The following is a 57,671-nucleotide window of genomic DNA, read 5'->3' on the forward strand; positions in this document are numbered from 1 at the left end:
TGGATCCATTATAACGAGGTTTTTTGATAAAAATACACAAAAACCCCGAATCATAGGGCTTTTTTTAAGTGTCCATGATTCGGGGTACAGTTCATAAATTTCAAGTAGCTTTTTTTATACCACTATTTACGGGCAATTGGTTAAGTAGGAGATGAAGAACTCCCACATATTAAAGTTTCACTTTATGTGAATAGAAAGTAAGAAATAAGGAGGGCTATACAGGTACTACCACTAATGATATAGCGCGTCTGTAAATATTCATTCATAGAAAACACCCACTGATTAAAATTTCACTTTATGATTTCCTATATTATATGTTGGATATAGAAAATAAGTAGTTATGTTATACATGTAACGTTTCGCTTTTTTCATTTACCTGTTTATCATTTGTTACGCTACTAAAAGTGAAAGTTTGACCTAAAAAGAGTACATGCAGTTGTTCCCACGGTAACATACGTAAATTCCAATTGTTCCGAAGCCTTGTTACAGCCTCACGTGGTGTTTCATCGGCAAGGGCAAAAGTTCCGTAATGCATCGGTATAAAGTGTGTAGCGTTTAAATCTAAATAAGCTTGCACTGCCTCTTCAGGTGAAACGTGAGATACTTTCATAAACCATTCAGGTTCATAAGCTCCAATTGGCATAAGGGCAATATCAATGGAAAAGCGTTTGCCAATTTCTTTGAAACCTTGGAAATAGCCACTATCTCCACAAAAATAAATAGTTTCTTTCGTTATTTCATTATTAATAATCCATCCACCCCAGTGAGATGTATTCATATCAAATAACGATCTTCTCGTCCAGTGCTGAGCAGGGACGAAGTGAAAGGAAACATCATTAATGATTGTATTTTCCCACCAATTATACTCTTCTACATGAGTAAATTTTTTGCGAGTAAATAGTTTTTTCAATCCAATAGGTACAAGGTATAAAGCATCATCATTTAGCTGGCGAATCGTTGAAAAGTCTAAATGGTCATAATGACCGTGCGAAATGAGGACAATATCAATTTTAGGTAGTTCTTGTATAGAAAGACCAGGTTCAGTAAGCCTTGGAACTAATTTTAATTTAGTAGCCCATACTGGATCTGTTAATATATTAAGCCCATTCGTTTGGATAAGGAATGTGGAATGACCAATCCAAGTTACAGTCGTCTTTTCAAAGTTGTTTTGTAGGAATTTACTTTGTTTGACAGGTGATTGTTCTACTAAAAAAGAAAAATCCTTTTTATTTTGTTTTCGTTCTTTTCGCCAACGTAAAAAGGAACGAATTGATTTTTTTGTGCTCACATTATCCATGTTTTCATAACGTTTTGTCATGAACATCACCTCATTTAAAATCGTTGTAATTGTATTGTACCGAAATATTGTTAAGGAATACAGTGTATAACATGGATGAATGTTTAAGGAATTGTTAAAAAATAGGGGGATGAGTTTACAAAAGTAACAATAAAATTAGTTTTGTAACTTCTGTTTAGAGAAATAATAGTAAAAAAATATATTTTGTCTAGTAATTCGCTTGAAATAAAGAAGTAACATACGTAAATTCGTACGATTTCGTGAACAAATGTAGTAAACAATTTTCTCGTAGTGTTAACTTTTGTTATGATAAACATAACCTATTTAAATTTAGGATAGAGAAAAGAGGTTTATAAATGAAGCGTTATCAAAAAATAATTGGTCTTATGGTTGTATTTTGTCTCTTTGTACTTGCTGGATGTAGTGGATCAGGTTCAAAGCTTCGTAAACCATTGAATTGGGATTTAGAAACTTTCCAATTTACAAATCAAGATGGAAAGCCATTTGGTACAAAAGATTTAAAAGGGAAAGTTTGGGTTGCAGATTTTATGTTCACAAACTGCCAAACAGTTTGTCCACCAATGACTGCTAATATGGCAAAACTGCAAAAGATGGCAAAAGAAGAGAAATTAGACGTTCAGTTTGTTTCGTTTAGTGTAGATCCAGACCTTGATAAGCCGGAGAATTTGAAGGCTTTCATTCAAAAGTTTACAGAGGATACTAGTAACTGGAATTTATTAACAGGTTATTCGTTAGAGGATATTACAAAGTTTTCAAAAGATAATTTCCAATCACTTGTAGATAAACCTGAAAACGGTCAAGTTATACATGGTACATCATTTTATTTAATTGATCAAAACGGAAAGGTAATGAAAAAGTATAGTGGTATTAGTAATACGCCGTATGAAGACATTATACGTGATATGAAGCGATTAGCGGATTAAAAAGAAGGGTGCAGATGAAAGCACCCTTCTTTTTTTACATTAGTCTATGGATAAAATATCATGCTGTTGTGGAAGTTTTGGTGCTCGAATTTCTAACACGCCATTTTGATATGAAGCTTTCGCTTCTTTTTTATTAATTGAGTACGGTAATTTAATTAATCTGGATGCTTCTGAAATGGAACGTTCTCGGCGATAATAGTTATGAGATGTTTCTTCTTCAGCCTCTTCAAGTATCTCTTCTTTTACAGAGACTTTTAAGTATTCACTTTGTATTTCAATTTGAATTTGTTCTTTTTGTATACCCGGTAGTTCAGCTGTAACAACGAGTTCTTCACCAACTTCATATAAATCTACAGGGAATGTTAATAAACGATTTCCTTTTTGGAAAAAATGATTTAAATCAGCAATTACATTGCGAAGTGGTGTTTGCTCGAAGAAATCATCAATTTGCTTTAAATAATTGCGAACCGGTGGGCGAGAAGAGTCTTTTTTTTCTTCACTCATGGTTATTCCCTCCTAGAAATCAATTTGCAATATCATATGACAAAAGCGGAGAAAGGTGATTGCCTAATTTTCATGTTTTCATAAAAAATTGTTAAAAATGTGAAATGGAGTGATTTTTTTATAGTTTTTGGTCGCCATATTCAGTTGATTATGCTAGTATAAATAGGGTTGATATAGTAGTATAGAGACAGAATGAAAACTGAAAGAGGGTAAGAAGTATGTGTGGTTTTGTAGGATGTTTATGTGAAAACCCTAGAGAGTTTTCAGAAACAGAAAAACATCAATTTGAAAATATGAACACGATGATTTTCCACCGCGGTCCAGATGACGAAGGATATTTTCGTGATGAACATGTACAATTTGGCTTCCGCCGTTTAAGTATCATTGACTTAGAGGCAGGACATCAGCCGCTAACTTATGAAAATGATCGATATGTAATTATTTTTAATGGTGAAATTTACAACTATGTAGAATTACGTGAAATGTTACTTGAAAAAGGTGCAACGTTTGCAACGCAATCTGATACAGAAGTTATCATTGCATTGTATGCACATATGAAAGAAAAATGTGTAGACTATCTTCGTGGTATGTTTGCATTTATGATTTGGGATCGTGAAGAGAAGAAACTTTTCGGTGCACGTGATCATTTCGGTATTAAACCTTTATACATTGCACAACAAGGTGATACTACATTCTTCGCATCTGAGAAGAAAAGTATTATGCATGTGATGGAAGATAAAGGCGTTAATCCAACGTCATTACAACATTACTTTACGTACCAATATGGTCCAGAGCCAGAAACATTAACAATTGATGTTAATAAAATTGAACCTGGTCATTATTTCGTAAAAGAAATCGGTAAAGAGATGGAAATCCATCGTTACTGGAAACCTTATTTCAATGCTTCAAGTGCAACGAAAGAGGAACATATCCAAGCAATTCGTGATGTGTTATATGATTCAGTAAAAGTGCATATGCGCAGTGATGTACCAGTAGGTTCATTCTTATCTGGTGGTATCGATTCATCTATCATCGCATCTATCGCAAGAGAAATGAATCCAAATCTTTTAACATTCTCTGTTGGTTTTGAGCAACGTGGTTTCAGTGAAGTTGATGTTGCAAAAGAAACTGCTGAGAAATTAGGCGTTAAAAATCATAACGTATTCATTTCAGCGAAAGAGTTTATGGATGAGTTCCCAAAAATCATTTGGCATATGGACGATCCTTTAGCAGATCCAGCAGCTGTACCATTGTACTTCGTTGCAAAAGAAGCACGTAAGCATGTAACAGTTGTTCTTTCAGGTGAAGGTGCAGATGAGCTATTTGGTGGTTATAACATTTACCGTGAGCCAAACTCACTGAAAATGTTCTCTTACATTCCTAGCCCAGGTAAGAGCGTTCTAAAAGCATTAAGTGGTGCTCTTAAAGAAGGCTTTAAAGGAAAGAGCTTCCTAGAGCGTGGTTGTACGCCAATTGAAGAGCGTTACTATGGAAACGCGAAAATCTTCCGTGAAGAAGAGAAAGCTGAATTAATGAAGTATTACAATGAAAGTGTTAACTATATGGATATCACGAAACCATTGTATAACGAGATTAAAGATTATGATGATGTAAGTAAAATGCAGTACATTGACATGTTCACATGGTTACGCGGTGACATTTTATTAAAAGCTGATAAAATGACAATGGCTAACTCATTAGAACTTCGTGTACCATTCTTAGATAAAGAAGTATTCGATGTTGCATCTAAAATTCCAACTGAATTTAAGATTGCTAACGGAACTACGAAAGCTATTTTACGTGAAGCGGCACGCGGAATCGTTCCAGATCACGTATTAGATCGTAAAAAACTTGGATTCCCAGTACCAATTCGTCACTGGTTAAAAGACGAAATGCATGATTGGGCTATCAATATTATAAACGAGAGTAAAACAGAGCATTTAATCGACAAACAGTATGTATTAAACTTACTGGAAGCACATTGTGCAGATAGAGGCGATTATAGCCGTAAAATTTGGACTGTACTTGCGTTTATGGTATGGCATCAAATTTATGTTGAGCATAAATACGATACGAATAAGTTCCACGAAGAAACGAAACGTGCGTATAGCTTAGTTTAATTAGAAAAACCTTAAGATCGCATATGGTCTTAAGGTTTTTTTCATAAATAGGACGTATTATTGATACAATAATAGTAAAAGGATGGACAACATATGATTACGTTTGAAAAAGTAACTGTAGAAAATGAAAACGTTGTTAAAGAAATGTTTCGCTCACATAGTTTAACTGAGAATCAAGTACAGTATTGTGTGAAAGTTGATGATACATATATTGGTGTAATAGACTATAGTGTACAAGGGGAGAGTGCGATTTTATCTCAGTTAATTATTCACTTTGATTATCAAAGTTACGGTTATGGGACAAATACGTATTTTACATTTGAAACGATGATGAAAGAAAGAAATGTGAAAGAAATAAAGGTATTACAAACGGAATTAACAGAACAAGCGAAATCTTTCATAGAGAGCTTTGGGTTTAATGTGGAAGACGGAATATATGTGAAGAAAATATAACGATGAGTAGTTATGCGGGATAAATATAAGGCAGGTGGATGTATGACGATGACTTCTGGTCTTGTATTAATTGGAGGGTGTTTTTTAGTAGCAGAGCTAATCCATATGTTTATTCGGAAAAGAATGAATAAGAAGAGAAAACCGTATGAATTACAATATGCTCCAGTGTTTTTCCTTTTGTTTAGTATGCTTATTACATTACAAAACATAACGAACTTTCCGCCGCTTTTAAATATTTTTTTAAAGTTCGGTTTGCTGTATAGTAGCACTGGGATAGCCCTTTTATTTCTTTTATTTTGCATACGTTATATTCACTATCAATCGTATATATTTATTTTAAATTGGTTAAAGCAAAATGATAGAAACCGCCTTACATAAGGTGGTTTTTTTATTTGTAATTGTAATGGCTTTGTATATAAAGCTCAAAATTTCATCAAAATTTATAAAAATGATTAGAGGATTTAACATATTATCTATTATTAGTATGTGGTACTGTATATTCTTAATCTATCACGTGAGTAGGTGTATAAATTTGAAATGCAAATCAACTAGTTTATTTTAAGTGCTGACAAATAGCAGAAGGAAATTTTTTAGGAGGTATCGTTTTTGTATGTTTAATATTGATATTTTATTTCTTGAATGGATGACCAGTATGGAGGGAAGTGTACTCACAACATTTTTAAAACTTGTATCTAGTATTGCAAATGAAACGCTGTATTTAGTTATTATTTCGATTTTATATTGGTGCGTTTCTAAAAGAAAAGCATTTCATATGATTGTTATGCTTTGTTTCTCTGGGTATGTAGGGATAGTGATAAAAGAATTTATGAAAATCCCGCGACCGTATACATACGATGGAGTTCAAGCTTTATATGAAAAATCAGCCGCAGGTTATTCTTTTCCAAGTACACACGTCCAGTTAGCTGCAACGTTTTGGGGCTCACTCATGATTTTATGTAAAAAGAGAATCATTTGGATCGTTGGTATTGTTTTTATTATATTGGTTGCTACCTCTCGTTTATATTTACGTGTACATTGGCTTAGTGATATAATGGGTGCCGTTTTAATTAGTGTCATCGTTGTTTATTTATATACGAAAGTAACAGTGGGTGTAAGTGATAAGAGATTCACATTGTTACAACAAATTGTATTGGCTGTTTCACTTATTATGTATTTTATGACAGAGCAAATAGATAATTTAAAATTACTTGGAGTTTTGACAGGTTCTACGATTGGAATCATGTTAGAGAATCATTTTATTAAAATGAATGAAAATAATAATTTTAAAATACAAGTAGTAAAAACAGTATTAGGTCTTAGTTTCATGTTCATGATACAGCTCATACTAAAAAAAGTAATACCCGATATGTATTATTTACGTTATGTATTGACTGGAATTACAATTACTTTCTTATGTCCGTTTATTTTTCATATGTTACGGTTAAAAAATATGGATAACAAATAAGTAATAGTTTGAATAAAAATGAGGTCTAAATTATATATATTGAAAAAGTTTTCTGATATATGTATTGACAATGTATGAGATATACATTAGTCTTGTAAATGTAATTGAAAACCATTTTCAACTAGGAGGATTTATGACACGCACTAAAAATATTCTTATGCTTTGCGTTATGTTACTAATGGTCATAATCGCAGGGTGCGGTAAAGAAGAAGAGAAGAAAGATAAAGGTACATCAGCTAAAGCAAAAGATTCATATACGATAAAACATGCAATGGGCGAAACGACAGTAAATGGTACGCCAAAAAGAGTTGTTGTTTTAACAAATGAGGGTGCTGAGGCGCTTTTAACTGTTGGAGTAACGCCAGTTGGAACGACAAAACCAAGAGCTGGTGATGAATGGTATCCTCATTTAGCGAAAGAGTTAAAAGATACGAAAGTAGTAGGGACTGAGCGTGACATTAATTTAGAGGCAGTAATGAAGCTTCAGCCGGATTTAATTATCGGAAACAAAATGCGTCACGAAAAAATATACGAGCAGCTAAAAGAAATCGCGCCAACTGTATATGCCGAAACATTGCGCGGTGATTGGAAAGAAAATTTTACCCTTTATACAAAAGCTGTAAATAAAGAAAAAGAAGGGCAAAATGCTCTTAATGATTATAAAAAGCGTATTACATCAATAAAAGAACAATTAGGAGATAAAATTAACTCTAAAGTTTCCATTATTCGCTTCGTCCCAGGTGATGTTCGTATTTATCAAAAAAATTCATTCTCAGGCGTTGTATTAAATGATATTGGGTTTAAACGACCACCACTACAAGATAAAGATGAATTTGCGATAAAAGGAATTACAAAAGAGCAAATTCCAAATATGGACGGGGACTATTTATTCTATTTCACATCTGATAAAGATGGGGATAAGAGTAATGAAGGAAACACGTTAGCAAAAGAATGGACAGAAGATCCGCTCTTTAAACAGTTACAAGCTTCTAAAGATAACAAAGTATTCCAAGTAGATGAAGTGATTTGGAATACAGCAGGTGGTATTGTAGCTGCAAACCTTATGTTAGATGATATTGAAAAATATTTTCTGAAGTAGAGGAATGGCCCGGTACATCACTTTAAATGGGTGATGTACTTTTTTATTTGTAAAAATACAGAAAATTCCTTCTTTTGGTCATGGATAAGTTGTACAATTAAACCAATCATGGAATAAAGGAGTGGGAATAAATGAAGGCTACTCATAAAGATTGGATTTTATTTAACGGAAGAATTGTAAATACGAAGGAAGAACAGCCGATGATTCCATTAGAGGAGAGAGGCTTTCAATTTGGTGATGGTATATATGAGGTATTCAGATTATATAATGGGAAGCCACATTTATTAGATTTACATTTGGAACGATTCTTTAATTCTATGGAAGAAATAAAACTAATCCCACCATTTACTAAGGCAGAGTTAGTGGAAGAGTTACATGAAATGATTGAAAAAAATCAATTTCAAGAAGATGGGAATGTATATTTGCAAATATCAAGAGGTGCTCAAGCACGTAATCATGTTTATGAGTCAAATATGCAACCAACTTATTTTGCAAATATTGTTTCGTTTCCAAGGCCGATTGCTGCTATGGAACGAGGAATAAAAGTTACTGTAGAAGAGGATATACGCTGGAAGTTTTGCCATATAAAATCTTTAAATTTGCTACCTAATATTATGATTAAAAATAAAATAAGCGAACAAGGATACCAAGAAGCGATATTAGTACGTGATGGAATTGTAACGGAAGGCTGTCATTCAAATTTCTTTATGGTGAAAAATAATAAATTGATTACACATCCGGCTGACAATTTCATTCTACATGGTATTACACGTCATTACGTTATTACATTAGCGAAAGAGTTACATATTGAAGTAGAAGAACGAGAGTTTTCACTACAAGAAGTATATGAGGCTGATGAGTGCTTCTTCACGGCGACACCACTTGAAATATTCCCAGTCGTTCAAATTGGTGATGAACAGTTTGGGACCGGCGAAAGAGGAACAATTACAAAAAAACTCCAAGTTGCATATGAAGAAAGTATTAGTTTGTTTAAAGTTATGAACTAATATTGAAGAAAAAAGCTGGTATTCCTCCAGCTTTTTTTCATGATATAATTCAAACATAGGACAAGATTTGAAAACGCTGTAAAAAGGGGATTTAATGTATGAATTATGAAGATTTTAAAGAAGTAATTCACGGTAGACGAAGTGTTAGGAAGTTCACAGAACAAGAAGTATCCATTGGTGACATAAAAGAAATTATTGATTGTGCTCGTTATGCACCGAGTGATACGAACTCACAAACTTGGGAGTTCTTGGTCATTATGAACCGAGATAAAATTAAAGAAATTGAGCAAATGACTTGGGGTGCATTACATAAACTTGCGGCAAAAGCGGCAGAAAACGGAGAAGAGAAAGCAGGGAAATTACTTACTCGTTCTTTCGGACCATATGCAACAGCTTTCTCAGAGGCGCCAGTATTAATCGTATGTTTGGCAACACCATATGAATCAAAATTTCGCGAAAAGATATTTGATCCAATTGCTTTTGTTCCAGATTCGGTTTGGGAAGAAGAAGGAATTAAGAGTAGCTGTTTAGCGGCACAAAACTTAATGTTGGCTGCACATGCGAAAGGGCTTGGTACTTGTCCAATGACAGGACCGGTATTGTTAGCTCAAGATGAACTACGACAATATTTACAAATTGAGCCTGAAAAACAAATAAATATGGTTATTTCACTCGGTTTTCCGAAAGATAAGCCGAAGAAACTTCCGAGAAAAGAAGTAGATGAGATTACAACATTTGTTTTTTAAAGCTTAAAATAAAAAGACATTGAATGAACAATGTCTTTTTATTTTTGACAGGTATGTAATTAATTTGTTGGGCTAAAATGATAGATAAGAGGGAATTACTATTTATTTCATAAAAAAAATTAATGTTCTATTAAGGAAAGTATGATACATTAATCGTGAGCAATATTCTATTTGTTCATGAAAGTGTTGAAAATAGTCTTAAAATTAAAAAGTTATTTTTGTATAATAAATTATAATGAAATGACAGGGGGGATGAATTTTGAAAAAATTCATAATCACTGGATTGTCTGTATTGTTATTAGCCGGTTGCGGTGCTCCACAAGAAAAAGAGGATGCGCAATCAAAGCAGGAAGAACGAGTTGTAAATGCAAGTAATGAGAATATAGTTGTATTCCCTGAAGGTGCAGTACCAGTCGGAGAAGGAAAAGTAAAAGTCATTACACCAGATGGCACTTCTGAAAATGGCAATATACCAGCTGTATTCATCAAAAAGGATACTTTAATTCAACATGTTGAATTAGAGCTTTCTAATTTTCAAAATGATAAAGAAACATTTATATTTGTAGATCAAGTGTATGCAGATAAACATCAAGTAACTAGTACAACACAGACAACAGTACAATTAAAAGAAAAGACGCTTGAGACTGGTAGTCATACGATTACTGCAGTTCAGTATGAAAACAATGACCCAAAAGGAAAGGTTATTAGTTTAAATCAAGCAATATTTGAAACAAAGCCTGCGTCATAAGAAGAATAAAAAGTACATTACTCAAAAAGTAGTGTGCTTTTTTGTTTATACTAGAGGATGTAATTGTGAATAACTTGTTTCGTTTTTTAATACGATTAAGTAGGAAGAAATCACTTGTTTCTACTATGCCAGAGAAAGAGGTTGAAGATGTGAATCGGTGTATTCGTATCGTCTTGATTATTTTAACGATGTCAGTCATTTCATTTACGATTCAAGAGGTGGCTCAAATTCACGACTTGTTAATAGGAGCTATTTGTTTTACCATTGTTTATCTATTATATGATAAACTCGGATTAAGGTAAGTTTTACATGAAAAATGTAGGTATTTCATTTGAAATGTCGAATAGTACATACGATGTCGTAATAACAAATTTTCTATTGTTTACTGTGAAACAGGAGAAGGGGAGATAGTGGTTATGAAACGAGCTCTAATTAATATTGATTATACATATGATTTTGTAGCTGAAAAAGGTGCTTTAACATGCGGGAAACCAGGGCAAGAAATTGAGAAGGAAATTGTCCATATAACGAAAGAATATATTGAAAATGGAGATTACGTTGTCTTTGCGATCGATAAGCATGAAGAAAACGATGTATATCATCCAGAATCAAAATTATTCCCACCTCATAACATAGCTGGTACAAATGGAAGAGATTTGTTTGGTGAATTACAGGATGTGTACGAAGCATATAAAAATGCAGAGAATGTATATTACATGGATAAAACGCGATATAGTGCATTTGCAGGAACAGATTTAGAGATGAAGTTACGAGAAAGAGGAATAGAAGAAGTACATCTTGTAGGGGTTTGTACTGATATTTGTGTTCTTCACACAGCCGTAGACGCTTATAATAAAGGATTTAAAATTGTAGTTTTTGAAAAGGCGGTTGCATCTTTTAATGCGCAAGGACATGAATTTGCACTTGGACATTTTAAGTCATGCTTACATGCAGAAGTGAAGTGAAAAAAGAGGCCTTTACAAAGGTCTCTTTTTTACGTTTAAATTGAGACGATATTTTGCTCAATTAGTTTTTTTATGAACGGACTCATTTTTTCTGGTAGCCCATTTAAATCAAAAAATTGTACATGTAATGATTCAAATCCATCCGCTTTTAATGTACCACCTGTAATGTCTTTGCAAAGATATGCGATTGTGATAGGGTAAAATTCATCTCCATTCGGTAATTTCACAAAAAATTCTTTTCCGGAAAATACGCTTATTAATTGTAAGGTTCCTATTTCAATCCCTGTTTCTTCAAGCACTTCTCGTCTTCCGGCTTCTTCTGTCGACTCACCAAGTTCAACGAATCCACCAGGGACAGCCCAAATACCACTTCGTCTTTGTTGTAGTAATATATGTCCCTGTTCATTGAAAACAGCTACAGCAACTCCTGCGAGATTGAGTGGTCTTGATCCGACAACTTCTCTAAGTTCTTCAGTATATCCTATTTTTTGTAACCTCCGTAAGAAAAAATAAGAGCAAATAAACTATTCGTTCTTATGTGAATATATTCCTCTTTATAAGGGGGAGAGATGTCATACAACTTATTTGTTTTATTTGGTAAAATATACATCAAAAAAGGTCAAATAAAATATTTGACCTTTTTTGACCAATTGTTATAATAAAGACAGAAAGAGATAATCTTTCATTCATAAATAATAAGGAGGAAAAAATATGCGTAATTTATTTCCAGAGATAACAAAACGTCAAAATGGTATTTTTGATTTTGGGCCTTCTTTATTAGAAGGGATGGCAGATACTTTTTTTAAACCGATGAACATGGATACTTTTAAAGTAGATGTTCATGAGAAATCTGATAAATATACTGTGAAAGCAGATTTACCAGGTTTTCAAAAAGAAAACATTCAAGTTGATTTTAAACAAGATGTATTAACGATTCAAGCGACTAATCATAATGAAGTAGAAGAAAAAAATGAGAATGGCGTATATATTCGTAAAGAACGTTCTATAGGTTCTGTAACTCGACGCTTTAGTTTTAAACAAGTTGATGAAGAAAATGTTAGAGCAAATTATAAAGATGGCGTACTGACAATTGAATTGCCAAAATTGAGAGAAGAAAAAAGCAGTAAGACAACAATTAATATCGAATAAAAGAGCTGATAAATTCAGCTCTTTTTTACGTAGTTAATAAATTGTAATGAGTAGAATAAAGTGTAATGTTGAAAAAATTTCACTATTAGCTCCCCTTAGGTTATTAAAAAGGGTATATTTAAAGGAAAGGAAAAGAACATCTACATATTGTTTAAAGTAAATTAGTAATAAAGTCAAAATACATAGTAAGAGTAGTGGCATTTTAGATTAGGATAATAGAATTTCCTAGAACAAGCTGAGACGATTATGAATTTTTTAATTAGTAAGGAAGTGGTAAGATGAGTTTATTAACGTATACGGAAGAATTTTTTAATTATGTAAGGGAGTTTTTACTTTTAAGATTTATACTATTTGCTTTAGTTTTAATCATTATCTCTTTTGTAATCAACCGCATTATTGATTGGTTTTTTAGGAAATCAAGCTTTTTTGATGAAGAGGTAGAGCAAACGATTCAAAGTGTGATTCGATCTATTTTTAGATATATCATTATCATCAGTCTAATCATTTATTTAATTAGCCAATTTGTAGATATAAAAAGTATCATTGCAGGTGCAGGGATAGCGGGAGTTGTTATCGGTTTCGCTGCACAACAGATGTTAAAAGATGTTATATTAGGCTTTGCACGATTAGCGGACAAAGAGTTTCGTGTTGGCGATTTTGTTACTTTTAACGGAACAAACTCAGGAACAATTGAGGAAATTAGTATTCGTTTTATGCAAATTCGTGAATGGTCAGGAAAACTTCTTACGATACCACACGGAGAGATTAGAACGATACAAAATTTTAATAAAGGATGGATGCGCGTAATTGAACGGATTACGGTAAGTTATCAGGAAGATCCTACGAGAGTTAAGAAATTGTTAGAAGAAGTTTGTGTGGACTGCAATGAAAAATTCGCTCCAAACCTTTATAAAGTAGAAGATGAAGCTGTGGAACCGTTTAAATACGTTGGTGTTACAGATTTAAATCCGAATCTTAAATATGTTGGATATGAATTTTGTATTACTGGTTTAATAAACCCGGAAGACTATTTTGAAATTTCTAGACAAGTAAGATTTGAATTAATGTCTATGTTCCATAAGAATCAAGTGCAAATGCCATCAGCAAATATGTTCGTTACTACTGAAGGTATACAGCATGCCCATGGTGTACAGTCTTTATCGGACAGCTAAAGTAGAATAGTATGGTAACGAAAATTCTGCTTCCAACATTGGATGGAAAAACAATAGTAAAATGATTGGTTTAAAGAAAGAGCTGAAGGAATTCAGTTCTTTTTTATTTGTAGAATTTAGAAATTTCTTAATGTTATAATGATAGATGGTGATGAAAATGAACTTTGAAGAAAAAGAGATGCATCGTTTAGAAGCATTAAAAGCAATTGCAGAATTATTAAATGAAGCAACAGACTTACAAGACATGTTAGAAAAAGTGTTACATACATTGTTACAAGTTATGAATTTACAAACAGGGTGGATCTTTTTTATTGATGAAAGTGGAAAGCACCGTATGCTTGTAGATGAAAACTTACCACCAGCTCTTACGTGGCAAGAGAAGAAGCCAATGTGTGAAGGAGACTGTTGGTGTGTAGAGCGTTTTGTGAATGGCAGATTGGAAAAAGCGACAAATATTATTGAATGTAAGCGAATAGAGGATGCTATTGAATGTAATTGGGGAGAGACCGAAGATGTAACGCATCATGCGACAATTCCCCTTAGGTCTGGATCAGAGAAATTTGGTCTATTAAATGTGGCCTCGCCTCAAAAAACACATTTTTCAGAGGAAGAATTAGCATTATTAGAATCGATTGCATTTCAAATAGGAACGACAATACAACGTATTCAGTTAGTAGAGAAAGAACGTAAATATGTAGTGGTAGCTGAAAGAAATCGATTAGCTCGTGATTTACATGATTCAGTAAAACAATTGTTATTTTCTATTATGCTAACAGCAAAAGGTACTCTAAATATGACGCAAGATAGAGACTTGCAAGAGATGTTGAGTTATATCGGAGAACTATCACAGGAAGCATTACAAGAAATGACACTTTTAATTTGGCAATTAAGACCAGAAGGATTAGAGAAAGGTTTAGCAGAGGCGATTAAAAATTACGGAAAGTTGTTAGGGATTCACGTGGAAGTTCGAATTGATGGAATGGTTTCAATTGGAGATGAAATAGAAGAAGTTTTATGGCGTATTAGCCAGGAAGCTATACATAATTGTAAAAAACACGCTTCATGTGAAAAGGTAAATGTTCTTTTAAAAATAGAAAATAATCAGTTGTATTTTTACATAGAGGATAACGGAATAGGATTTATACAAGATCACGTAAGAGAGTCAGCGCTCGGTTTAAAAAGTATGAAGGAACGTATTCAGTTAATGAGGGGATCATTTCAAATAAAAACTGAGCTGAAAAAGGGTACGAAAATTGAAATTCAATTGCCAGTTTGAAGGGGAGAAGAAGCTTGAAGATAAAATTACTACTAGTTGAGGATCATCATATCGTTCGAAGAGGACTTGTATTCTTTTTGAAAACGAGAGAAGAATTTGAAATAGTTGGGGAAGCAGAAAATGGGGAAGAGGCATTAATATTCGTCCGAAAGGAAAGACCAGATGTAGTATTAATGGATTTATCAATGCCGAAGATGGATGGTATTGAGGCAACAAAACGAATAAAACAATATGATGAAACAATAAAGATACTTATATTAAGCAGTTTTTCGGAGCAAGATTATGTTTTACCAGCACTGGAAGCTGGAGCAGATGGTTATCAATTAAAAGAAGTACAACCTGAGCAACTTGTAGCTTCAATTATCGCAGTACATGAAGGGAATGCGAATTTTCATCCGAAAGTAACACCAGCACTCTTGGGACGGTCAGCAGTCAAAAAAGAAAAAGAAAACCCTTTTTCCATGTTAACGAAAAGAGAGCAAGAAGTACTTCGTGAAATTGCGAAAGGGCGAAGCAATAAAGAAATTGCAGCAGAGCTTCATATTACAGAACAAACTGTAAAAACACACGTTTCAAATGTGTTAGCTAAATTGGAAGTAGATGATCGTACGCAAGCTGCATTATATGCGGTGAAACATGGAGGAAATAATAAATATGAATAATTATGTACCATGTTACGACAGAATACATAGGAGTATTTAAAATTTATCCCGCTATTTGCGGGTTGATAATCAGTGGGAGATGTACAATACTCTCACTGATTAAAGTTTCAATTTATAGTAGTGCCAAATAAAGGTTTTTCTTCTTTCGATAATTAGGTACAATAAAGCTACGATGGAAGGGGAAGATATGCTATGCCAGGAACAAGAAGTGGGATTGGAAAGATTCAGGCTTCGTTAAACGGTTTATCACCGAAATTGCGAAGTATTGCCGAACATATATTGAAACATCCACAAGATGTTGTACATAAATCTATTACAGAATTAGCTGAAGTTACGAATAGTTCTGAAGCTACGATATTCCGCTTATGTAAGCACCTTGGATTTCAAGGGTTTCAAGATTTAAAGATTACATTAGCTCGTGAAATTGTACATACTCCTATGCAAAATATTCATGAAGAAGTATCGGCGGAAGATAGTATGGTAACTGTTGCTAAAAAAGTTTTTCATTCGCATATTACAGGACTGCAAGATACATTGCATTTGCTAAACGATACAGCGCTAGAGAAAGCCGTAAAAGTATTGCAAGATACAAGCCGTATTGAGTTTTATGGAAATGGTGGTTCTGGTATTATTGCGATGGATGCATATCATAAATTTATGAGAACGGGTATTTCTTGTATTGCTCATACAGATTCACATTTTCAAATTATGGGTGCGGGTTTACTTACGAAAGAAGCTGTGGTTATTGCAATTTCTCATTCTGGTAGCAATAAAGGGTTACTAGAAGCGTTAGAAGTAGCGAAAGCAAGGGGAGCTCACATTATTGCAATTACGAGCTATCAGAAATCCGCATTAAGTCAACTTGCTGATATTACATTATATACTTCAACACGTGAGACGGAATTCCGCACAGAAGCCAGTTCATCAAGATTAGCACAGTTAAGTTTATTAGATACTTTATACGTTGGGTTATCGTTACAGCGTCAAGAAGAAACGTTGCAAAATTTACAAAGTATACGTGAAACAATTTCGATGAAACGAATATAAAAAGTCCTTCAGATGAAGGGCTTTTTATATCGGTCAGTAGTCTTTTATTAAAATTTAATGATTATAGTTTCCTGTTTTAAAAAATCTGTATTAATGGAGTCTTATATTCTCGCGTAGAGTTCTAATAAACTATATATAGATGCAATTTCAGTTTTTCCTTCAAATAAATATTTGGTTAATAATTCAAATATTGTTCAACATTTAACAATAAGCTTTTAAAATTACATGTTATGATGAACGTGTAATGATGATTGAACATTTAAATTTGGTGCAATAATTGGCCGAAACAGTGCAGGTAGAAGTTGTGAGATGAACTCATTAAAATTCTAAAACACTAAAGGGGAGATCACATATGAAAGCAGTAGTAGTAAATAAAAATAGTAAAGCAAACATTGAAGTTATTGAAAAGGAATTACGTCCGTTACACTCAGGTGAAGCGCTAGTAGATGTAGAGTATTGTGGAGTTTGTCATACTGATTTACACGTTGCAAATCATGATTTCGGAAACACAGATGGCCGCATTCTTGGTCATGAGGGTGTAGGTATTGTTGCGAAACTTGCTGATGATGTTACTTCACTAAAGATAGGTGACCGTGTAAGTATTGCATGGATGTTCCAATCTTGTGGACGTTGTGAATATTGCGTAACTGGTAGAGAAACATTTTGCCGTGAAGTTAAAAATGCTGGCTATTCAGTAGATGGTGGTATGGCTGAACAATGTATTGTTACAGCAGATTATGCGGTGAAAGTACCAGAAGGGTTAGATCCTGCTCAAGCATCATCAATCACATGTGCGGGCGTAACTACATATAAAGCGATAAAAGTATCACATATTAAACCTGGTCAACCTATCGTCATCTATGGTTGTGGTGGATTAGGTAACCTAGCTATCCAATATGCTAAAAACGTATTTGGTGCAAAGGTAATTGCAGTAGATATTAATGATGATAAATTAGCCTTAGCAAAAGAGGTTGGTGCTGATATGACTATCAATCCAATTTCTCAAGGTCCTGCTGATAAGATTGTTCAAGATGAGTTTGGAGGTGCTTATGCTGCTGTGGTAACAGCCGTTTCTAAAGTAGCATTCAACTCAGCAGTTGATGCAGTACGTGCTTGTGGTAAAGTCGTTGCAGTAGGTTTACCAGTAGAAACTATGGATTTAAACATTCCGCGACTTGTACTAGATGGAATTGAAGTCGTTGGTTCTTTAGTTGGTACTCGTAAAGACTTAGAAGAGGCATTCATGTTCGGTGCAGAAGGCAAGGTAGTGCCGGTTGTTCAAACATGTTCTCTAGATAAAGTACAAAATGTATTCGAAGAAATGGAACAAGGTAGAATTCAAGGGCGTATGGTAATCGATTTTAAACAGCATAATTGTGATTGTAAATAATCCACTTTAAATATAAAAAGCATGAGTCTAGCTAAAGATATGTAATAAAGTTAGACGGCAGAAAAAAACTGATCCCTGCATTCAACAGGGATCAGTTTTTTTATCAATGCCGATTCATGGGAGATGATTAAAGGTTCACTTTATCTGCAAACGAAAAAGAATCTTTACTATTAACAAATTTCTTATGATCTGGAACGGTTTGAATTGCAACAACTTGCGAATCTCTTGCTTTTAGTGCATCTTGTATCCCGATTGTCATAAGTTTAATAAATAGAATCGTAATAAAGAATGAAATGAGAGTATACAAAATAATCCACCATGATAGATTCATTTCATAACGATTTAATCCAATAAGGCCAGCCCAATCATTAGAAAGAGAAACAGGCTTGAGTACTCCATCATAGAGTTCTCGCATTTGGATCCCGCCAATTACAATATCAAGCAACGCTAAATGGATAACGAGTATGAGTGTTTGGACGATATGTTCCATAAATAACACAAATAAGCGGTCAAGTAATAAGACCCGTAAGTGTTTTTTGATAATATGAAAACGGCTAGCGCCCAGTAATTGTGAACTTAAAATGTAATCTTGTTTCATAAATTCATCAACCTCTGAAGATATGTATAAAGAAAGTGTAGGCAGAGCGACGAAAATAAGTACGAGCACTTGATAAAACGCAAATGAAATGTTTGGATCTAATCTATCAGCATTTGATACGATTACAATATTAACAGGTGTGATGAGTATAAATGCGATAAATAAAGTAGGAATATAGTAAAAAACTTCTGAGCATGCCTGGAAAAATCTCTTGAATTTTGGCGCATATAAACTTAAGAGGATTCCTATACATGTTCCGAATAATATGCGAAAGAAGCTAATTACCACTGCTAATAAAATGGTGAATTTTGCTCCTTCTATAATTTGTAAGAAAACAGACTCTCCAAAACGATCCGATCCAAAAGGCGGTATTAATGATGGTGGAAAGGGAGCCTTTCCAAGCAATTCGTTATTGTCATTGTAAAGTAATTGGGGAGCTTTTGGGATGGTATCTTTAAAGAACCAACTATAAATAAAACTAGCTGAAACAAGTATGAATAAATAAGTAAAGCCGATTAAAAAGCGTTTTGATTTCCAAATAGATTTCATAAAGCTGCTCCTTTCATTTGCTTTTGCCATCTATTCATTATGAAAGAGATTATTTGAAAAATGGCGTAAAACGGTAAAATAATCATGATAAGTATGATAAATGCAGCTGGAGGTGAAATAAACGCCTTTTTAAATAAAAATTGAATAATGCCTTGCATATTAAAAACGAATTCTAAAATGAATAAGTTAGACAGTAAGAAAACAAAAATCGTTTTTAAATGGTGGAAGAAGTGGATAGATATATTTTTGAATAAATGAATACAAAGTATATAACTTGATGAAAGGCCTTTGCCATATGCAACCTCTACGTAATGTTTTCCATGTTCTTCTTTTATGTATAACACCATCATTCGAAACATTTGTAATGTAGGTAAAACAGATAAAGATAAAATAGGGAGTAAATAAGCTCGATTTTCATTATAGGAAATAATGGTGAATGGAGCTTCTCCGAATTTCTGAAGTACCCATATGAAAAATATTTGCAAACAAATCATCATCATCATATCAGGGACAGCTTCTAATATGAACACAATTCGGTCTATCCATTTTTTTATATAATCTTTTGCTAAAAAATAAAAAAATGCCATGCTAGATGATAAAAAGAGCGCAAGCAAAAAGGCTAAAAATAATATAGTAAATGAATATAGATAAGGTTCTAAAACAGTTGGAAATAATGGTGTTGTTTTTAAATGACCATACTTTGGGTCTGATCCTATAACCAACAATGATTCAGGGGAGAAAACTTGTTTTAACATAGTAACAATCTGGTCAAAAAAATAAATTGGTTGAAAGGTAAATCCTTGTTGAGTGATAAATAAATAAGGTAAATTTAATAATAGTAAAAGTGATAAAAGAATGGATGAAAGCTTAATTGTGAATTGAGATATTTTATGTAACATTAAATCCCTCCGACATCTTTTTACAACATTATACAATAAAGTCCATAATATTTTTTATTTTCCTGAAAAATATAAATAATATTAGATTTTATATTATTTATATTTTTATAAGTTAATAAAGTGATAGCGGGATACGCGCTCTATGTTTATTAAGATAAAAGGACAAGTGAACCGAAAACAATTTAAAGAGCAAAAGGTACAGAATTCCTATTTGGAAGGTAGTTGTTTTTTTAGCTTGATGTTAAATGCTCCATAAAAATGAATATCGCTTTCCAACTTCTTCTTCATCCAAATGAGTAGAACGTATGGAAGGACTATACATGTGTTGTTAAGGAAAGAAAAAGAGTGTGTTGCGTAACGAATAAAATGTAACTCAACCAAACTGAAAATTTAAATTTAGTATGTGAGTGAAATGGAATGAGGGGATTTATTTTTTTAATATGAAAAAAATTTTCTTTTTAAAGCTTGATTAAAGAAAAAATATTTTATATACTAATTCATGTAAACGGTTTACTAAATCGTATTTTGCTAGAAATGAAGGGAAGATTCGCATGGAAACAAGGGGGAGAGTAATCGGGATTGATATCGGTACCACAAGTACAAAAACGGTTGTGTTCACAGAAAAAGGAAAAGTCGTTGCATCACATGCAGTTGATTATCCAATTATTCAACCGAACGTCGGATGGGCTGAGCAAGATCCTGATGTAATATGTGCCGCTGTATATAAAACTGTAAGCGTTGCCATCGAAAAAAGTAACGTGTTACCAGAAGATATCTCTTCAATTGGTATTAGTACTGCAATGCACGCATTAATTGCAGTAAATGAAAACGGTGCGCCGTTAACGCGCTCTATTATTTGGGCAGATAATCGAAGTACAAAACAGTCAGAAAAATTATTACAACATATGAATGGTCATGAAATTTATAGACGAACGGGTACACCAATTCATCCGATGTCGCCGCTTTCTAAATTATTATGGATGAAAGAGGAAGAGCCAGAATTATATGCGAGCGCATATAAATTTATTTCCATTAAAGAGTATGTTATGTATCAATTGTTTTCACGTTACGTAGTGGATTATTCGATAGCATCAGCTACTGGGTTATTTAATTTAGAAACATTAAACTGGGATGAAGATGTTTTAACGATGTTACATATGTCACCAGAACAATTATCAACACCTGTGCCAACTACATATATTTTATCGAGTATGAAACCGGAATTAGCACAAAAGATGGGTATTCGTGAAGATACTCCAGTTGTTATTGGTGCAAGTGATGGTGTTCTTGCGAATGTAGGCGTTGGGGCAATATCTCCTGGTTCAGCTGCAATTACGATTGGAACAAGTGGTGCGGTTCGAACAATTTCATCAAGTGTTAATACAGATGAAAAAGGAAGAACGTTTTGTTATGCATTAACAGACGAGCACTGGGTGATAGGTGGACCGACGAATAACGGCGGAATATTACTTAGATGGTTACGTGATGAATTTGGTAGCCCAGAACAAGAAGTTGCAAGGAAGCTTGGCATTGATCCATATGATTTATTAATTAAATATGCGGAAAGTGTACCAGCTGGAGCAGGTGGATTGCTATTTTTACCGTTTCTATCTGGAGAGCGTGCACCGTACTGGAATGCAAATGCTCGGGGCACATTCTTTGGAATAAATCTTCAGCATAAACGAGAACATTTTATACGTGCAGTCATGGAAGGGGTTTGTATGAGCGTCTATTCTGTAGCACTTGCAATTAGAGATTGTACAGGGCCACTTACTGAAATACGCGTTTCAGGAGGATTTGCGAAATCTGCATTTTGGAGACAAATGTTATCCGATATGATGGGGAAAGAATTGCTTGTTCCTGAAAGTCATGAAGCATCTGCACTTGGGGCAGCGGCAGTTGCTTTATATGCTGTAGGAAAAATTGATTCTCTTGAAGAGGTTAAGGATTGGATTGATATTGTTCATCACCATGTACCGAATAAAGAAAATACGGCTATATATTTAGAAATGTTTTATATGTATGAACGACTTTACAATCGCTTGAAAGAAGAATTTGATTGTATAGCTGCTTTCCAACGTAAACAATAGGGGGATGGGGAGAAATGGTAGTTGGAATCGTACTAGCGGCAGTTGTCATACTACTTTTACTTATTACGGTAGTAAAATGGCATCCGTTTGTCGCGTTAATTTTAACAGCAATTGGTGTAGGGCTAGCAATGGGAATGCCATTGATTGGAACTTCACCAAAAGATCCAGGAATTATCGATTCTATTAAACTAGGGCTTGGTAATACGTTAGGATTTTTAGCGATAGTTTTAGCATTAGGAACGATGCTTGGAAAAATGATGGCCGAATCTGGCGGTGCTGAACGAATTGCTAACACATTAATTGATCGTTTTGGGAAGAAACGTGTTCACTGGGCAATGATGTTCGTTGCATTTTTAGTAGGGATTCCGGTGTTTTTCCAAGTTGGATTTGTACTACTAATTCCATTAGTATTTACAATTGCGTTAGAAACAGGGGTATCACTTATTACAATCGGTATTCCACTAGTAGCAGGATTATCAGTTGTACATGGACTCGTTCCACCGCATCCAGCAGCGATGGCAGCGGTAGGTATTTTTAAAGCAGATGTAGGGAAGACAATTTTATATGCATTAATCGTCGGACTTCCAACTGCAATCATTTCAGGTCCGCTTTACGGGAAATGGATCGGTGCTCGTATACATAAAGAAGTACCTTTAGATATAGCGGAGCAATTTATTGAAAGAGATAAGAAGAAGGAACTTCCTAGTTTCGGAAATACATTGTTTACTATTTTACTTCCAGTATTTCTAATGCTAGGTGCATCGATTGCGGAAGTAGCGCTAAACAAAACAAGTCAACTTGCACAAGTATTGCACTTTATTGGAGATCCAATCGTCGCCTTATTAATTGCAACGATATATTCTTTCTTTAGTCTTGGTTATGCAAAAGGTTTCTCAAAAGATAAAGTATTACAATTTACAAATGATTGCTTAGGGCCGATTGCGAACATACTGTTAGTTATTGGTGCAGGCGGCGCATTTAATAAAGTATTATTAGATTCTGGAATTGGGACGACAATTGCAGAAATGGCGAAAGAATCTCATATTTCACCGATATTATTAGGTTGGGGAATTGCGGCACTTATCCGAATAGCGACGGGATCTGCTACAGTTTCTATGATGACAGCAGCTGGGATTGTAGCGCCAATTGCAGCAAGTACACCAGGTGTAAACGTTGAACTACTAGCACTCGCAACAGGCGCAGGGTCATTAATTTTATCACATGTAAATGATTCTGGATTTTGGATGATTAAAGAGTATTTCGGAATGACTGTGAAAGAAACATTATTAACATGGACGGCAATGGAAACAATATTATCTGTTGTAGCACTTGGACTAATTTCGTTATTAAATATATTTGTATAGAATGGGAGATTGATTAATATGAAACTAGGTTTAATTGGATTAGGAAAAATGGGATTCCCATTAGCAGAACATTTATATGAAGACAAGCATGAAGTAGTTGTATATGACGTAAATAAAGAACTTGTTGAAAAAGCAGGGGCTTTAGGGATTACTGCTCGTCATACATTAAAAGAAATGATCGCTGAACTGGAAGCTCCTCGTACAATTTGGGTAATGGTACCTGCGGGAGAAGTTGTTGAATCGGTACTAAAAGATGTATATCCATTATTAGAAGAAGGCGATATCGTTATTGAAGGCGGAAATTCATTCTATAAAGATACGTTACGCCGTGCTGAAGAAGCGAAAAGCTTTGGTTTACATTACGTAGATATCGGTACATCAGGCGGTGTAGAAGGAGCAAGATACGGTGCTTGCTTAATGGTTGGTGGAGAAAAAGAAATTTACGATCAATTAGAACCTTTATTTAAAGATTTAGCAGTAGAGAATGGGTATTCTTATGCAGGCCGCGTCGGAAGTGGTCATTTCTTAAAAATGGTTCATAACGGCATTGAATACGGAATGATGCAAGCAATCGCTGAAGGATTTGAAGTGTTAGATAAAAGTGATTTTGATTTCAATTATGAAGATGTTGCAAAAGTTTGGGCAAATGGATCGGTTATCCGCGGTTGGTTAATGGACTTAACTGAAAAGGCATTTGCTGATGATCCAAAACTAGATGGCATTAAAGGTGTGATGAACTCTTCAGGAGAAGGGAAATGGACTGTGGAAACGGCACTTGAACTGCAAGCAGCAGCACCGGTAATCGCAATGTCATTATTTATGCGCTACCGTTCTCAAGAAGATGATACATTCCACGGAAAAGTAGTTTCAGCTCTTCGTAATCAGTTCGGTGGACATGAAGTTGTGAAAAAATAGGAAATGATTTTTGAAAGAAACTTGTGCAAAGGCGCAAGTTTCTTTTTTTTATAGTGTAAGAAATTTCTAATTTATAAATACCAATCAATCATTGTTTTTTTATCGCATATGATAGCTTCAATATGTATTGATTGAACAATGTGTTCTATATTTTCGTCTTTCGCTAATAAAAAAGTTGTAAAGGAATCAAACATACTCGTGAATGCATAATCCATGTTTTCATTAGTAATAATGAACTCACTACAGAAAAGATCCCAAATATTTAAAGGGGTTGTATCATTTATCTGTAATGATTCATTTGTATCAAAGATTGGTTCAGAGAAATATAGATTTTTTGCACCTTTCGAACCGAGAAGTTTTAGTAAATTCTGTAATAAAAATATAGATGTATAATCTTCCGTTGGATAATAAAGGTCTTGTCTAAAGTTTGAATGTAGCTTTTTAGCTAAGTCATCTCTTTTATATTCTTCTGAAAAGGCATTAATGGAAGTTAACATGGCTATTGCTAGTTCTGTGTATGAATTTAGTCCACTATAAGACATCATTTCCTTCCAAGAAACGAATTTCCCATTTTGAATGATTTCTGCAGCACTTGGATATATGTGCTCGTAAGCTTTTTTTCTTACTGAGTTTTCCCACCCTAAAGGCATTTGGACAAAAGGATGAAGTAATATAGCAGCAGACTTAAAGTTGCTTGGTAGTTGTTCTAAAATTGGTGATTTGTCATCTAGCCAAATGTAATCCAACAAAATATCCCCCCTCTTAAACTATGAAATGTACGACTTTCCATATTAAGTACTGTATGTTCATTTTGTACTGATTGTATCAAATATATAGTGAAGCATGAAAGATGTCCCAACATAAAAATAAGAATAAATAAAATGAAGTTTTCATAAATAGTAAAAGGATGATTATGTCATCAGTATAGCTATGAAATGGTGTTACATATGAAAAGAGCGTGTTAATAAAATATGAGGTGGTTAAATGAGAAATGAGCAAGTGAAGAATACAGGGGAAGAAAAAAAGTTATGTCTTTGTATGATTGTTAAAAACGAGTCTAGAATTATGGAAAGATGTTTAAATGCTACAAAATCAATTGTAGATTTTGTTTCTATTTGTGATACGGGATCAACTGATAGTACACCTGAAATTATTGAAAATTGGTGTAAAGAAAATGATATCCCTGGCACAGTACATCATGAACCATTTAAAAACTTTGGTTATAACAGAAGTTTAGCAGTTTCATTGGCGCAAAAAACATATCCAGAAGCAGATTATTTATTAATATTAGATGCAGATATGATATTAGAAGTTGATCCCGAGTTTGATAAGACTAGTTTAACGGAAGATCATTATCTTACATTGCAATATGATATTCATATTAAGTATTGGCTTACACGCCTTTTGAAAGCTTCTTTACCATGGAAATCTGTCGGTGTTACTCATGAGTATTGGGATATAGATCGTTCCAAAGTTGGTGCGAATTACAATACAAGAGTAGCTAGGTTAGAGACGCTTGTCGTTAACGATCCTGGAGATGGTGGTAGTAAAGCTGATAAATTTGAGAGAGATGAGAGGTTATTGTTACAAGGGTTGAGTGATCCAGAAACAACGCCAGATTTGCATATAAGATATTTATTTTATTTAGCCCAAACTTATTTTCATTTAAGGCAATTTGAAGATTCGATTAAATGGTATAAAAAACGGGTGGAAGCAGGAGGTTGGGTTGAAGAGGTGTTCTATTCGTTGTTGCGAATAGGATTTTGTTATGAACAATTAGCAAACAATGCAGCAAATAAACAATATGAAGTAACAGAAGCAGAGGAAAAAGAAACTGCTAAGGCGCAAGAAGAGCAATATACAGCATTAGCTATTCTTTATTTTCAAAAAGCGTGGGAATATAGACCAACTCGGGCTGAGCCATTATACCAACTTGCAAGAATGTATCGATTAAAATCTCAAAATAATATTGCTTTGATGTATGCCCTGCAAGGGAAGGAAATTCCTTTTCCGAATAATGATCTTCTATTTGTAGATTATCATGTGTATGATTACTTATTTGACTATGAGATTTCTATAAGTGCTTTTTATATACCGCATAAAAAGCATTTAGGTGCAGTATCACAAAAATATTTGGAATCGAAAAAAGAAGAGCTACCGTTGCATATAGCAAATATGGTTGAAAGTAATGCGAAATTTTATTAAATACATTTTCGGTTAAAGGAGTAGTGGAGTAATAATGGAATTAATACGATGGGCGCTAGAACTAGGGGAATCTGTGCATGGAAATACGTATGAAGAATTGATGCCACTACTAGATTATTATTATGATCGTGATCATTTAAAAGCGTATTGTATAGCAAATCTTCTTTTAGACATGGACGTAGCAGATGAGCATCGGCAAAAAATTGAATTAAGAAGGTGCATTGCTGCTTATTATGCTGGAATGTATAAAGTAGCAAAAAAGCATGCAAGTGAGCTTTTACTTCAATATCCGGATGTGGATTTATATAAAAATAATTTAAGACTAATGGAAGCTTATTTGAATAAAGAATATGATTATTGTCTATTTATATGCCCAAAGACGTATGGTAGTTTTATAGATGTCGCGCGAGCTTTGAAATGGCGATTGGAGCAGGAGGGAAATACAGCAATTATATCAGAAACAATACTAGAAAATGTGAAAAATACAATTGTTTTCGGAGCGCATACATATGCACATAACCCGAATCTACTTCCGAACAATGCAATTATTTATAATTTAGAACAGCTATATGAAGGAAGTCCTTATGCGCATCCCCTTTATTTAATGTTATTAAAAGATAAGGAAATTTGGGATTATAGCAAACAAAATATAGAATGGTTAAAACAAAAAGGAGTAGGAAAAGAAATAAAACATGTGGAAATGAACTATGCTCCAACTTTAGAAATAAAAAAAGATGCATTTGAAGGTGGGATAACTGAAGACATCGATATATTGTTTATAGGTGCTCTTAACCCGAGGCGGCAAGCTATTTTTGATCAATTAAAAGCAGTTGCCCCCCATTTAAATATCGTTTTTAAAAATAATGCGTGGGGAATTGTCAGAAATGAGTTAATTGCTAGGTCTAAAATTATATTAAATATTCACTTTTACTTATCGGGCATTCTGGAAACACCGCGAGTTTCTTATGCAGTGGCAAATAAGAAATTTATTATTTCGGAAAATAGCAATCCAGAGGACGAGAAAGAGTGGCCAGGAATTGTCTTTACTCCATACGAAAAAATAATTGAAAATATTATGAAATATGTAGCATTACCAGAAGAGCGTATTCAATTAGCGGAAAAAGCGTATAACCATTTTGAAGCGAAAGGAAGCGTAAACAGACTGAGCAGTAAAGAGGAGGAAAAGTAATCGTGAAGAACTCATACTTTCGTATGAGTTCTTTTTTTCGTCTATCAAACTATTTTATCAAGCTAGTTCCCTCTTTATATTGTGTTTTGTATAGAAATTTCTGATAATATATAAGTGTAACTTGAAAACAAAGGGGAGAAATATTTATGAAACTAGTCGTTATTAACGGTACACCAAGAAAATTCGGTAGAACTCGTGTTGTTGCAAAATATATTGCTGATCAATTTGAAGGGGAGTTATACGATTTATCAGTTGAGGAACTGCCTTTATATAATGGGGAAGAGTCACAGCGTGAATTAGAAGCAGTAAAAAAATTAAAGGCGTTAGTGAAAACGGCAGACGGTGTAGTATTATGTACACCTGAATATCATAATGCAATGAGTGGAGCGCTGAAAAATTCGTTAGATTACTTAAGTAGTAGTGAATTCGTTCATAAACCTGTCGCATTACTTGCAGTTGCAGGGGGCGGTAAAGGTGGAATTAACGCATTAAACAGTATGCGAACTGTTGCTAGAGGAGTATATGCAAATGCAATCCCAAAACAAGTTGTGCTTGATGGGCTTCATGTACAAGACGGTGAACTGGGAGAAGATGCAAAACCATTAATTCATGATTTAGTTAAAGAATTAAAAGCATATATGAGCGTATATAAAGAGGTGAAAAAACAACTAGGAGTTGAGTGATATGTCATCTCTGTATAAAGATTCACGCTTGTATTTCATTCTCGGGGCCAATAGTTTATCAGCTATTGGTTCCGGTATTGTTATGATAACGATTCCGTGGTTGTTAATTAAAGAGAGTGGAGGAGAGACAACGTTTGGTTATGTCTCCATCATCGCAACTCTTATTATGTTTTTATTAACACCGTTTATCGGGCAAAGTATTGATCGTTTTTCAAGAAAATCTTTATTATTATGGAATGAAGGTATTGGGATAGTCGTTATAGGGATGATGGCTATATGGGGATTTACTGAGCAACCGTATCATTCTATTCACTATATACTTATTTATATAGCTGGGTCATTTTACTATTTATTATTTTATCCTACAATATTTGCGTTCAACCAAGAGATATTTCAAGCAGAACATTATAAAAGTTTAAGTGGAACAATGGAAATACAAGGACAGTTAACTCAAGTTATTTCAGGAGCAGCTGCTAGCTTCCTAATTGAAATCATTTCTTTAAAATGGATCTTGTTAGTAGATATGTTAACTTTTGTAGGAGCATTTTTCCTTTTCTTATGCATACCGTACGTAAAGAAAAATGAAGTGAAAAAGAAAGTAACATTTAAGAAGCAATTGTTCGAAGGGATTCACTTTATGCAAAAGCGTCCGAAGTTCTTTTGGTTTTTACTTGCGACTTATATGCCGTTTATCGGTGTTATGATGGCAAATTATTTAATCCAGGTATATATTTCAGATATATTAAAAGCTAGTGCCTCTGTCTACGCAATAGAAGGTATGATGTATGGTGTCGGAGCGGTTCTGGCGGGAATAAGTATTCCAATTATGATGAAATATGTCAAAATAGAAATTTCAATCGTCATGACGATGTTCCTATATGTAATTTCAATTACCGTCATGATTATTGAACCTTCCGTAATGTTGTTATATACACTTGCAATTTTTCATGCAATTGGAAATGCAGGTACAAGGGTGGCGAGAAATGTATTAATGATGGAGGAAATTCCAAACGAAGTAATGGGACGTGTAGACAGCTTATTTCGATTAATTGGTACAGGAATAAGAATTTTATTATTAATGCTGTTTACAGCTGGTGTATCTAATACTGGGGTAATGCTCCCTTTTTATGTATTAAGCTGCATATTAATCGTATCATTAGGAATCGCTATATATTATGTACTTTCACAACGTAAAGTAGGGACGAATGTTTCTAATAAATCAATCGTATAAAGTGAAACTCTAATTTGCCTTCACCAATCGGGTTGCCCGCAAATAGCGGGATAAAAAGTACTTCTGCCTTTCTATCTTTTTCTATATAATAAAAAGAAAGGGAGTGCAAACTTATTTATGAACAAATGGATCTGGCTTATAATTTTATTATTACCACCACTATACATTCTTTATATGACGTTTCGAATGAAGCAGGTTGCTAGTGAAAAATTGAGCTATCACTCTCCGTACGTTCTTATATTAGGCGCAAAATTATTTGGAGATAAACCGTCTTTATCTCTTCAAAACCGTTTGGATGTAGCGTTGGAATATTTAGTTTCCCATCCTACAGCGAAAGTAATTGTTTCAGGTGGTCAAGGAGAAGATGAAGATATATCGGAAGCTCATAGTATGAGAAATTATTTAATGGCGCGTGGTATAGATGAGAGTCGTATTTTAATAGAAGATCAATCTACAAATACGTATGAGAATGTAAAGTTTAGTATGGATTTATATGATGTGAAACATGCGGTAGTTGTAAGTAATACGTATCATTTGTATAGAACGAAAATAATTGCAAAGCGTTTAGGAATAAAGATGGAGGCACTAGCTGCTGAAACGCCAATGCACTCTAAGAGAAAAATGTATGTGCGTGAATATGCCGCTATTATGAAAACAATATTGTTAGACCGTTAGAGCTCAAATGTGAGCTCTTTTTTTGTAGAATAATGCGTATTATTTGAAATGAATTCCATATTCCATCAAAATAAAGGAAACAACGATAAAGGAGTTGTATTTGTGATTCAGTTTAATCAAGTGTCAAAATCATATGAAGATGGCACAAAAGCAGTGGATTCATTGCATTTAGAAATTAAAAAGGGAGAATTTTTTGTCCTTATTGGTCCAAGTGGTTGTGGGAAAACAACGACAATGAAAATGATTAATCGTTTAATTGAAACGACAGAAGGCTCAATTTTAATCGATGGAAAAGACATTAAACAATACAATATTAATGAATTACGCTGGGATATAGGATACGTGTTGCAGCAAATTGCTTTGTTTCCGCATATGACAATTGCTGAAAATATTGCTGTTGTTCCTGAAATGAGAAAGTGGAGCAAAGAAAAAATAAAAGCTCGTGTCGATGAGTTGCTACAGATGGTCGGGTTAGATCCAGACGTATATCGCGATCGTATGCCGGATGAATTATCAGGAGGGCAAAAGCAGCGCGTTGGTGTCGTAAGGGCATTAGCCGCAAATCCGAAAATCGTTCTAATGGATGAACCATTTAGTGCGTTAGATCCTTTAAGTAGAGAGCAGCTTCAGAAGGATATCGTACAATTGCAAAAGAAGATTCAAAAAACAATTGTATTCGTTACACATGATATGCAAGAAGCATTATCACTTGGAGATCGCATTTGTATTATGAAAGAAGGAAAAGTTGTTCAATTAGATACACCAGAAGGAATTATACATAATCCGAAAAATGAATTTGTAGAAGAGTTCATTGGAAATCGTGGACGACCTTGGTATGAGGGGAAAAGTATAGAAGCTGTATTGCCACTTGATGAGAGTATGCGGGTAGAAGGGGATGCATTATCATTACATTCTTCTTTACAAGAAGCTTTAGTTCGTGTGCGAGCTGATGAAGTCGTTCCAGTTGAAGCAAATGGTCAATATGTTGGAGCTTTAACAAGTAGTCATATTGTCAATTATATTGTTGAACAAATGAAGGAAAGAGGCTAAACAGTGACTGATTTTATACAAACGTTCCAAGAACGAAAAATAGAATTACTAACTGCATTAAGTGAGCATTTACAAATATCGCTTATTTCATTATTTTTTGCAGTAATTATTGCGGTGCCACTTGGCATTTTATTAACGAGAAAAGAACGAATGGCTGAGTTTATTATAGGAACTTCTGCAGTTATGCAAACAGTGCCATCACTTGCATTACTCGGACTTTTAATTCCGTTAGTAGGAATTGGAAAACTTCCAGCCATAATTGCGTTAGTTGTGTATGCACTATTACCTATTTTACGCAATACATTTACAGGAATAAGGGAGTTAGATGAATCTTTAATCGAAGCAGCAAGAGCTATGGGGATGAATAGCTGGAGAAGACTGTGGAAGGTAGAGCTTCCTCTTGCATTACCAATTATTATGGCCGGTATTCGTACGGCGATGGTATTAATTGTTGGAACAGCTACATTAGCAGCTCTTATAGGTGCTGGTGGGCTCGGTAAACTCATATTACTAGGTATTGATCGAAATGATCATGCACTTATCATTTTAGGGGCCGTACCAGCCGCGTTACTCGCTTTATTCTTTGATGTAGTACTTCGAGTACTTGAGAGTCCGAAACGCTCTTCTAAGCGTGTTATATTGACGATATGTATTATTTGTATCATGATTGCTTCTCCTTTTCTTTGGAACACACAAAAGAAAGATATTGTTATTGCCGGCAAACTTGGGTCAGAACCTGAAATTTTAATTCAAATGTATAAGCAGCTTATTGAACAAGATACCGATTTACACGTAGAATTAAAACCAGGTCTTGGAAAAACAGCATTTGTATTTGAAGCATTGAAATCAGGAGAAGTAGATATTTATCCAGAATTTTCAGGAACAGCTTTATCTACTTTCGTGAAAGAAGAGCCAAAAAGCACAAATCGGGATGAAGTATATGAGCAGGCTCGCGTTGGAATGGAAAAGAAGTATAATATGGTGATGTTGAAGCCGATGGAGTATAACAACACATATGCACTAGCTATGCCGAAAAAAATAGCAGATCAAAATAATATAAATACAATTTCTGATTTAGGAAAAATGGCACAAGATGCTAAAGTAGGATTCACATTAGAATTTGCGGATCGTGAAGACGGTTATAAAGGAATGCAAAAATTATATAACTATAAGTTTTCAAATGTAAAAACGATGGAACCGAAACTACGTTATAGTGCAATTCAATCAGGGGATGTTAACGTAATCGATGCATATTCAACAGATAGTGAGCTTGAGCAATACGGACTTAAAGTGCTAAAAGATGATAAAGGATTATTCCCACCGTACCAAGGTGCACCGTTATTAAGAAAAGAGACATTAGAAAAATATCCTGAACTTGAAAAAGTATTAAATAAATTATCTGGAAAGATTACAGATGAAGAAATGCGAAAAATGAATTATGAAGTAAATGTGAATGGAAAAGGTAGTGAGGAAGTAGTGAAACAATTTTTACAAAAAGAGAATTTACTTCGTTAATTTTACAAGAAATATACAAATTTATATGTATGAAATGACCGTTCATTACAAAATGAACGGTTTTTTTGTGCATACTTATACATTTTTTCAAAAAAGTATTCCATTTTTCTTCATTTTCTTTTAGAATAAGTAATGTTTTCCTGAAAAAATATAAGAGAAACGTCTATTAGAGAAAAAGGTGACTTTAATAGTTGAACGAACATAACACCTAGAATGACAGATGGGGTGGTACAAATAGAAAAGAAGTTAGGATTTTTTCCATTAATCGCATTAGTAGTTGGAACAATGGTTGGTGGCGGTGTATTTAGTTTACCGCATGATTTAGCAGTAGGAGCAAATAGTGGCTCTATAATAATTGGCTGGTGTATTACAGCGATGGGAATGATTCCACTCGCGCTCGTATATCAAACGTTAGCAAGAAAAAAACCAGAGCTTGAGGGCGGAATTTATAGTTATGCACGTGCTGGTTTTGGTGAATATATTGGATTTAACAGTGCATGGGGATACTGGCTAGCAGGAATTTTAGGAAACGTTGCAACAATTATGTTGCTGTTTAGTACGTTAGGTTATTTCTTCCCGATTTTTAAGGGTGGAAATAGTGTTGCGTCTATCGTAGGTGCATCACTTTTACTATGGACACTTCATTTTCTAATTTTATTTGGAATCCGTGAAGCTTCTATTATGAACGTTATTGCAACGATAGGGAAATTGGTTCCAATCGTATTATTTATTGTTGTAATGGTAACAGCGTTTCGCTGGGATACATTTACACATGATTTTTGGGGAGAAGGAACTATTTCAGTTTCTTCTATACTTGGTCAAGTGAAAAATACTATGCTTGTAACTCTTTGGGTTTTCATCGGGGTTGAAGGAGCGGTAGTATTATCTGGAAGAGCGAAAAATAGCCGAGACGTCGGTAAAGCGACAGTATTAGGACTTATTTTAGTAATGTCTATTTATATTTTAATTTCTGTCTTGTCAATGGGAGCGATGACAAGAGGAGAACTTGCAGTTTTAGAAACACCGTCAATGGGACATGTTTTAGAACATGTTGTTGGAACATGGGGTGCAGTTGCGATTAACATTGGGTTAGTTGCTTCACTTGTAGGTACATTAATAGGCTGGTTTTTACTTGTTTCTGAAATTTCCCACGTAGCAGGAAAAGATGGCGTGTTTCCGAAAGTTTTTACGAAAACAAATAAAAAACAAACGCCGCATATGGCATTATGGATTTCAAATGGTGTTGCCCAAGTAATATTTATAATTGTCCTGTTTTCAGAATCAACATATCAAATTATGTATTTCATAGCGTCAACATCAATTTTAGTACCATATTTATTATCAGCGTTATTCCAATTTAAATTAGTTATTACAAACGAACTAAAAGATGCAAAAGTAAAAAACGGATCGTTAGCGTTAATTGCTTCTATTTATTCTGTATGGCTTCTATATGCAGCAGGTTTGAAAAATTTATTACTCGTTTCAATCGTGTATGGAGTCGGGATTATTGTTTACATGTATGCAAGAAAAGAAAAAGGGAATCGTTGTTTTAGAGGTATTGAGAGATATGTAATGTGGGCAATTGTTATTGCAGCTATCACATCTCTTTATATGTTGTTGACTGGAAATATAAAAATGTAAAAGTCCTTTTAAATAAAGGGCTTTTTTCTTTGTCTAGAGAATATTTAATACATAAGATATTCAGGAGGGATGAAAATGGAAGAAAAAGTACAGTTGACCAGAATTGTTGATTTAGCGAGTGAAGTAAGGAAAGTATTAGTGCAAGAATCTTTTTTTAATCATCATCCTGAACTACGAGGAGTGATTGAAAATTTAGCAAGTGCTGTAGAGAATTTAGCGGAATTACAGCAACATAAAGATGAAAACGCTGAAGATCGTTTACGATATGTACTTGCTAAAATGAAAATCGCACATAATGCCATTTTACAAGAGAAAAACGCATTTCCATCTCATTAATATATGTTTTCATTTTGAACCTGGCGGATATCGTCAGGTTTTTTGTTTCTAGTTTTTCTTTTCTTTCATACACTAAGAATAGTATGAAAAAAAGAAGGTGACAAAGGTGAAATTACATAAAGCTCTTCAGCCAAGTTTTATAAAACGAATGTACTATATGAGGTTTATCGGAAAGTTTACAAAAGCAGAGAAAGAGAAGAACGGAGAGAATTTCTTTGTACAATGCCTATCGCCAATGCCATTCACGTTACAAGAGCAATTAAAAGATGAACCATTTGTATTTGAAGGGTTATGTAGTAATAAAAAGAATGAAAAGGTCTTTTCAGAATTAAAGAAAAGAAAATTAGAAAAACAATTGGTTATGTTTCGACTCTATTATGAAAGAGGGCATATATACGCGGAATTAATTTGTACAGAAGAACCGCGAGAAATCGCAAACGGTTATAAAATGATTCCAGTACCTAAAGTTTCCAATTATAAAAAAGGAGAGTCTTTAGAAAGAAAACTTAATAATGGTTATTTGTCATTTCTAATGCCTAAATATCCGAAAGACTTTGAGCCTCCCGGATTATTGTGGCACGATGGAAGGCTATATGGAAATATATCTTTAAAATCATCATCAATTAGTTCAATCGCATATTTTGAACAGCAGCGGGAATGTAAGTATATAGACGTTAATGACTGGATGAAGTATGTAGAAATAGCAGTAGAAGATCAATTATATTTTGTAAGTAATCAAGTGTATGAGCAATTAAAAAAACGAATGACTGAAGAAGGTAAGCATGTAGAAGTAGAGGAAATAAAAGTGCAAAAGGATGAATGGGAATGGGATGAGCGTGAATCAGTCTTTTTACAATATGTAAAAAGTTTTGTACGCAATAAAGGGCTGTTTTTAGATGAAACGGATATTTATAATTTTCATATAAGTGCAAAAACTAATATGTTGACGATACTTGGTGGAATACCGGGCGCTGGGAAATCACGTTTTGTGCAAGCTTATGCAGAAGCACTTGGATTACAATACGGGGAAGAATTGGTTTGGATCCCGATTTCACCATCGTATCAAGAACCACATGATTTACTTGGTTATCTTCACCCTAATGGTACTTTTATTGAAAGTGAAACAAAATTAGTTAGGGCGTTAATGAAGGCAAAAGAAAATCAAAATCAGCTGTATATAATCGTTTTTGATGAAATGAATATGTCACATATTGAGCATTGGTTTACTCCATTTCTATCTGTGCTTCAACTTGAAAAGCAAAATCGTATTTTAAATTTATATGAAGGTGTACAAGAAAAAGAAAATCCAATTCCACCATCAATTGAAATTGGAGAAAATATTATATTTGTAGGTACTATAAATTTTGATGAAACAACGAAAGAGCTCTCAGATCGATTGTTAGATCGGACGAATTTAATAACGTTACAAAAGATTCCGTTTTGTGAGATGTGTATGGAACAAGAGAAAGTTGTATTACAACCCCCTCTGAAAGTAACCGCAGGAGAATTTCGTATAAATTGGATCAGGAATAAAACGATGATTGAGGTGTTTTCTGAAGAAGAGTTAGAACTGTTAGATAAGTTACATGCTGTATTGTCATCTCACGATGCGTCAAAGGGAATTTCTTTTCGGTGTGCAAACGCAATCGCTTCTTATTTGCAAAATATACCGTTCCAAAATAACCATTCCTATATGATCAGTAGAGAAGAGGGATTTGATTTACAAATTAAGCAACGTATATTGACGAAAATAAGAGGAACTGAAATGATGGTTGGATCGTTACTTTCTGAAGAAGTAAAAAGGGGAGCGACATTAGTACCTCTTTTGCAATCATCACTTGCAAACAGAGTATCTACATTTGAACACTCTATAGCATATATAAGAGAAAAGCGTAGAGAACTGGAGTTGTATGGTTATGCAAAATGAAGGGCGATATGAAACAGAAATCGTTGATACGAAAGAAACGCTCCCTTTTGTATTAAAATTAATCATTGGAACAGAGTCAAAAGGGGAGTATATTTTATTAAATCGCCTTTGTACATCTACTACAGCATTAGTTCAATGTATTTATAAAGTGCAAGAATTAAAACCAATCAGATTGCAATACCATTATGAAAATCCAATGAATATTACTTTTATATGGAATAAAGTATATGAGGGACAGAAGAATATAAAAGAGACAAAATATGAAATAAATGATAAAAAACAAAAGGTATTAATATATGAACATGGAAAAACAGAATTTTTTTATCCATGGCGTTGTGGTTTATATCATTTTGAGGTAAACATAGAAGATCGAACATATTACGGTGCTTTTCAAGTCGTTCCAAAAAATTTTTTTAATGATCAATTTGAAATGATTCAAGACTATGTGAAGTCAATTTTAAATGAGTTGATTTTAGATAGAGGTTATTATAAAAAGACTTTCTCTGTGCTTAGTGATATTGAAGATTCTTCTTATTTAGTGTTACTTAGAAAGTTGCCGCAAAAAATGAAAAAGATAAAGCAAATTTTTAAGAGAATAGAATCGAGTTCAAAGTTTATACATGAATATAAATGGGAAGAAAAAGAGCGGAAAGCAACGAGAAAAGGAGCCGTAGTCGCAGAAAGAAAACCGTATGCAAAATATTATAATCGTAAGTTTATAGAACAAAAAAATAGTAAGGAAAATGCATTTCTTAAATTTAAAGCGATGCAATTTTATCTTTATTTACTTGAAGCTGAAAGTTTTTTGCGTCAAACAATTGAAATATTAGAAAGAGCGAAGAAGAAGAAATCAGAAGAATTTCAAGCTGTAAAAACGATTATACAAACAATTGAGCGTAATGGATCAGTGACCGACAGAGAGAAACAGAAATATAAAAATATACATTTACTAAAAGAGGCGGATTTACGAAAAAGTTCCATGAAGATACAAGAATATAAAATATTAGCGCATTTTGTACATGAAAGTGTACAATACTTTCAAACTTTAATGCATTCTCCATTTTGGAGAGAAGTTTCTGAAACGGGTAAGATGAACTCACATAATTTACCGATACCACATCAACAACTACTACAGCATTTAGATTTACTTCCACAATACACAGATCAATCTCCATCTTTATTATTTGTTTATAAACCAACATTTTTAGTGTATGAATATTACGCTTTTTTTATCGTTATTTCCATGTTAGAACAAATTGGTTTTGAGGCTAGAAATTCTATTCGTGAACAAATACAAGAGCATTTTTATGTAGATGGATTGCAAGACGGAACGACAGTAGTTTTACAACGAGATGATATGAGAGTACATGTCGCATTTAATGATTTAATTGAAACACATCCTCTTATTGCATTAAGTAAAGGGAGTAATTTTTATAATGGAGAGGACACGAAGAAGCCGGATATTCGATTAGACTGTTATGTAAAGGAAGAAGAGAAATATGTATATCAATCTTCTATTATTATTGAAGTGAAGTATAGCCCAATGTACAATATTTTTCAGCACGTTGGAAATACGAAAGCAACTGAGCAAATGTATAAGTACTGGTCTATAAAATATGTAGAAGAACAAGATGGAAAGCGAGTCTATCATCGAAGGGCTATTTATGAAGTCATTTGTGTATATCCAGGAAGTCATATGCATAGTAAAAAAATTGAGTCTGGATGTGGTGTGTTCTTGCAATTATATCCATATAAAACGAAACAAGGGGAAGAGAAATTAGCTGGAAAACATGGAATGGTACAAATTTTTGAGAAGTGGTTAAAAAGCATGAAGAAGTAAAAGAAATCCTTTTTTATAAAGGATTTTTTTAGATTAAGAAGAATTATATGCAGTATGGAAGACAGCTCTTTACGATATGAATTTGAGAGTAATATAAATATGTTGTTAGCAAAACGCTACATGAGTAATAAAAGACGATTAAGATGGAATTTAATTCATTTTGCAGAATATAATAAGTCATAAATATTTTTAGTTGCATACGAAGATTTGTTCTTATATGATAGATAGTGAAAGCGTTATCAAAAAAACAGAGCGGCGATGGGAAAGGCGGGGAAATATGTTCCAGCGTGTTCAAACAAAGGAAGAACATTTTTGGTTCGAGCAACTATGGGGAGATTTTTGTGAAGAAAGAAACTTAATGTTCGTAGAACGTAATTTAAATCCATCACGATTTTTATTAATAGAAGATGAACATCATATCGGTACAGTAGAATGTATTAAGTATACGGTACCAGAGCAATCGAATTCTGAGTTTTTCTATCCGTTTTCTAAAAATGATTTAGTGAAAGATTTGAAAAATGTATATGAAATAGGCAAGTTAAGTATTGCGAAAACGTCTCGTGGGAGAGGACATTTCAAAAGACTAACAGCCATTTTATTTATGCATGCATTAGAAACGAAAGCAGAATGGTATATTGCAGCAGTTACAAAAAGAATGTACATGTATTTATTAACACTCGGTTTTCCGATTGAACCGATAGATAAGCCATTTCAGTTTCATGATACTTTACAAGGTGTACCAGTACGAATTCATGCCCGAAAAGGGGCTACACATTTGTATTCTTTAAAAGAATTTCGAGATGTAATTCAAGGAAATGCTCATGCACAAGCATTAATCGCAGAATACAGTAAGAATATTATGTTAACCAAATAGACCAAAATGAATATGTATAATAAAGAGAATACTATTTTAAAATGAAATCTTTCTTCATGAAAAAAGACCCTTATTATTTTAATAAGGGTCTAAAAATCATAATCCAAAAATACTAAAAATCATTTTACGGCGTTTCGGTTTCTTTTCACGTTCATATGTTGGTTTTGTATCGGGAGTAATATATATTGGCTCTTCTTTCTTGAGGGTAGCTTCTAGCTTTTGAATTCGCTCTAACATTTCCTCCATTTCACGACGATGTTGTAAAAGTTGGTACGTAACAACATCATTCGCCTTATCTTGCATTTGTTCTTCCATTCGATCTAGCCTTCTCGTAATTGTGTTTAATTGAGCTGCTAATTGCTCAAAATCATGCGAGGATATGTTTTGAACAATTGTATTTACTTGAGTTTTTAATTCTTCAACATCGTTTGATGCTGCTTTTTGAGTAGGGTTAGAGTTTTGGCACTGTTCTATTTGTGAAAGATGGTATTCTAACATTTGATCTAAATCATCTTGTGTAAAAATAAAATGACCATATTTATTTTTTTCTATCGTAAGATTTAATTGTTGTGCAATCCGGACAACAGCCTTTGGGCTAACACCTAATTTTTTTGCGATAAATGGTGTTTTATATTCCAAAATAATCCCTCCTATATATATCCTGTTGAATGATTTCGATCTATGAAGGAAGTTCCCTTCTAGTGTGACAAAAGAAGTGTGGAATCGGCAAAGAAAGTGCTTTTTCACGAAATGAAGCTATGAAGAATATATCGTGTATATAAAAATGTTTTACTTTAAGATTTACAATTATTTGACTGAAGGAAAAGAATTAGATTATCATAATGATAAATATCTTTTTTATGTATGCATATAATATATAAAAAGGTGGTTGCTAATGTAGAATTTTGTTAGAGTATTAGAATGCTTACTTCACTTGAATAAAATTAAGTAGGAGGTGGCTTCCTTGCTTACAATGTAAGTAAGGAAAAGTATTTGGACATATATAGTATAAGTATAGTGATTGTTTTAATTGCCTTAACGGCATTTTTCGTTGCAGCAGAATTTGCAATTGTTAAAGTGCGAAGTTCACGAATTGACTATTTAATTGCAGAAGGAAATAATCGCGCAACATCTGTCAAAACAGTCATTACAAACTTAGACGAATATTTATCTGCTTGTCAGCTAGGTATAACAGTTACAGCTCTGGGAATTGGGTGGTTTGGTAAACCTGCGTTAAAGCAAATGTTTGACACGCTTTTTTTTAATTTGAACATTTCTTCCCAACTAGCAGACATTTTTGCTGTAATTTTAGTGTTTTTGTTTATTACATTTTTACATGTTGTAATAGGGGAATTGGCCCCAAAAACATTTGCGATTCAAAAAGCTGAACAAGTAAGTTTATTTGTTGCTAAACCGTTAATTTTCTTTTATCGTATGGCGTTTCCATTTATTTGGCTATTAAATGGATCAGCCCGAATGATTACGAAGTTGCTAGGGCTGAAACCACCGAAAGGGCACGATGAGGTTCATTCAGAAGAAGAATTACGGTTGTTAGTTTCAGAAAGTTACAAAAACGGAGAGATTAATCAATCTGAATATAAATATGTAAATAAAATCTTTGAATTTGATGATCGTATAGCAAAAGAAATAATGGTACCCCGAACTGAGATGCATATTATTAGTAAAGAAATGCCTGCTGAAGAAGCCTTGCAAAAAATGTCTCGGGAAAAATATACGAGATATCCAGTTGTTGATGGCGACAAAGATCACGTAATAGGTTTTGTAAACTTTAAAGATATTTTTACAGATTTTGTGCAGCATAAGGCGGTAAGTAATAAGAAAGTAGAGCAATATATGAGGCCGATTATTTTAGTTATCGACTCTATCCCAATACAAGACTTGTTTTTAAAAATGCAAAAAGAAAGAACGCATATTGCTATATTGATAGATGAATATGGTGGTACGTCTGGACTTGTTACTGTTGAAGACATTTTAGAAGAAATAGTTGGAGATATTCAAGATGAGTTTGATACAGATGAACAGCCAGAAATTCAGCAAGTTAGTGAAACGAAAACGATATTAGAGGGAAAAGTGCTCGTAAGTGAAGTGAATACGTTGTTAGGATTAACGATTGATGATAATGGTGTTGATACAATAGGTGGATGGATTTTAACGAAGAATATAGAAATTGCTGAAGAGGATTTCATTGAAATTGAAAATTATAAGTTTTGCGTGAAAGAATTAGATGGACACTATATAAAGAGACTAGAAGTTACAAAAAGTGTAGAATCCATTGTTGTATTAGAAGATGAAAAGCAAATTTCATTACAAGAACAAATTAGTTCGTAGACTCTGCTATATGGCAGAGTTTTTTTGAGCATAATGTTTTTGGTAGAATAAGGGCTATGATACAATGACATAAGTCAGACCTTTCACTAGGTGAAGTATTGTTGTATACATATATTTGGAAGGGGAAGAATTATGAAAAAGCATTTATATATAAATGGAGATTGGAAGTCTGTAAACACGTATAAACCATTATACGCACCATATTCTGAAGAAACATTAGCGGAAATTGCACAAGGAACGGAAGAAGATGTACAAGAGGCGGTTACTGCTGCAAAAAATGCAATGAAAGAAATGAATACATTATCTGCATATGATCGTGCGACCATTTTAGAGAAGGTTGCACAAAAAATGGATGAAAGAAGAGAAGAGTTTGCACAGATTATTGCAAATGAGGCTGCAAAACCAATACGTGCTGCGAGAGGAGAAGTAGATCGTACCGTTCAGACATACAAATTTGCAGCGGAAGAAGCGAAGCGTATATACGGCGAGACACTGCCACTTGATGCAGCACCTGGTGCAGATGGGCGTATTGCATACACTATACGAAAACCAATCGGGGTTATAGGGGCTATTACACCATTTAATTTCCCATTAAATTTAGTGGCACATAAAGTCGGCCCTGCAATTGCTGCCGGAAATACAGTTGTGTTAAAACCAGCTGATCAAACACCGTTATCGTCTTACGCTTTAGTTGAACTATTTGAAGAGGCAGGATTGCCAAAAGGAGCTTTAAATATTATTTCTGGTCCTGGTTCAACTGTAGGAGAGGCGATAGTTACAAATGATGATGTTGCTTCCATTACTTTTACAGGAAGTCCGAAAGTTGGAATTGGAATTAAGGCAAAGGCTGGGTTAAAGCGAGTTACGTTAGAACTAGGGTCAAATGCTGCAGTTATTATTGATGAAGATGTAGAATTAACAAATGAATTAATTGAACGTGTAAAATGGGGAGCATTTGTTAATAATGGACAAGTTTGTATTTCGGTACAACGTGTTTTTGTACAGGAAAAAAGAATGGATGAATTTCTTACAAAGCTAAAGAAAGCGATGGAAACAGTTGTTGTTGGTGATCCACTGCTTGAAGAAACGGATGTATCAGCTTTAATTTCGAAAAAAGATGTAGAGCGAATTGAAATGTGGGTGCAAGAAGCTATTAAGGAAGGTGCAACTGTTTTATACGGTGGTAAGAAAAAGGATGCAAGGATTTTTGAACCAACTGTATTAACAAATGTTCCAGAGTATGTATCTGTACAGTGCCAAGAAGTATTTGGCCCACTTATGACAGTAAATACATTTAAAGAATTTGATGAAGCGATAGAGCAAGTAAATCATTCACGTTACGGCCTACAAGCAGGCATATTTACAAATAATTTGTTTAAAGCTATGCGTGCAATTGATGAGCTAGAAGTTGGCGGTGTCATGATAAATGATATTCCAACGTTCAGAGTAGATCATATGCCTTATGGTGGTGTGAAAGAAAGTGGAACGGGGCGTGAAGGAATTAAATATGCAATAGAAGAAATGACTGAAATGAAATTAGTATGCATTAAAAAATAAAGTATAAGAAAACTTAAATATCGCAATAAAAAACGAGTAGGAAATGTTTACGATTCCATACTCGTTTTTTTATTATTTGTTTTACGTTTCTCAGAATGATTTCATTTAATGAAGTGTACCTTTTACTTCATTTCTTGTTTGAAAATAGCATCTTCTACATAAATTTGTTCTTTGTCGACAGCAGTGCTATGAGATAATACTAAGCCGATTGGTGTTTCTGTACCTTTATTTTGAACAATTGTAAAAGGAACATTTTTTTCATTTGCTAATTTAATGTATTTAGATAAATGTGGGTAAGCAATGCCACCATTTAGGAATATTTGTAATGATTGAGAAGAGCGCATGCTACTAGCTACTTCAGAATATACATTACTTTGCATTACTTGACCGATAGTTAAAGCGATTTCTACACGCTCACGTAATGTAGTTAAATACATATTACGTTCTTCTGGTTTGTTCTGCTTTTGGCCGTAAATGCCTTCTTGGAGATAATCTTCCACATTTTTATTTACCATATTTTTCACACCTTTCATTTTCTATTGTACGAAAGAATGAAGCAGGATGCAAAAAAAGTCGCATCGAATATAAAAAACTTTGAATGAAAGGAAGGGAAATGGCATGTATCAATCTAAACAATTAATAAAGCCATAAAAAATTTTATCAACACATATTAACAAAATGTGACAATAATCTATTAACGAATCGTGATTTTTGTGTTAATATTCAAAATATAAAGGGTGTTCGTCGCATGGAAATGGAGGGAATGGAGGTTTTTCCAATCGATAAGGATATTAAAGAAGTATTTTGTTCGCACTTGAAAAACAACAGGCACCAATTCGTTGAGAACTGGAAAAACAAAATGATAATTTCCGATAAAGATCCATTTAGACTAGAAGTAGTTCAAAATGGAGAGGATTTATTAGAGTTTATTATTGAACTTACTATGGAAGAAAAAGATATAAATTATCTTCAGCCATTATGCGAGAAAATAGCTATTGAACGTGCAGGAGCAGATGCGAATATAGGTGATTTTGTTTATAATGCAAATGTGGGAAGAAATGAGCTTTTCGAAGCGATGTGTGAGTTAGATGTTAGCGCACGCGAATTGAAACCAATTATGGCCCAAATACATACTTGTTTTGATAAATTAATTTATTACACTGTTTTAAAATACTCGGAAATTATTTCAAGAAATTTAGAGGAAAAACAACAGTATATTAATGAAACACATAAAGAAAGGCTAACGATTTTAGGGCAAATGTCAGCTAGTTTTGTACATGAATTTCGTAACCCGCTTACGTCCATTATGGGATTTGTCAAATTATTAAAGGCAGATCATCCTAGTTTATCGTATTTAGATATTATTTCGCATGAATTAGACCAATTAAATTTTCGTATTTCGCAATTTTTACTCGTATCGAAAAAAGAAATGTGGAATGAATCAGAACGATTTTGGCTTAATGACTTGTTTCAAGATATTATACAGTTCTTATATCCGAGTTTGGTCAATGCAAATGTTTCGATTGAAAAGAATTTACCGTATCCAATTCCGCTTACTGGTTATCGCAGTGAAGTGAGACAAGTATTTCTAAATATATTAATGAACTCAATTGACGCTCTTGAATCAATGAAAGAAGAACGAAAAATTATCATTGATGTATTTGAAGAAGATCAATCGATTCGCATTGTAATAAAAAATAACGGGCCAATGATTCCAGCTGAAAATGTAGAAACGATTTTTGAACCATTTGTAACTACTAAAAAGTTAGGAACTGGTATTGGATTATTTGTATGTAAACAAATTGTAGAAAAACATAATGGGTCCATCATGTGTCGTTCAGATAACGATTGGACAGAATTTCAAATTGCATTTCAAAAATAAACAGTCTACACCAAATGAATGGTGTAGACTGTTTTAATTCGTAAGTATAACGGCTTCTAATTTAGGATCTTTCGTTGAATAACCTAAAATTGAAATGGTATAAATGATATTCGGTTCGACTTTGAAATTCGGTATAGTTAGCAAGACGCTTGGATTATCTGCGAGTGAAACTTCAATATCTGCTGTACCAGGGCTAACTTCTAAAAAATCTGTTATTTGCTTAAAGAGTACATTTTCAAATAAATGATCTCCGCCTTTTAAACTTACATTTACAACAGGGGTATCAGGAGAAAAATGTGCAAAGCGTATTTTTGCCTGGCCTGCTGGTAAATGAGTATTATCAAGTATAGGTTGTAATTGTAGATGATTATCACTATTTATTGCAGCAAAAGTATAAGTGTGATTTCCCATTATTGGTACTAAAGCTGAAAAGATGGGGGGGTCACTTTCGACTGGAACAATATCGATGCGGTACTTACCTTGTACTAATGTTAAATAGGGGCTAAATTGTTTAAATGAAATGTTTTTAATAACTTTTTGCCCATTTACTAAAATGTCAACCGCAGGTGTATTGGAAGCAGAGTGAAAAAACCTTATGTGTGATGGTAAAGCAGCTTCTTGTGAATCTCTTTTTTCATACGCCTGTACAAGTTTCGTAAGCGCATCGTAGTATTTCATATATAGTTCTACATATTTTTTCGGATTATTAAATTGATAGTAACGAGCGAGCTGTTCGTAACGTGTAGCTTCTTGTCCATATTTTTCGATTTCAGATTGAGACATGAACATTCCTCCTTTGTCATCATTAAAACTATATGCTTAGCAAGAACGAGGTTATGCGAATATATTTGTTTTTTAAAGGAGAAAGGTTGGAAATTAATAATAAGTATTTATATGGATAAGTTTAGTTTAAGTGAACGAGATTTATAAATTTCTAGAGGATACAACAATATTTCCTCCATATGAGCTGATGAAGTTTGTATTTCGAAATGAAAACTTAAGAGTGAAACAAGTGAAATATTGAAAACATGTCCCAAATCCTTAGAAAACTAGGGATTTTTTTAATTATGGGCAAATACACATACAAAGTGATAATTGTCCTACATAAATTATAAAGGAAAGGTAGTTTGAAAATGTGGAAAGGAATGAAATCTTGGGATGGGGATATCCCGAAAGGAATTGTAAATGGAGTTATGGATGAGTTTGTGCTTTAGGTTGTAGGATGAATTTTGAATTTGTAACATTATTTTTTCTATTTACGTTATCAAGTGGCAGTATTAACCGATAAAAGAGCGTCGTGCCGAACTGATTAATGTGGTTAATCGGTTCTTTTTTTATTGTATAAAACAGAGAGGAATGTATGTGGAATATTGGTTTCTTTAAAAATAATTGCTATGCATTTAGTAGGATTAATTGTCGAGATTTGTTTGAAAATATGCAATATAAAGTAGGCGAATAGGAAGGAGTTTAAAGGGAGTTTCGTCGAAGTTTACACAATGTCGGCATTTGAGGGAAGCTGGCATTATGTTAAGAAAATATGTAGTGAAGCGTTAAATTTATATAAGGGAGGGTTACTTGAGCGTATAGATAAGGGTTGGTCTTCGTTTTAAGTTCTGAATTTTCTGTTTTCAAAATAATATTTAGCACTCATTTGTATATTTTATAATAGTTTTTTGATAAAATCACTGCTTTCGCAGAGGGTTCTTTTTTATGAAAGAAACGTCAATTTTCTTCATATATATATACAAATTGGAGAAATGGGGGAGCGCTATGCGCGATTACTTAATTAAACCACTTGTTGGTCAGCCGTATCCAATGATTTCACATGGAAAAGGTGTGTATTTGTATGATCAAAACGGAAATAAATATTTTGATGGCTCGTCAGGGGCAATTACGGCAGGTATTGGGCATGGCGTAAAGGAGATTGCGGACGTTATAAAAAAGCAAGCAGAGGAGATTGCTTTCGTTTATAGATCACAGTTTACGAGTGAACCAGCTGAAAAATTAGCTAAGAAATTAAGTGATTTAAGTGTAGGAGATTTGAACTGGAGCTTTTTTGTGAATAGTGGTACGGAAGCAAATGAAACGGCTATGAAAATTGCAATTCAGCATTTTCAAGAGCGAGGTATTCAAGGGAAGCATAAAATTTTGTCACGATGGATGAGTTATCACGGTATTACGATGGGAGCCTTATCAATGTCTGGGCATCCATTGCGCAGACAACGTTTCGTGTCAATTTTGGAAGATTATCCAACTATTCCAGCTCCATATTGTTTTAGGTGTCCGGTGCAAAAAGTATATCCAACTTGTCAGCTTGCTTGTGCGACTGAACTAGAAAGATCAATTGAAAGAATTGGTGCAGAACATATCGCAGCTTTTATCGCTGAACCAATTATCGGAGCAGCTGGTGGTGCAGTCGTTCCGCCGAAAGAATATTATAAAGTCATTAAAGATATTTGTAGCCATTACGATATTTTATTTATTGCTGATGAAGTAATGACTGGGCTTGGTCGTACTGGTGCATGGTTTGCGATGGAACATTGGGGTGTAGAACCAGATATTATGACCCTTGGTAAAGGTTTAGGAGCTGGATATACACCGATGGCAGCGACGATCGTAAGTGACCGTGTTATGGAGCCAATTTTACGTGGGTCTCGTTCTGTAATGAGTGGGCATACGTTAAGTGCAAATCCATTATCTGCAGCAACAGCTCTAGCTGTTATTGAATATATGGAGAAACATAATTTACCTGAGAAAACAGCAGAAAAGGGAGAGTATTTAATTAAAGGACTACAGAAAGTTCAGCAACAATCGACAATCATTGCTGATGTGCGCGGAAAAGGATTGCTGATTGGAGTAGAATTGCAACCGTTTACAAAAGCGTCGGAACTTATTTCGGTTGCAGCTAAAAATGGTCTTCTTTTATACCAAGCTGTTTCAGGGCAAGCAGGAAAAGAAGATAGTGCACTGCTTGTAGCACCGCCAATGACAACTACATATTCCGAGTTAGATGAATTACTTTCAATTTTTGCAAAAAGTGTAGAAGAAATGATGCAAAAAGGAGGGCATAGTATCGCATGACAACTATTACAAATACATTCGGTAAATTAAAAGAGATAGAGGAAGTAATTTCTTTGTTCCACGATGATATGACATTAATGTTTGGGGGATTTGGGGGGATTGGATCCCCTCCATCATTAATACAGGCGATTTTAGAAAAAGGAGTTACAAATTTAAATTTAATAGGAAATGACACGGGATTTCCTGATGTAGGAATCGGTCGTCTCGTTACGAATGAAAGAGTAAAATCATTAATTACTTCTCATATAGGTTCAAATCCAAATGCAGGAAGACAGCTAAACGAAGGAAGGTTACAAATTGAGTTTTCTCCCCAAGGAACACTAGCAGAGCGTATTCGTGCTGGTGGTGTAGGACTTGGTGGTGTATTAGTTGATGTAGGTGTTGATACGATTGTAGAAGAAGAAAAACGTACTGTTGAAATGAATGGTAAAACATATTTAGTTGAAACAGCATTAACTGCTGAGGTTGCGATTGTATATGCGAAAAAAGCGGATCCATTTGGTAATCTTGTGTTTGATAAAAGCGCTCGTAATATGAATCCTCACGTAGCAATGGCAGGGGATATAACGATTGTAGAAGCAGAAGAAATCGTTCCACTTGGAAGTTTAGATCCAGAAGAAATTGTTGTTCCAGGAGTATTTGTAAATTATATCGTACCGTCGGAAGGAGTGAATTGGAAATGGGTATGGGCGTAGAAGTGAGAGATAAGATTGCTAGACGTGCGGCGAAAGAAATACAAAATGGTATGATCGTAAATTTAGGTATTGGTATACCATCGCTCGTGCCAAATCATTTGCCTGACGATATAAATGTTATGTTTCATGCGGAAAATGGAATTGTAGGTATGGGACCTACGCCAAGCAAAGGGAATGAAGACGAGAACTTATGTAACGCAGCAGGTTTGCCGACTTCTCTTATTACTGGAGCGAGTTATTTTGATAGCTGCACAGCGTTTGGGATGATTCGAAAAGGTTTACTAGATATTACGATTCTTGGTTCATTACAAGTGAGTGAGAATGGTGATTTAGCAAACTGGATCGTTCCAGGAAAACGCGTACCTGGTATTGGGGGAGCGATGGATTTGGCACAAAAAGCAAAGCGGGTCGTTGTTGTAATGAATCATGTCGATAAATACGGAAATGCAAAAATTGTTTCGGAGTGTACGTTACCATTAACTTCAAAGAAATGTGTAGATTTAATAATTACGGATATGGCAGTTATGGAAGTGACACCGAGTGGACTTATTTTACAAGAATTAATGAGCCCATACACAGTGGACGATATAAAAAAACATACAGAAGCGGAGTTTGAAATTGGCTCTAACTTACTAGTAATTGAATGAGGGGAGATGCAATATATGGAGCAATTAAAAAAACAAATTTGTGATTACATTGAGAGTCATGAAGAGGAAAGCGTAAAATTTTTAAAACGATTAATTCAAGAAAAGAGCGTATCTGGTGATGAAAGTGGTGCGCAAGCAATTGTAATTGAAAAATTACGTGAGTTAGGTTTAGAACTTGATATTTGGGAGCCTTCATTTTCTAAAATGAAAGATCATCCATATTTTGTATCACCGCGTACAAGTTTTTCAGATAGCCCGAACATTGTAGCAACTTTAAAAGGAAGCGGCGACGGGAAATCTATGATATTAAATGGGCATATTGATGTTGTACCAGAAGGAGATGTGAATCAGTGGGACCATCATCCTTATAGTGGTGAGAAAATAGGAAATCGTATATATGGCCGTGGGACAACGGATATGAAAGGCGGCAATGTCGCACTTATGCTTGCGATGGAAGCGATTATTGAATCTCGTATTGAATTAAAAGGAGATATTTATTTTCAAAGTGTAATAGAAGAAGAAAGCGGAGGGGCAGGAACATTAGCGACTATATTACGAGGATATAAAGCGGATGGTGTTATTATTCCAGAACCAACAAATATGAAGTTTTTCCCGAAACAACAAGGGTCTATGTGGTTTCGTCTACATGTGAAAGGAAAAGCAGCACACGGTGGAACACGTTATGAAGGGGTAAGTGCAATTGAAAAAAGTATGTTTGTTGTAGAACATTTGAGAAAGCTAGAACAGAAGAGAAATGACCGAATTACAGACCCGTTATTTAAAGGAATCCCGATTCCAATTCCAATTAATATTGGGAAAATTGAAGGTGGAAGCTGGCCAAGTTCTGTTCCTGATTCGTTAATTTTAGAAGGAAGATGCGGTATTGCGCCGAATGAGACTATAGAGGCGGCAAAAGAAGAGTTTGAGAATTGGATCGCTGAATTAAATGATGTGGACAATTGGTTTGTTGAAAATCCTGTAGAAGTAGAATGGTTTGGTGCGAGATGGGTTCCTGGTGAACTAGAAGAAAATCATGAGTTAATAACAACACTCGAGCGAAACTTTGTTGAAATCGAAGGGAACAAACCGATTATTGAAGCATCGCCTTGGGGGACTGATGGAGGTTTGTTTACACAAATCGCAGGTGTACCAACGATAGTATTTGGCCCAGGAGAAACGAAAGTAGCACATTATCCAAACGAATATATAGAAGTTGATAAAATGATCGCTGCCGCAAAAATTATTGCATGTACATTACTAGATTGGTGTGAGGTGAAAAAATGAAATACTATGAATCTTTTAGAGAGCAGACGAACGGCTATACAGTAGAAGGCGTTTTGGACTATTTTAATAAACGTATTCGAGTAGACCACTACACAGGAAATATTGAGAGGATTATCCAAACAATTGATGAATTAGCAGAGAAACATTCTTTCACTAAATGTATTGTTAAAGGAAAGGGAGAGCATGTTTCAACATGGCTCTCTTTCGGTTTTTTATTGGAAGCAACGATACCACATTATTTCCAAGGTCACGACGCATACTTCTTCGTGAAATTTAATAATGATGAAAGACGAAATAGTATTCATTGGGCTGAGGAAGATACTATTTTAAAAGGTGTAAAAGCAAAAGAAGTAAAGGAAAAAATAGTCCCAGAGAAATTTCTATTAAGAAAAGCGACAGAAGAGGATGCAGAAGAATTAGCAACTGTATTTGGGAAAGTATTTGAAGTGTATCCGACTCCTTTAAACGAAGCGAGTTATGTAAAACAAACGATGAAAGAAGACGATACAATTTACTATGTGTATGAATTCGAGGGGAAAATAATTAGTACAGCATCTGCAGAAATGAATATAAAAGAAGGAAATGCAGAATTAACGAATTGTGCTACTTTGCCCGAATATCGTAAACATGGGTTTATGAAAAGCTTATTAATTAAGTTAGAAGAAGAACTGCAAGAAAAATCGATTTTCTGCTCTTATACAATTGCTCGATCGCTTTCTTTCGGAATGAATGCGGCTTTTCATCAGTTAGGTTATACGTATTCAGGGCGACTGGCGAACAATTGCTACATTTTTGATAAGTTAGAAGATATGAATATATGGGTGAAAGATTTGTCTAAATAGTACGGTGAAAATAGAACGGAATCGTCATGCTTATAATCGCACATAGGTATGCCGAAAATTCGGCACGATATTTGCTGAATTTTCGGCAAGAGGGGGGATGACATTGCTAGCAGTTTCGACACAAGAAGTCATTGAAGCGATTTTGGGCAGTATTGATGAGGCTATACACGCAGTAGATGAAAATGGTATTACAATTTTCTATAATACTGTAGCTGCAAAACACGATGGATCAAAAATTGAAAAAGTGTTAGGTAAACATTTGTTAGAAGCGTTCCCTTCTTTATCTAGGGAAACAAGTACATTGATGAAAGTTTTAGATACAAAAAAACCAATCGTTCATCAAGTGCAGCATTATCAAAATTTAAATGGAGAAGACATTTGTACAGTAAATACGACGTTACCTATTTTTATAGATGGAAATATTGCTGGAGCTGTTGAAATTGCAAAAGATTATTCTACAGTACAAAAGCTTACGGATACAATAGTTGATTTGCAGTCGAAAATAAAGCGGTCATCTAGAAAAAAAGCGATCAAAAAGCATGTTGCATTTGAGACGATCGTGACGAATGATGCAAGGTTTAAACAGACGAAAGAATTAGCACAAAAAGTAGCCCCAACTGATGCGAATGTTTTAATATATGGGGAAACAGGAACGGGGAAAGAGTTATTTGTACAAGCGATTCATGAAGCTTCTAAACGGAAGAACAAGCCGTTTATTGCACAAAACTGTGCAGCTTTGCCAGAGTCTCTATTAGAAAGTTTATTGTTTGGAACAACGAAAGGTAGCTATACTGGGGCAATTGAACGAGCGGGATTATTTGAACTTGTAGATGGAGGGACATTGTTTTTAGATGAACTGAATTCAATGCCGCTCGATTTACAAGCGAAAATGCTACGTGTATTAGAAGATGGTGTTATTCGTCGTATTGGTGATAATAAGACGAGAAAAGTAGATGTTCGCGTTATTACCGCAATGAATCAGCCTCCAGAAATATGTTTAAAAGAGAATAAAATTCGCACTGATTTATACTATCGATTAAATGTCTTTTCATTATATATTCCGCCGCTTCGTGAAAGAACTGAGGATGTATTATTATTAGCGTCTTATTTTTTGAAAGAATATAATAAAAGTTATAAAAAAGGTGTACTTCAAATGGATAAGGAAGCGGAAGAAAGATTACAAGCTTACCAATGGCCTGGAAATGTTCGGGAACTAAAACATACAATTGAACATGCTGTCATAATTGCAGAAGGGAATACGTTAACAGCCAATTGTTTACCACGTACATTTCGGAAAGAGAATCTTCCGAAGAAGAAGAGTATATTGCCACTTAGAGAAGCACTTCATCAAACGGAAAAAGAATTAATAGATCAAGCGTTAATTGAAACGGAAGGGAATATATTACAAGCTGCAAAAATGTTAGGTATCCCTCGTCAGACGCTTCAATATAAACTGAGTAAGTACGACAAAACCGCCGAATAATTGGCGGTTTTTGTGTGTTTGCACCAATAAAAGAGCGTTTACATATATAAAAAGTAATGAATATGATAGTATGTATGGATTTCATACAGTGCTCAAAAATATTTTTTCGCTTATGCAATAGGGTTCTCCGTACATTTACTTATCAATAAAGTAAAGTTGGCATAACTATTGCTTATATAAAGAATGAGCGTATAAAAAGGGGGAATAGCAATGTTACATGATGTATACAAACCAAATCGTCACTGGAAGGATATCGAGTTGTGGAAGGATGTTACTGAAGAACAATGGAATGATTGGGTTTGGCAATTAACGAATACGATCAAAACTTTGGATGATTTAAAGAAAGTGATTAATTTAACACCTGAAGAAGAAGAAGGCGTTAAAATTTCAACAAAAACGATCCCGTTAAATATTACACCGTACTATGCTTGGCTAATGAATCCTGATGATCCACGCTGTCCGATTCGGATGCAATCTGTACCGATTTCGGAAGAGTTATATAAAACAAAATATGATTTAGAAGATCCGCTTCATGAAGATGAAGATTCACCAGTTCCAGGCTTAACACATCGTTATCCTGACCGTGTATTATTCTTAGTAACGAATCAATGTTCTATGTATTGTCGTTACTGTACACGCCGTCGTTTTAGTGGACAAATTGGAATGGGTGTGCCGAAGAAACAATTAGATGATGCAATTGCTTACATTCGTGATACACCACAAGTACGAGATGTATTAATCTCTGGTGGTGACGGTCTTCTTATTAACGATAAAATTTTAGAATATGTATTAAAAAATTTACGAGAGATTCCGCATGTCGAGATTATTCGTATCGGAACGAGAGCGCCAGTAGTATTCCCGCAACGTATTACAGAAAACTTATGTAACATTATTAAAAAATACCATCCAGTATGGTTAAATACACATTTCAATACTTCTATTGAAATTACTGAAGAGTCGAAAAAGGCATGTGAAATGTTAGCGAACGCTGGTGTTCCAGTCGGAAACCAAGCAGTAATTTTAGCTGGTATTAACGACAGCGTGCCAATTATGAAGAAACTTATGCATGACTTAGTAAAAATCCGTGTACGTCCATACTACATTTATCAATGTGATTTATCTGAAGGTATTGGTCACTTCCGTGCACCAGTATCTAAAGGTCTTGAAATTATTGAAGGTTTACGCGGACATACGTCTGGTTATGCAGTACCAACATTCGTTGTTGATGCACCAGGAGGAGGCGGTAAGATTGCACTTCAGCCAAACTATTTAATCTCACAAAGTGCAGATAAAGTTGTACTTCGTAACTTTGAAGGTGTTATTACAACGTATCCAGAGCCAGAAAGCTACATTCCTGGAAGAGCAGAAGGGTACTTTAAAGAAATCTATCCGAACTACGAAGAAAAACGTTCAGATGTTGGTATCGCAGGCCTTATGAGTGATAAGAAATTTAACCTTGTTCCAGACGACTTACAGCGTATGAGCCGTCGTAAAGACTATGAAGATAATGAAACGCATGCATCATTAAAAGATAAACGTGATAAGCGTGACCAATTAAAAGATAAAAAATATCAAGCACAAATGGCTAAATTGGAAGAAAATGACAAAAAAACTGAGGGTGATGCAGTATGAATTGTATGTGGTGTGACAGTACAGAAGCGAAAGAAAGCTTGAATACTGTATATTGGGAATTACCAGATGGTACGAAAGCCATTGAAATCCAAGAGACACCATGTATTTCTTGTTCCTCATGTGGTATGGACTATCAAGCAGATCAAACAGTGAAAGAAATAGAAGATCAATTGTTTCTAATTTATACGAAAGATTTACCAAAACAACTAACATATGAAGAATTAATGGGAAGACCACGTTTATTAAAAAGAAATTATTTCGACTTTTAACCAGCTTTTATGCTGGTTTTTTTCTTTTTTGCCTTGTATAATGTACCCAAGTTAGAAAGGTAGGGAATATTTTTGAAAAAGACATTTTACCACTATATGATGAAGCATCGTGCAGCTTTATTTAGTAATGAAATTTCGAATTTAGCAGAGGCAATGTATGATGATTTAAGTTTTCCGAAGCAATCTGAAGACTATGATGAAATTAGTTCATACTTAGAATTAAGCGGAATGCTAGAAAGTATGTCTATATTTGATGAAGCTTGGGATTTATACATACAAGAGAGATAAAAACTATATGGAATTTTTGATGAGAAGCTAGTTTATTTGCTAGCTTTTTTTACGTTGTAAATAAATTTTCATATGGTGATATTTTTTATTGAAAAAATTTATGAATATACGCTTCTGTGATAAGCGTTTTTATGTAGGTTGCATATACTGTTATCAAAATCACGACGTCAAAAAAAGGAGAGATATAGATGGCAAGGAAAAAGCAACCTAAATATAACGTAGGGGACATAGTCGTGATTACGCTATATGGAACCGTTGGTAAAATCACAAATATGAAGGTTTTAGATGGAGTTTACGTATATGAAGTCAATAATCACGATGGATTTTACGTAGAGCAAACGTTGCAGCACGTTTCAGAGCAAGATATGAAAAAAGGTGAAACTGAGTGGATTGAATTAAATTATAATTTCACATTTGGTGATCTCGTGCAAGTAACTGGATACGATAAAGATGTGTTTCGAATAGTTGGTTTTCGTACAGAAGTATGGAGATATAAAAATGACGCATGGGAAGATACAATATACGAATTGTCACGAATTACGGATGGTGAATGGTTAGAAGCGGATGAGTCAGATTTAACGTTACTTGCCAATGCTCAAACGGCAAATGCTATTTTGAAGAAAATGAAACAAGATAAAGCTGGTATGAATAAATTAGATTTAGGAAAATTAAAGTCAATTAACAACTCAAAAAAAGTGAGTGTTAAGACAAATCGTCAAGAAATCATTGATGGATTACTTGATATATATAACGATTATCAATTGTTATTCGATACATTTAAAGATGAAGAGTACAAAATTGTTATGGATGTTGTTCATAATTATTTAGTTAAATTGACAGAGAAAAAATAGTTAACTAGAAAGAGAGAATGAATTGAACAACAACATATGCAGTATAAGGTATGCCTACAATTATTAAAAAAATAAAAAGCCATTTAATAAGAGAGTCTGCCCATTGATCTTCATGCATGAACTCTTCTTTTGTTTGCCCTACTTCTTGATTTTCCTTATATTGGTAGTCCATAATAAAATCCCCCTTTTTGATAGCTTGTACTACCATCGTATGTATCTCGTCCAAAGGATATAACCTATAAAAAAAGAAAAACTATTTTTCTAATCTCATATACATATTTTTGAGATTTTTTCATAAAACAGAAATAAAGGAGTGATGCTCATGAAGGAAATTGAAGTCGTAATTGATACGGAAGAGATTGCGGAGTTTTTTTATGAGCAACTAATTGAAAGAGGATACGTCCCAAAACGAGAAGAAATTGAAGATCTCGCAGACATTACATTCGAGTATTTATTAGAGAAATGTATGATCGATGAAGTGTTTGATGAAGAGGATGAGTGAAAGTAACGACGGGCTTAACTCGTCGTTTTTTTACTCTTTACAAACTTGTCACAAATGAAGTCGGAAATTATTGGTATAATTAAAAGAAAATTTTACTCAAGAGGTGAAGGGATGTTCAAAAAAATTATTGATTCTTTATTAGGAAAGAAAAAACATCGTTCGTATTCTAGTAGTGATTATCGCCATAGAGGTCGCTCTTATTCAAGTAGCGATTATAAACGACGTTCATCTGGTTATGGGCATCAGCATTATAAAAGAAAGCGTAAAAGCCGTAGCTTCTTTTCAAGTAGCTGATGAAATGGCGTCGTATACTAGCTTTATTTGATAGACCACTACGAAAAAATACAATCGTTGCAGAACGTTATAAAATTGAATCAGTAATTGGAATGGGTAGTTATGGGGTTACATATGTCGTTAATGACTTACAAATAAATAGATATAAAGTCTTAAAACAATTAAGACAAAGTAAACAAAGATATGAGTCTGGGAGAAAATCATTTGAACAAGAGAAAATGATTTTACAAACATTAAATCATCATGCAATTCCTAGTTTATATGATCATTTCGTATGGGAGAAAAAAAGCTTTTTTGTGATGGAATATATGCCTGGTAAAAATTTCGAAGATTTTATTTTCTTAGATGGGCATGTATATACAGAACGTGAAGTTTTAAAAATTTTATATG

58 protein-coding genes (1 of these 58 running past the window's edge) are annotated in these 57,671 nt (G+C 34.1%); 48 read left to right on the top strand and 10 right to left on the bottom strand.

Annotation, left to right across the window (positions count from 1 at the left end):
- Positions 1 to 343: 343 nt before the first annotated feature.
- The gene (locus ACUXEY_RS15795; RefSeq protein WP_461301064.1) at positions 344 to 1,318 is read right to left on the bottom strand and encodes an MBL fold metallo-hydrolase; all 975 of its coding nucleotides are present in this window, start codon (positions 1,316 to 1,318) and stop codon (positions 344 to 346) included.
- A 335-nt stretch (positions 1,319 to 1,653) separates the two neighbouring features.
- On the opposite strand from ACUXEY_RS15795, the gene ACUXEY_RS15800 reads away from it, so the two are divergent.
- The gene (locus ACUXEY_RS15800) at positions 1,654 to 2,241 is read left to right on the top strand and encodes an SCO family protein (RefSeq protein WP_048528837.1); all 588 of its coding nucleotides are present in this window, start codon (positions 1,654 to 1,656) and stop codon (positions 2,239 to 2,241) included.
- A 39-nt stretch (positions 2,242 to 2,280) separates the two neighbouring features.
- Here ACUXEY_RS15800 and ACUXEY_RS15805 read toward each other — a convergent pair whose 3' ends face one another.
- A complete protein-coding gene (locus ACUXEY_RS15805; protein ID WP_166704261.1) occupies positions 2,281 to 2,745 on the bottom strand; it encodes an Hsp20/alpha crystallin family protein in 465 nt (154 codons plus the stop codon).
- Between the two features lie 218 nt (positions 2,746 to 2,963).
- Between ACUXEY_RS15805 and asnB the strand changes: the two genes are divergently transcribed.
- The 10 genes from asnB to ACUXEY_RS15855 all read left to right on the top strand — a co-directional run bounded on the left by asnB (position 2,964) and on the right by ACUXEY_RS15855 (position 11,348).
- Positions 2,964 to 4,865, top strand: coding sequence for an asparagine synthase (glutamine-hydrolyzing) (gene asnB / locus ACUXEY_RS15810; RefSeq protein ID WP_166704262.1), 1,902 nt, complete (start codon positions 2,964 to 2,966; stop codon positions 4,863 to 4,865).
- 93 nt (positions 4,866 to 4,958) lie between these two features.
- Positions 4,959 to 5,318: a GNAT family N-acetyltransferase gene (locus tag ACUXEY_RS15815; RefSeq protein ID WP_429601453.1), complete on the top strand. Its 360-nt coding sequence runs from the start codon at positions 4,959 to 4,961 to the stop codon at positions 5,316 to 5,318.
- A 48-nt stretch (positions 5,319 to 5,366) separates the two neighbouring features.
- The gene (locus ACUXEY_RS15820) at positions 5,367 to 5,696 is read left to right on the top strand and encodes a hypothetical protein (protein ID WP_071758145.1); all 330 of its coding nucleotides are present in this window, start codon (positions 5,367 to 5,369) and stop codon (positions 5,694 to 5,696) included.
- A 232-nt stretch (positions 5,697 to 5,928) separates the two neighbouring features.
- Positions 5,929 to 6,783 carry a phosphatase PAP2 family protein gene (locus tag ACUXEY_RS15825; RefSeq protein WP_461301065.1) on the top strand — a complete coding sequence of 285 codons (855 nt, stop codon included), beginning with the start codon at positions 5,929 to 5,931 and terminating at the stop codon, positions 6,781 to 6,783.
- A 133-nt stretch (positions 6,784 to 6,916) separates the two neighbouring features.
- Positions 6,917 to 7,882: an ABC transporter substrate-binding protein gene (locus ACUXEY_RS15830; RefSeq protein WP_461301066.1), complete on the top strand. Its 966-nt coding sequence runs from the start codon at positions 6,917 to 6,919 to the stop codon at positions 7,880 to 7,882.
- A 131-nt stretch (positions 7,883 to 8,013) separates the two neighbouring features.
- Positions 8,014 to 8,889: a D-amino-acid transaminase gene (gene dat, locus ACUXEY_RS15835; protein ID WP_461301067.1), complete on the top strand. Its 876-nt coding sequence runs from the start codon at positions 8,014 to 8,016 to the stop codon at positions 8,887 to 8,889.
- Positions 8,890 to 8,987: 98 nt separating this feature from the next.
- The gene (locus ACUXEY_RS15840; protein ID WP_429601449.1) at positions 8,988 to 9,635 is read left to right on the top strand and encodes a nitroreductase family protein; all 648 of its coding nucleotides are present in this window, start codon (positions 8,988 to 8,990) and stop codon (positions 9,633 to 9,635) included.
- A gap of 259 nt (positions 9,636 to 9,894) precedes the next feature.
- Positions 9,895 to 10,383 (top strand): hypothetical protein, encoded by a 489-nt coding sequence (locus ACUXEY_RS15845; protein WP_461301068.1) that lies wholly within the window; start codon positions 9,895 to 9,897, stop codon positions 10,381 to 10,383.
- Positions 10,384 to 10,448: 65 nt separating this feature from the next.
- Positions 10,449 to 10,685, top strand: a complete 237-nt coding sequence (locus ACUXEY_RS15850; RefSeq protein WP_429601447.1) for a hypothetical protein — start codon at positions 10,449 to 10,451, stop codon at positions 10,683 to 10,685.
- A gap of 114 nt (positions 10,686 to 10,799) precedes the next feature.
- Positions 10,800 to 11,348 (top strand): cysteine hydrolase family protein, encoded by a 549-nt coding sequence (locus ACUXEY_RS15855; RefSeq protein WP_166704269.1) that lies wholly within the window; start codon positions 10,800 to 10,802, stop codon positions 11,346 to 11,348.
- Positions 11,349 to 11,383: 35 nt separating this feature from the next.
- Here the strand turns inward: ACUXEY_RS15855 and ACUXEY_RS15860 are convergent, their stop codons facing one another.
- On the bottom strand, positions 11,384 to 11,833 hold the full coding sequence (locus ACUXEY_RS15860) for an NUDIX hydrolase (RefSeq protein ID WP_461301170.1): 450 nt from the start codon (positions 11,831 to 11,833) through the stop codon (positions 11,384 to 11,386).
- 226 nt (positions 11,834 to 12,059) lie between these two features.
- Between ACUXEY_RS15860 and ACUXEY_RS15865 the strand changes: the two genes are divergently transcribed.
- From ACUXEY_RS15865 to adhP, 6 genes are all read left to right on the top strand, one after another.
- Positions 12,060 to 12,497 carry an Hsp20/alpha crystallin family protein gene (locus ACUXEY_RS15865; RefSeq protein ID WP_461301069.1) on the top strand — a complete coding sequence of 146 codons (438 nt, stop codon included), beginning with the start codon at positions 12,060 to 12,062 and terminating at the stop codon, positions 12,495 to 12,497.
- A 278-nt stretch (positions 12,498 to 12,775) separates the two neighbouring features.
- Positions 12,776 to 13,669 carry a mechanosensitive ion channel family protein gene (locus tag ACUXEY_RS15870; RefSeq protein ID WP_461301070.1) on the top strand — a complete coding sequence of 298 codons (894 nt, stop codon included), beginning with the start codon at positions 12,776 to 12,778 and terminating at the stop codon, positions 13,667 to 13,669.
- Positions 13,670 to 13,826: 157 nt separating this feature from the next.
- Positions 13,827 to 14,945 (top strand): two-component system sensor histidine kinase CasK, encoded by a 1,119-nt coding sequence (gene casK, locus ACUXEY_RS15875; RefSeq protein WP_087980298.1) that lies wholly within the window; start codon positions 13,827 to 13,829, stop codon positions 14,943 to 14,945.
- A gap of 14 nt (positions 14,946 to 14,959) precedes the next feature.
- A complete protein-coding gene (casR, locus tag ACUXEY_RS15880) occupies positions 14,960 to 15,607 on the top strand; it encodes a two-component system response regulator CasR (protein ID WP_461301071.1) in 648 nt (215 codons plus the stop codon).
- 192 nt (positions 15,608 to 15,799) lie between these two features.
- Positions 15,800 to 16,654 (top strand): MurR/RpiR family transcriptional regulator, encoded by an 855-nt coding sequence (locus ACUXEY_RS15885; RefSeq protein ID WP_429601443.1) that lies wholly within the window; start codon positions 15,800 to 15,802, stop codon positions 16,652 to 16,654.
- Between the two features lie 352 nt (positions 16,655 to 17,006).
- Positions 17,007 to 18,044: an alcohol dehydrogenase AdhP gene (gene adhP, locus ACUXEY_RS15890; RefSeq protein WP_461301072.1), complete on the top strand. Its 1,038-nt coding sequence runs from the start codon at positions 17,007 to 17,009 to the stop codon at positions 18,042 to 18,044.
- Between the two features lie 127 nt (positions 18,045 to 18,171).
- Here adhP and ACUXEY_RS15895 read toward each other — a convergent pair whose 3' ends face one another.
- Positions 18,172 to 19,191: an ABC transporter permease gene (locus ACUXEY_RS15895; RefSeq protein WP_429601441.1), complete on the bottom strand. Its 1,020-nt coding sequence runs from the start codon at positions 19,189 to 19,191 to the stop codon at positions 18,172 to 18,174.
- Complete coding sequence (locus ACUXEY_RS15900; protein WP_461301073.1) at positions 19,188 to 20,090, bottom strand: ABC transporter permease subunit; 903 nt, start codon at positions 20,088 to 20,090, stop codon at positions 19,188 to 19,190. The genes ACUXEY_RS15895 and ACUXEY_RS15900 overlap by 4 nt, the downstream gene beginning before the upstream one ends.
- A gap of 551 nt (positions 20,091 to 20,641) precedes the next feature.
- Between ACUXEY_RS15900 and gntK the strand changes: the two genes are divergently transcribed.
- The 3 genes from gntK to gnd are packed head-to-tail and all read left to right on the top strand — an operon-like array spanning position 20,642 to position 24,459.
- Complete coding sequence (gene gntK, locus ACUXEY_RS15905) at positions 20,642 to 22,180, top strand: gluconokinase (RefSeq protein WP_461301074.1); 1,539 nt, start codon at positions 20,642 to 20,644, stop codon at positions 22,178 to 22,180.
- Positions 22,181 to 22,194: 14 nt separating this feature from the next.
- Positions 22,195 to 23,544: a GntP family permease gene (locus ACUXEY_RS15910; protein WP_048528855.1), complete on the top strand. Its 1,350-nt coding sequence runs from the start codon at positions 22,195 to 22,197 to the stop codon at positions 23,542 to 23,544.
- Positions 23,545 to 23,562: 18 nt separating this feature from the next.
- Positions 23,563 to 24,459, top strand: coding sequence for a phosphogluconate dehydrogenase (NAD(+)-dependent, decarboxylating) (gene gnd / locus ACUXEY_RS15915; RefSeq protein ID WP_000765992.1), 897 nt, complete (start codon positions 23,563 to 23,565; stop codon positions 24,457 to 24,459).
- A 71-nt stretch (positions 24,460 to 24,530) separates the two neighbouring features.
- On the opposite strand, the gene ACUXEY_RS15920 is transcribed toward gnd, so the two are convergent.
- Positions 24,531 to 25,208 carry a DUF2711 family protein gene (locus tag ACUXEY_RS15920; RefSeq protein ID WP_461301075.1) on the bottom strand — a complete coding sequence of 226 codons (678 nt, stop codon included), beginning with the start codon at positions 25,206 to 25,208 and terminating at the stop codon, positions 24,531 to 24,533.
- Between the two features lie 235 nt (positions 25,209 to 25,443).
- Here ACUXEY_RS15920 and ACUXEY_RS15925 point away from each other — a divergent pair, with 235 nt between their 5' ends.
- The 12 genes from ACUXEY_RS15925 (at position 25,444) to ACUXEY_RS15980 (ending at position 39,625) form a co-directional block, all read left to right on the top strand.
- Positions 25,444 to 26,664: a tetratricopeptide repeat-containing glycosyltransferase gene (locus ACUXEY_RS15925; protein ID WP_461301076.1), complete on the top strand. Its 1,221-nt coding sequence runs from the start codon at positions 25,444 to 25,446 to the stop codon at positions 26,662 to 26,664.
- 34 nt (positions 26,665 to 26,698) lie between these two features.
- Positions 26,699 to 27,853: a CgeB family protein gene (locus ACUXEY_RS15930; RefSeq protein ID WP_461301077.1), complete on the top strand. Its 1,155-nt coding sequence runs from the start codon at positions 26,699 to 26,701 to the stop codon at positions 27,851 to 27,853.
- Between the two features lie 146 nt (positions 27,854 to 27,999).
- Positions 28,000 to 28,536 carry an NADPH-dependent FMN reductase gene (locus ACUXEY_RS15935; RefSeq protein WP_166704281.1) on the top strand — a complete coding sequence of 179 codons (537 nt, stop codon included), beginning with the start codon at positions 28,000 to 28,002 and terminating at the stop codon, positions 28,534 to 28,536.
- A 1-nt stretch (position 28,537) separates the two neighbouring features.
- On the top strand, positions 28,538 to 29,767 hold the full coding sequence (locus ACUXEY_RS15940) for an MFS transporter (RefSeq protein ID WP_461301078.1): 1,230 nt from the start codon (positions 28,538 to 28,540) through the stop codon (positions 29,765 to 29,767).
- Positions 29,768 to 29,884: 117 nt separating this feature from the next.
- A complete protein-coding gene (locus tag ACUXEY_RS15945; RefSeq protein WP_461301079.1) occupies positions 29,885 to 30,442 on the top strand; it encodes a YdcF family protein in 558 nt (185 codons plus the stop codon).
- A 102-nt stretch (positions 30,443 to 30,544) separates the two neighbouring features.
- A complete protein-coding gene (locus tag ACUXEY_RS15950; RefSeq protein ID WP_166704283.1) occupies positions 30,545 to 31,492 on the top strand; it encodes an ABC transporter ATP-binding protein in 948 nt (315 codons plus the stop codon).
- 3 nt (positions 31,493 to 31,495) lie between these two features.
- Positions 31,496 to 33,007 (top strand): ABC transporter permease/substrate-binding protein, encoded by a 1,512-nt coding sequence (locus ACUXEY_RS15955; RefSeq protein WP_461301080.1) that lies wholly within the window; start codon positions 31,496 to 31,498, stop codon positions 33,005 to 33,007.
- 213 nt (positions 33,008 to 33,220) lie between these two features.
- Positions 33,221 to 34,648 (top strand): arginine-ornithine antiporter, encoded by a 1,428-nt coding sequence (gene arcD / locus ACUXEY_RS15960; protein ID WP_166704285.1) that lies wholly within the window; start codon positions 33,221 to 33,223, stop codon positions 34,646 to 34,648.
- 75 nt (positions 34,649 to 34,723) lie between these two features.
- Positions 34,724 to 34,984 (top strand): LemA domain protein, encoded by a 261-nt coding sequence (locus ACUXEY_RS15965; protein ID WP_166704286.1) that lies wholly within the window; start codon positions 34,724 to 34,726, stop codon positions 34,982 to 34,984.
- A 106-nt stretch (positions 34,985 to 35,090) separates the two neighbouring features.
- Entirely contained in the window at positions 35,091 to 36,911 is a 1,821-nt protein-coding gene (locus ACUXEY_RS15970) for an AAA family ATPase (protein WP_461301081.1), read from the top strand.
- Complete coding sequence (locus ACUXEY_RS15975; RefSeq protein WP_461301082.1) at positions 36,901 to 38,751, top strand: hypothetical protein; 1,851 nt, start codon at positions 36,901 to 36,903, stop codon at positions 38,749 to 38,751. The genes ACUXEY_RS15970 and ACUXEY_RS15975 overlap by 11 nt, the downstream gene beginning before the upstream one ends.
- A 277-nt stretch (positions 38,752 to 39,028) precedes the next feature.
- On the top strand, positions 39,029 to 39,625 hold the full coding sequence (locus ACUXEY_RS15980; RefSeq protein ID WP_087956354.1) for a hypothetical protein: 597 nt from the start codon (positions 39,029 to 39,031) through the stop codon (positions 39,623 to 39,625).
- Positions 39,626 to 39,721: 96 nt separating this feature from the next.
- Here the strand turns inward: ACUXEY_RS15980 and racA are convergent, their stop codons facing one another.
- Positions 39,722 to 40,264, bottom strand: coding sequence for a chromosome-anchoring protein RacA (gene racA / locus ACUXEY_RS15985; RefSeq protein WP_166704289.1), 543 nt, complete (start codon positions 40,262 to 40,264; stop codon positions 39,722 to 39,724).
- Between the two features lie 354 nt (positions 40,265 to 40,618).
- On the opposite strand from racA, the gene ACUXEY_RS15990 reads away from it, so the two are divergent.
- On the top strand, positions 40,619 to 41,974 hold the full coding sequence (locus ACUXEY_RS15990; protein WP_461301083.1) for a hemolysin family protein: 1,356 nt from the start codon (positions 40,619 to 40,621) through the stop codon (positions 41,972 to 41,974).
- Positions 41,975 to 42,106: 132 nt separating this feature from the next.
- Positions 42,107 to 43,531, top strand: a complete 1,425-nt coding sequence (locus ACUXEY_RS15995; protein ID WP_461301084.1) for an aldehyde dehydrogenase family protein — start codon at positions 42,107 to 42,109, stop codon at positions 43,529 to 43,531.
- Positions 43,532 to 43,653: 122 nt separating this feature from the next.
- Here ACUXEY_RS15995 and ACUXEY_RS16000 read toward each other — a convergent pair whose 3' ends face one another.
- On the bottom strand, positions 43,654 to 44,046 hold the full coding sequence (locus ACUXEY_RS16000) for a YueI family protein (RefSeq protein WP_000247572.1): 393 nt from the start codon (positions 44,044 to 44,046) through the stop codon (positions 43,654 to 43,656).
- Between the two features lie 233 nt (positions 44,047 to 44,279).
- Between ACUXEY_RS16000 and ACUXEY_RS16005 the strand changes: the two genes are divergently transcribed.
- Positions 44,280 to 45,413, top strand: a complete 1,134-nt coding sequence (locus tag ACUXEY_RS16005) for a BA2291 family sporulation histidine kinase (RefSeq protein WP_078418556.1) — start codon at positions 44,280 to 44,282, stop codon at positions 45,411 to 45,413.
- 33 nt (positions 45,414 to 45,446) lie between these two features.
- On the opposite strand, the gene ACUXEY_RS16010 is transcribed toward ACUXEY_RS16005, so the two are convergent.
- Positions 45,447 to 46,196 carry a DUF4397 domain-containing protein gene (locus ACUXEY_RS16010; protein WP_461301085.1) on the bottom strand — a complete coding sequence of 250 codons (750 nt, stop codon included), beginning with the start codon at positions 46,194 to 46,196 and terminating at the stop codon, positions 45,447 to 45,449.
- 987 nt (positions 46,197 to 47,183) lie between these two features.
- Here ACUXEY_RS16010 and ACUXEY_RS16015 point away from each other — a divergent pair.
- The 10 genes from ACUXEY_RS16015 (at position 47,184) to ACUXEY_RS16060 (ending at position 56,485) form a co-directional block, all read left to right on the top strand.
- Positions 47,184 to 48,494, top strand: coding sequence for an aspartate aminotransferase family protein (locus tag ACUXEY_RS16015; RefSeq protein ID WP_001205889.1), 1,311 nt, complete (start codon positions 47,184 to 47,186; stop codon positions 48,492 to 48,494).
- Positions 48,491 to 49,189 (top strand): acetate CoA-transferase subunit alpha, encoded by a 699-nt coding sequence (gene atoD / locus ACUXEY_RS16020; protein ID WP_429601424.1) that lies wholly within the window; start codon positions 48,491 to 48,493, stop codon positions 49,187 to 49,189. Before ACUXEY_RS16015 ends, atoD begins: the two co-directional genes overlap by 4 nt.
- Positions 49,174 to 49,836 carry a CoA transferase subunit B gene (locus ACUXEY_RS16025; RefSeq protein ID WP_078418551.1) on the top strand — a complete coding sequence of 221 codons (663 nt, stop codon included), beginning with the start codon at positions 49,174 to 49,176 and terminating at the stop codon, positions 49,834 to 49,836. Before atoD ends, ACUXEY_RS16025 begins: the two co-directional genes overlap by 16 nt.
- A gap of 15 nt (positions 49,837 to 49,851) precedes the next feature.
- Positions 49,852 to 51,120, top strand: coding sequence for a peptidase (locus ACUXEY_RS16030; RefSeq protein ID WP_429601423.1), 1,269 nt, complete (start codon positions 49,852 to 49,854; stop codon positions 51,118 to 51,120).
- The gene (ablB, locus tag ACUXEY_RS16035) at positions 51,117 to 51,962 is read left to right on the top strand and encodes a putative beta-lysine N-acetyltransferase (RefSeq protein WP_461301086.1); all 846 of its coding nucleotides are present in this window, start codon (positions 51,117 to 51,119) and stop codon (positions 51,960 to 51,962) included. Before ACUXEY_RS16030 ends, ablB begins: the two co-directional genes overlap by 4 nt.
- Positions 51,963 to 52,059: 97 nt before the next feature.
- Positions 52,060 to 53,445 carry an arginine utilization transcriptional regulator RocR gene (rocR, locus tag ACUXEY_RS16040; RefSeq protein WP_166704297.1) on the top strand — a complete coding sequence of 462 codons (1,386 nt, stop codon included), beginning with the start codon at positions 52,060 to 52,062 and terminating at the stop codon, positions 53,443 to 53,445.
- Positions 53,446 to 53,655: 210 nt separating this feature from the next.
- Complete coding sequence (kamA, locus tag ACUXEY_RS16045; RefSeq protein ID WP_087956366.1) at positions 53,656 to 55,077, top strand: lysine 2,3-aminomutase; 1,422 nt, start codon at positions 53,656 to 53,658, stop codon at positions 55,075 to 55,077.
- Entirely contained in the window at positions 55,074 to 55,346 is a 273-nt protein-coding gene (locus ACUXEY_RS16050; protein ID WP_000995761.1) for a YokU family protein, read from the top strand. Before kamA ends, ACUXEY_RS16050 begins: the two co-directional genes overlap by 4 nt.
- Positions 55,347 to 55,418: 72 nt before the next feature.
- Positions 55,419 to 55,634 carry a YozE family protein gene (locus ACUXEY_RS16055; RefSeq protein ID WP_000750725.1) on the top strand — a complete coding sequence of 72 codons (216 nt, stop codon included), beginning with the start codon at positions 55,419 to 55,421 and terminating at the stop codon, positions 55,632 to 55,634.
- 188 nt (positions 55,635 to 55,822) lie between these two features.
- Positions 55,823 to 56,485, top strand: a complete 663-nt coding sequence (locus tag ACUXEY_RS16060; RefSeq protein ID WP_000101496.1) for a hypothetical protein — start codon at positions 55,823 to 55,825, stop codon at positions 56,483 to 56,485.
- Positions 56,486 to 56,489: 4 nt separating this feature from the next.
- Here ACUXEY_RS16060 and ACUXEY_RS16065 read toward each other — a convergent pair whose 3' ends face one another.
- Positions 56,490 to 56,657 (bottom strand): DUF3930 family protein, encoded by a 168-nt coding sequence (locus ACUXEY_RS16065; protein ID WP_461301087.1) that lies wholly within the window; start codon positions 56,655 to 56,657, stop codon positions 56,490 to 56,492.
- A gap of 150 nt (positions 56,658 to 56,807) precedes the next feature.
- On the opposite strand from ACUXEY_RS16065, the gene ACUXEY_RS16070 reads away from it, so the two are divergent.
- The 3 genes from ACUXEY_RS16070 to ACUXEY_RS16080 form a co-directional block, all read left to right on the top strand.
- Entirely contained in the window at positions 56,808 to 56,987 is a 180-nt protein-coding gene (locus ACUXEY_RS16070; RefSeq protein ID WP_000658451.1) for a YozD family protein, read from the top strand.
- A gap of 111 nt (positions 56,988 to 57,098) precedes the next feature.
- A complete protein-coding gene (locus ACUXEY_RS16075) occupies positions 57,099 to 57,281 on the top strand; it encodes a hypothetical protein (RefSeq protein WP_000473368.1) in 183 nt (60 codons plus the stop codon).
- On the top strand, positions 57,281 to 57,671 hold the 5' end (the start) of the coding sequence (locus ACUXEY_RS16080) for a serine/threonine protein kinase (protein WP_461301088.1). The gene runs 431 nt beyond the window's last position; only the first 391 of its 822 coding nucleotides appear in the window; its start codon is at positions 57,281 to 57,283; the stop codon falls past the right edge of the window. Before ACUXEY_RS16075 ends, ACUXEY_RS16080 begins: the two co-directional genes overlap by 1 nt.

The organism is Bacillus sp. F9_6S_D1_P_5 (assembly GCF_054823925.1).

What these genes read in the sequence shown, in the direction of transcription:
- ACUXEY_RS15925 (WP_461301076.1), top strand. Translation starts at nt 25,444, where the DNA reads ATGAGAAATGAGCAAGTGAAGAATACAGGGGAAGAAAAAAAGTTATGT.
- ACUXEY_RS16005 (WP_078418556.1), top strand. Translation starts at nt 44,280, where the DNA reads ATGGAAATGGAGGGAATGGAGGTTTTTCCAATCGATAAGGATATTAAA.
- ACUXEY_RS15910 (WP_048528855.1), top strand. Translation starts at nt 22,195, where the DNA reads ATGGTAGTTGGAATCGTACTAGCGGCAGTTGTCATACTACTTTTACTT.
- ACUXEY_RS16025 (WP_078418551.1), top strand. Translation starts at nt 49,174, where the DNA reads ATGGGTATGGGCGTAGAAGTGAGAGATAAGATTGCTAGACGTGCGGCG.
- ACUXEY_RS16050 (WP_000995761.1), top strand. Translation starts at nt 55,074, where the DNA reads ATGAATTGTATGTGGTGTGACAGTACAGAAGCGAAAGAAAGCTTGAAT.
- gntK (WP_461301074.1), top strand. Translation starts at nt 20,642, where the DNA reads ATGGAAACAAGGGGGAGAGTAATCGGGATTGATATCGGTACCACAAGT.
- ACUXEY_RS16010 (WP_461301085.1), bottom strand. Translation starts at nt 46,196, where the DNA reads ATGTCTCAATCTGAAATCGAAAAATATGGACAAGAAGCTACACGTTAC.
- ACUXEY_RS15815 (WP_429601453.1), top strand. Translation starts at nt 4,959, where the DNA reads ATGATTACGTTTGAAAAAGTAACTGTAGAAAATGAAAACGTTGTTAAA.
- ACUXEY_RS15800 (WP_048528837.1), top strand. Translation starts at nt 1,654, where the DNA reads ATGAAGCGTTATCAAAAAATAATTGGTCTTATGGTTGTATTTTGTCTC.
- adhP (WP_461301072.1), top strand. Translation starts at nt 17,007, where the DNA reads ATGAAAGCAGTAGTAGTAAATAAAAATAGTAAAGCAAACATTGAAGTT.
- ACUXEY_RS15870 (WP_461301070.1), top strand. Translation starts at nt 12,776, where the DNA reads ATGAGTTTATTAACGTATACGGAAGAATTTTTTAATTATGTAAGGGAG.
- ACUXEY_RS15975 (WP_461301082.1), top strand. Translation starts at nt 36,901, where the DNA reads ATGCAAAATGAAGGGCGATATGAAACAGAAATCGTTGATACGAAAGAA.
- ACUXEY_RS16070 (WP_000658451.1), top strand. Translation starts at nt 56,808, where the DNA reads ATGAAGGAAATTGAAGTCGTAATTGATACGGAAGAGATTGCGGAGTTT.
- ACUXEY_RS15825 (WP_461301065.1), top strand. Translation starts at nt 5,929, where the DNA reads ATGTTTAATATTGATATTTTATTTCTTGAATGGATGACCAGTATGGAG.
- ACUXEY_RS15795 (WP_461301064.1), bottom strand. Translation starts at nt 1,318, where the DNA reads ATGACAAAACGTTATGAAAACATGGATAATGTGAGCACAAAAAAATCA.
- casK (WP_087980298.1), top strand. Translation starts at nt 13,827, where the DNA reads ATGAACTTTGAAGAAAAAGAGATGCATCGTTTAGAAGCATTAAAAGCA.
- ACUXEY_RS15935 (WP_166704281.1), top strand. Translation starts at nt 28,000, where the DNA reads ATGAAACTAGTCGTTATTAACGGTACACCAAGAAAATTCGGTAGAACT.
- ACUXEY_RS15940 (WP_461301078.1), top strand. Translation starts at nt 28,538, where the DNA reads ATGTCATCTCTGTATAAAGATTCACGCTTGTATTTCATTCTCGGGGCC.
- ACUXEY_RS15820 (WP_071758145.1), top strand. Translation starts at nt 5,367, where the DNA reads ATGACTTCTGGTCTTGTATTAATTGGAGGGTGTTTTTTAGTAGCAGAG.
- arcD (WP_166704285.1), top strand. Translation starts at nt 33,221, where the DNA reads ATGACAGATGGGGTGGTACAAATAGAAAAGAAGTTAGGATTTTTTCCA.
- kamA (WP_087956366.1), top strand. Translation starts at nt 53,656, where the DNA reads ATGTTACATGATGTATACAAACCAAATCGTCACTGGAAGGATATCGAG.
- asnB (WP_166704262.1), top strand. Translation starts at nt 2,964, where the DNA reads ATGTGTGGTTTTGTAGGATGTTTATGTGAAAACCCTAGAGAGTTTTCA.
- ACUXEY_RS16075 (WP_000473368.1), top strand. Translation starts at nt 57,099, where the DNA reads ATGTTCAAAAAAATTATTGATTCTTTATTAGGAAAGAAAAAACATCGT.
- ACUXEY_RS15995 (WP_461301084.1), top strand. Translation starts at nt 42,107, where the DNA reads ATGAAAAAGCATTTATATATAAATGGAGATTGGAAGTCTGTAAACACG.
- ACUXEY_RS15895 (WP_429601441.1), bottom strand. Translation starts at nt 19,191, where the DNA reads ATGAAATCTATTTGGAAATCAAAACGCTTTTTAATCGGCTTTACTTAT.
- ACUXEY_RS16030 (WP_429601423.1), top strand. Translation starts at nt 49,852, where the DNA reads ATGGAGCAATTAAAAAAACAAATTTGTGATTACATTGAGAGTCATGAA.
- ACUXEY_RS16065 (WP_461301087.1), bottom strand. Translation starts at nt 56,657, where the DNA reads ATGGACTACCAATATAAGGAAAATCAAGAAGTAGGGCAAACAAAAGAA.
- dat (WP_461301067.1), top strand. Translation starts at nt 8,014, where the DNA reads ATGAAGGCTACTCATAAAGATTGGATTTTATTTAACGGAAGAATTGTA.
- ACUXEY_RS16060 (WP_000101496.1), top strand. Translation starts at nt 55,823, where the DNA reads ATGGCAAGGAAAAAGCAACCTAAATATAACGTAGGGGACATAGTCGTG.
- ACUXEY_RS15865 (WP_461301069.1), top strand. Translation starts at nt 12,060, where the DNA reads ATGCGTAATTTATTTCCAGAGATAACAAAACGTCAAAATGGTATTTTT.
- ACUXEY_RS15945 (WP_461301079.1), top strand. Translation starts at nt 29,885, where the DNA reads ATGAACAAATGGATCTGGCTTATAATTTTATTATTACCACCACTATAC.
- ACUXEY_RS16015 (WP_001205889.1), top strand. Translation starts at nt 47,184, where the DNA reads ATGCGCGATTACTTAATTAAACCACTTGTTGGTCAGCCGTATCCAATG.
- ACUXEY_RS15965 (WP_166704286.1), top strand. Translation starts at nt 34,724, where the DNA reads ATGGAAGAAAAAGTACAGTTGACCAGAATTGTTGATTTAGCGAGTGAA.
- gnd (WP_000765992.1), top strand. Translation starts at nt 23,563, where the DNA reads ATGAAACTAGGTTTAATTGGATTAGGAAAAATGGGATTCCCATTAGCA.
- ACUXEY_RS15840 (WP_429601449.1), top strand. Translation starts at nt 8,988, where the DNA reads ATGAATTATGAAGATTTTAAAGAAGTAATTCACGGTAGACGAAGTGTT.
- ACUXEY_RS15900 (WP_461301073.1), bottom strand. Translation starts at nt 20,090, where the DNA reads ATGTTACATAAAATATCTCAATTCACAATTAAGCTTTCATCCATTCTT.
- ACUXEY_RS16000 (WP_000247572.1), bottom strand. Translation starts at nt 44,046, where the DNA reads ATGGTAAATAAAAATGTGGAAGATTATCTCCAAGAAGGCATTTACGGC.
- ACUXEY_RS15980 (WP_087956354.1), top strand. Translation starts at nt 39,029, where the DNA reads ATGTTCCAGCGTGTTCAAACAAAGGAAGAACATTTTTGGTTCGAGCAA.
- ACUXEY_RS15855 (WP_166704269.1), top strand. Translation starts at nt 10,800, where the DNA reads ATGAAACGAGCTCTAATTAATATTGATTATACATATGATTTTGTAGCT.
- ACUXEY_RS15885 (WP_429601443.1), top strand. Translation starts at nt 15,800, where the DNA reads ATGCCAGGAACAAGAAGTGGGATTGGAAAGATTCAGGCTTCGTTAAAC.
- ACUXEY_RS15830 (WP_461301066.1), top strand. Translation starts at nt 6,917, where the DNA reads ATGACACGCACTAAAAATATTCTTATGCTTTGCGTTATGTTACTAATG.
- ACUXEY_RS15930 (WP_461301077.1), top strand. Translation starts at nt 26,699, where the DNA reads ATGGAATTAATACGATGGGCGCTAGAACTAGGGGAATCTGTGCATGGA.
- ablB (WP_461301086.1), top strand. Translation starts at nt 51,117, where the DNA reads ATGAAATACTATGAATCTTTTAGAGAGCAGACGAACGGCTATACAGTA.
- rocR (WP_166704297.1), top strand. Translation starts at nt 52,060, where the DNA reads ATGACATTGCTAGCAGTTTCGACACAAGAAGTCATTGAAGCGATTTTG.
- atoD (WP_429601424.1), top strand. Translation starts at nt 48,491, where the DNA reads ATGACAACTATTACAAATACATTCGGTAAATTAAAAGAGATAGAGGAA.
- ACUXEY_RS15805 (WP_166704261.1), bottom strand. Translation starts at nt 2,745, where the DNA reads ATGAGTGAAGAAAAAAAAGACTCTTCTCGCCCACCGGTTCGCAATTAT.